The sequence below is a fragment of the Pseudomonas sp. PAMC 26793 genome (assembly GCF_000313235.1).
In the GTDB taxonomy this organism is placed as follows: Bacteria; Pseudomonadota; Gammaproteobacteria; order Pseudomonadales; family Pseudomonadaceae; genus Aquipseudomonas; species Aquipseudomonas yamanorum.
Genome location: NZ_AMXG01000035.1, coordinates 171,180 through 226,676, shown reverse-complemented (window position 1 = coordinate 226,676; position 55,497 = coordinate 171,180). Strand labels below are relative to the sequence as shown.

Here is a 55,497-nt window from a genome sequence, read left to right as displayed (position 1 = left end):
CCCACGTAACCTTCCATCCCCTGCCCGCTTCCAAGCGTCGGGCAGTGCGGCGCAACCTGATTTTTGTCGGCGCGACGCTTGGCATCGTGCTGCTGCTCAGCCTGATGTCGAATGCCTATGCGGCCGGCGGTTCCTATGTGGTCGACGACGGCGCCATCAACGCCCCGGGCGAATGCAATGTCGACGCCTGGTTCACCGCCAATCGGCACGACGGCTCCACCCACAGCGAAACCCTTTCGCCCGCGTGCACCGCCGCTGCCATTCCCTGGTTGCAATGGACCGCCGCCGTGTCCCGGGCCAATCATGATGGCGACGGGGAAACCCAGGTGAATCCGCAACTCAAAGCCCAGTTATGGACCCGGGAAGACCTGGGCCTGGAACTGGCCGCGTCTGCCGGCGTGCATTACGCGCTGAACCGCCAGCACTCGTTTGATGGCGCCGACTTGAATGTGCCGTTTACCTGGCAGCCCATGGAAGCCCTGCGGCTGAACTTCAACGCAGGCTGGAGCCACGCCTATAACGACGGCGACCAGACCCATCGACCGACCTGGGGCACCGGGTTTGAATACAGGGTGATGGACTCGCTGACGCTGATCGCCGAACGTTACGGCCAGCAAGGTGGCGACCAGGCGTGGCAGGCAGGGCCGAGGGTGCATGTCGGTAAGAATGTGGATGTGGACCTGGTGGTGGGGCGCAGTTTGATCGGGGATCAGCATCAGTGGCTCACGACGGGGGCCACGTTGCGGTTCTAATCCGCAGACGATGATCAACCTGTGACGAGGGAGCTTGCTGTGGCGAGGGAGCTAGCTCCCGCTGGAGTGCGAAGCGCTCCCAAAGATTCCGGGGCCGCTACGCAGCCCAGCGGGAGCAAGCTCCCTCGCCACAGGTTTGGTATGACCGTAAATAGCGATTTAAACCTGCCCCTTGGCCTGCTGCTCCAGATGCACCTGCAACGCAGGATCAATCTTCAACTGCCCCGCCAGTTCATCCAGGTAATTGCGCTCCGCGCCCTGCTGGTCATCCACCAGCAGCACACTGACCAGGTACACCTCGGATGCCATCGCCGGGTCCCCGGCAAACTCGGCAAAATCCGCCGCATTCAGCGGCTTGGCCACCTCGGCATCCAGCCACGCCTGCAATTGCGGGTCATCGGTGTGCTTGCCGATCTCGGCCGAGATCATCTGCTGCTCGCGCTCATCAATCTCGCCATCCGCCTTGGCCGCCGCGATCAACGCGCGCAGCACGGCATGGCTGTGCTCTTCAACTTGCGCACCGGACAACTGATCAACCGTTTGCAACGCCTGCTGCGGCGCCGATGCCTGTTGCCGCTGCCAGGCCTGATACGCCTGGAACGCCATCATGCCCAGGGACGCCAGCGCCGCGTAGTTGGTACCGCCGGTGCGCCCTTGCGGCGCCGCACGGGTTCCGCCGAGCATGCCGCCCAGTCCACCGAGCAAACCACCGAGGCCGCCACCGCCTGAACCCGCAGCACCACCGCCGCCCAGCAAACCACCCAGCAGCCCGCCCAAACCACCCAGCCCGCCCTGAGATCCGGGTGCAGAGCCGCCCTGTTGGCTCGTGGAGGCTTGGCCCGCTCGCAGCAATTGTTCCAGTAGATCGCCGGTATTCATGGTGTCACCCTCCCAGGGCGCAGAGTTCCAGACCAACAACAATAGACCCGCTGCGCCAGAACACCATGACCGCCCGACAAGCGCGCTTTATCATGGCGCCACCGCACCCGGAGGAAGCCCCGACATGACCCGTACCGAGCATATCGCCCTGATGGCGACCTACAACCAGTGGATGAACCGCAAGGTGTACGAGGCTGCCAACGGCCTGAGCGACGAGGACCTGATTGCCGACCGTGGTGCGTTCTTCGGTTCGATCCTTGGCACGCTGAACCACCTCGCCCTGGGTGACCGCGTCTGGCTCAAGCGTTTCGCCGAGCATCCAGCAGGCTTTGCCGCGCTGGCGCCGTTAAGCGCTTTGGCGTTGCCGCTACGCCTGAATCAACTGGCCTTCGCAGATATACGTGAACTGTCGACCCATCGGGCCTGGCTCGACCAGATCATCATCGACTGGGTGCAATCCATCGGCGAGCCGGAGCTGGATCAGCCCCTGCAGTACCACAACATGGCGGGCACACCGATGAACAAGAATTTTCATGCACTGCTCGTGCACTTCTTCAATCATCAGACCCACCACCGGGGCCAGGTGACAACCCTGCTGACCCAGGCCGGGCGCGACGTGGGCGACACCGACCTGCTGGCGCTGATGGACTAGTTCAACCGGCGCAGTGCTCGGCGTACGCCTGAATCAGCGCGGGAAAATCCTCCCGCTCCGGGAGCTGCGCAAAGCTGTGCTGCGCCGGCGTGGACGCCCACGGCAGCTTTTCACTGGTCCAGGTTTCAATAAATGGCACATAGCCGCTGACGTCATCAAACATGGTGGGCCGCAGGTTGATCAGGTCCTCGACGCCATTGGGGCGGGAAAACATCCAACTCATGCAGTGGGGGCAGCAGTAGTGGCGGTCGACGCCATGCAGCCCGCCGATCACCGGGTTGCCCTGGGTGATGGTAAATCCGCTGGCGGGGATCAGCGCGCTCAGGGAGAACGCGCTGGATGACATCTTCTGGCACCCGGTGCAGTGGCACGCCATGGTGATCAGCGGTTTTTCGGTCACGGTAAAACGCACCCGATCACAACGGCAGCCGCCTTCCTGGGACTCTTGATGACTCATCTTCCACTCCATTCACATTGTGTGTGTGCCTGGAGAGTAAACGAGCGGGCGCGTCACGAACAGCGTTGCCAACTCGCACAAACGAACGCCTGTGACAGCAAACTGTCATAAAAGACAGAGCGGTGAAAGTCAGCCAATGGCTGCCCGCCCTGCCCGCGCGCATCAACAGCTTGTCGATGCGACGCATCCCCCCAGAAGGAGACGCTTACATGGTCATTCACTTCAAGGTCGCCGGCCATCTCGCCTGCGGTCATCACGGCAATAACCTCCCTTCCAGCACCGAGCTGAAACGGGTCAAGTGCCGTACCTGCCGTAACACCGAAGTCTATAAGGAAGCCCGCCGCACCCAGCGCAACGCAGCCCGGCGTGCTGCGCGTAAAGCCAAATCTGCAGATGCCGCCGGTGACTGGCGCAGCGCCTGGACCCAGCGCCTGACCGACCTGCCAGGCCGTCAGCGCCTGCCACGCGGGTTCCACGGCCAGCCATTCGTTTAAGTTACGCAGCCGGGGCACGACGGTAAGCGGCCAACAGCACGCCCATCGTCATCAACAAGCCACCCGTCCCACGGTTGAAGTGCTGCAAATGTGCGGGCCGCAGGCGACTGAGCAAGCGTGCCCCGCATACCGCATAGAACATCATGATGCTGACATTCAGCACGCAGAGTGCGAACAACAGGCACGCGTACTGCGGCAGTTGTGCTTGGGTGCTGTCGACAAATTGCGGCAGGAATGCCGACATGAACAACAACGCCTTGGGATTGGAAATCGCCACGAGGAAACTGCGGGTGAAAATACTCGCCGTGCGAGTGCCGCTGTCCTCACCTTCGTCCACGCTCGGCAACGCGGCTTGAGGTGCGCGCAGCATCTGCCAGCCGATCCAGATGAGGTACGCCGAGCCCATCCATTTCAGCGCCTGAAACAACCCTTCGCTGGCCGCCAGCAACAGTCCCAGGCCGCAGGCCACCGCGGTCACCAACAACGCGTCCGCCAACACCGCCCCGGCCATGCCCCAGACCGCTGCCTGCAAGCCATGGCGCGAACCGTTCTGCAGGGCCAGCAGAACCGTTGGGCCGGGGATCGCGATAATCGCGGCGCTCATCATGACGAACAGAAATAAGGTTGCCAGGGACATGACAGGTTCCTAGGGGCTAATCAGCTGCGAATCATCCCACCCTATCCTCTGTGTGGCGAGGGAGCTTGCTCCCGTTGGGCCGCGTATCGGCGCCAAAATCCTGGGAGCGCTTCGCGCTCCAGCGGGAGCAAGCTCCCTCGCCACCGTTTATGTATTGCTCAAGCGAGACCCAATAAAAAGCCCCGGCTGACCGAGGCTATTGAGGGTTCAAGCATCATTGGCCACCGGCCTCGACCGCGCCTTGTACCCCGGCAGCGCTGCGGCGTACGCCAGTGCCTGCTCACGGGAGCCAAAGGATGCCAGGCGGTCGGCCTTGGTACAGACCCGCCACGGGCCGCTGTTGACCTGCACGATGTCATAGCCGTTGAGATGCAGCTTGTTCAGCATGGGCGTGCTCATAGTCACCTCTCTCTCCAGAGATAATCCAGGTGTTTGCCCGGTCTACCATACACCCGGGTAAAGCGGTGTAACCTACCGGGCGTCGCACAGGCGTGCACTTCAAGCTGCAAAATCTGCTCCTGCCCGGCAAAGGCCACGGCCCCGCTCTGTTACTTCACCTTGCTGCTGAGGTTGTCGACACTGCGCTTGAGGTCTTCAAGGCTGCGCTTCTGATCACTGACGGTGCTTTTGAGGCTGGACAGTTCGCTGGAGCTGAAGTTTGAGCTGGAACTTGAATTGCGCTTGAGGTCTTCAATCTCGCTCTTGAGCTTATCGATGGTGCTTTTCTGATCGGATACGGTGCGCTTGAGCTCGGACAGCTGGCCGTCACTGGAGCTGGAACTTGAGCCGGTGTTTTTCTTCAGGTCTTCAAGGGCGCGTGCCTGGCCTTCCAGCTTGCTTTCCAGGCTTTGCATTTCGCTGTCATTGCGCTTGAGCGCGTCGCGCATGGCCTGAATGTCGCCTACCGAAATGTTCGACGAATGCAGGAAATATTCGCCACCGGCGCCCCAACTGCTCGCGGTGATTTTGTCACCGTCCGACGCACCAAAATCCCCCCACCGAGCGGGACTCGCCGCCTGAACTGACGGTGCCATTGCACCTATCAACAACGAAGCGACAACAGCGAACGAAGCTTTACCCATGATAGACATCAGTTGATTCCTTTCTGACTGCCGAGATGGCACATCGCTATGACTGCGTTTTTGAACACTTGTTCCCGTGAAGAGTTGCGACGGCGTATACGAAAAAGCCCCGGCAAATGCCGGGGCTGGGAAATCTAACAGGCCGATCTATCGGCGATGGATAGAGGCTTCCTGGGAGCTCATCCCGGCGCAACTGGGCTGATCGGGGTTATCCCGGCAACTGTCCTGGTAGCTGAAATACTGGCAGCCAGTACACAACACGGCGACTGCGATCACGATGATTAATTTCATGGTTGCTACTCCCTTTCAAATACGCGACCGACCTTGGCCGCGCTTGAAATACTGTGAGGTCTTGCTTGCCCGATCAGCGTATAGGCGCTCTTGGCTTGTATAGGCAGCGTAGTTCATTTTCACTTAGGCTTAAGGCCTTTAAATCAGCCTGCGTACGCGGTTACGCCGCCCAGAAAGGCACAGCAGAATCATCGTCCAACGGATCTTGCCCAAGAAGGGACTCTTATGAACAAATTCCAGCCTATTTTGCTTGAGTGTCCCAACCAGCCGGAGGTGCTTGCGCTCATTGAAGCGCTGGATGCGTACCAGATACCGCTTTATCCGCAAGGAACCCATCATGGCATCAACCTCGATGCCCTCTGCGCGCCGAACGTCCTGTTTGCCGTCGGTCGAACTGAAGGCGCAGAAGCGATCGTGTGCGGGGCACTGGCGCTAAATCCGGGATATGGAGAGCTGAAGCGGATGTTCACCAAGCCGGCCTTTCGCGGCCAGGGATTGGCGCGAGTGCTACTGACTTTTTTAGAAGCTGAGGCACAGAAGCGAGGCTGTTCTCACTTCATGCTCGAAACCGGATACCGCCAACTTGAGGCCATTGCGTTTTACGAGCGCTGCGGGTATTCGCGTCGCAGTCGGTTTGGTGAGTACGAGGCTGATCCCAATAGCGTATTTCTGGAAAAGCTGCTCGATTGATGTTGTTTGCCAACCTGTAGCGCCGTCGTTTCACAGTCAGGCACCTATGTTCATCTCAGCTCCTAATGAAAACCTTTAAGCCCGCGCTCCCCATCGCGGGCTTTTCTTTGTCTGTCATTTACCCTCAGGTTGTCGCTAGATTCGCTGCGGCGGTGAACCCGTGCAAGCTCCCTGCTCCATGCAGAATATAAAGGGCGCCACCACTTCAACTTCGCCTTTACGCAGCATTGAGGGCGGGGGCGCAGGCACTGGCGATGCCGCCGGAATAAATGCCTCCACTGCCCCGACGAAAAGATCCGAGCCTGTGTGGCCGACGATTTTGTGGCGTATCAGGTTGCCTTTGGCGTCGACGACAAAGGCCACTCTGACCATGCCGGTCAGCCTTTGCAGGCGAGCGTCTTCAGGGTAGGACTTGAAGTGGTTGAGGTGAGTGAGCAACTGATATTCCCATAAGCGCTTCTCTACCATTTGCTCCTGGTGGTTGGGGCCGCTCGTGCAGGCACAAAGCAGTAAGACCAGTGCTATCCAGCTGTATTTCATAAACGCAGTTCCGTTGACGTTTGGTTTGCGACGTTAGGCTAATTATCCGGCGTTATGCTTGCTATCGCTTTGCGATCAGAGCGGGTAGCTCGTCGAGCGATTTTATAGTGTCTTGCGCGGGAGCAAGGCCTGCTGGCCACTGATGAAACCCTTGAAACCATACAGCGTACATCCCGGCGGCTTTTGCCCCTTGGTAGTCGTTTAGAGGGTGATCACCGACAAACCAGCAGTGCTCGGGAAGAACGCCTAACCGTGCAGCTGCCTCATGGAAGATTTCCCGTGCAGGTTTGGCTGTCCCGAACGCTTGCGAGCTGACAACGGTACCAACCGACTGAGCGAAGGGCAACGCAGCGATGGTTTTCCTTCGCGAGTGCTCGGCGCCATTGGAAACAATCCCGACTTTGATGTGTCTGTGCTCCAGCGCCTGAATCAACGCTGCAGCGCCCGGCATTGGCACGGCTGCGGCCGGAAAATGGCTGACCCAGTGCTCGACTAGGACCTCAGCCGGCTGCGGCACTCGCCACGGCAGTTGGTTGGCAAGGGTGTGGCCTACAGCTTCGCGGATCGAAGAGAATGCGGACTGCGGGGAAAGATAGCCGCCGCTGTCTTCCCGCAAAATCAGGTGCGTGATGTCGTCCAGCGTCGCGGGCCTGATGTGCTCGCCGAACTCAGCCAGGAACCGTTCGGCGTAGCGCCGGATACTCAAGGCGCGATGCGTCAGTGTGTTATCCAGGTCGAACAGAATGGCGCGCGGGTACACGAATGTTCCTCGTGGAAAACCAAATCTGCCTGTCAGGCGGTGGCACTGACGAGTGAACCGGTACCACTTCCACCTTCAGAAGTCAGCGCCTGCAACAAAGCCGAGGAAGCAGACTGCAACGCTGCTGCCGTTGCGGCAATCTGCGTCTGGGCTGCTGCCACGGCGGCCGCCTTGGCGTCTGCGCTTTGATTGCTGGCCTGTGCCTTTTGCATGTTTTGCTGCTGCTCTTGAAGTTGCTTTTGCAACTCTGCAATTTGCTTTTTCAGCTCCTTGACGGTGTCGGACTCCTGCGACGTCGATGCGGCCTGGCCGGCCCCTGCGCCGGAAGCACTTTTGGCATCGGTGGTCGGGCCGGAGCCTGAGGTGCCGGAAGCTTGCGTCTTGGAGCCATCACTCACACTGGCGGAGCTTGGACTGGTGGATACTGAAGCGAGACTGCTGACGTTAGTGATCATGTCAAATATCCAATTCCGGTATAGATCTTAATTGATCGGCGCTTCAGCCGATTACTTTAACGCGTTATCGACCTTACTGAACTTGGTTACAACGACGGACCGATTCAGCGCCAAGGCCTCGAAAAGACGTTGACCAGGCTTCCATCAGGATCACGCAGCAATACCGAAGTGTTGCCCCATGGCATGACCGTCACCGGCATCACCACGTCTGCACGACCGATACGCAGCAGGGCAGCCTCGACATCCTCCACTTGAAACTCCAGGATCGCCGAACGGTTGCTGGCGGCCACTGCCAAGCCATCGTTATGAAGGCGGATCAGGCGCTCATCGACTATGGCCAGGACCACGCCGTCGAGGTGAATTTCAGCGAACCCGTCAGCCAGATGCCTTGGCTCGACGGTCGTGAGGTTTTGATAGAACTGAACGAGCCGTTCAACGTGGTTGGTAACGAGACGAACAGACGAGAATTTCATTATTTGACCTGGCGGGAGTGAGAGAGCTCACCTTAGTTCAAGCCTGTGTCAGTTCCTGACAGGAGTGTTTCGCCAGAGCGCTCCCACTTTACGAAAAAACCGGTTCTGCCCGGGCGCGAAGTCCTGCGGCAATCATCAGGATAATGGCCGGGACGATCACCACGCTGGCCGACAGCATCGCCCCCTTGAACCCCGCCACATCCAGCGCACCGCCACCGATAATCACACCCAGCCCGATCGCGCTGTTGAGCACAGCTGTGTGGATGGCGGTCGCAGGCACCATGTGATCACCGGCGATCCTCAAGACCCAGGTCTGCAGACCGGTAAACAAAGCGGAAATGGCCACGCCCCAGACCACCAGCAGGATAACCACGGGCACGAGACCGAGTGGCGGGCCATAAATACCCAAGGTCACCAACGCCAATGCCATCGCAACCAACGCCAGCAAAATGAACGCTTTCAAGTAGCGATCAATCAACAGCGCACTCAAGAGGTTGCCCAGGAAACCCGAGGCCCCGAAGGCAAACAGCAACACCGCAATCATGTACGAGGTAATTCCAGGCACCTGGCCAATAAACGGCTCGACAAAGGTGTAGGCGCCAAAATGCGCGGCCGCCGTCAGGCCCGTGATGACGTAGGTGATCAAGAGGTCCTTGCGCCGCAGCACCACCGCAAACCCCAGACCTTTGGCCAGCGAGGGAATATGCAGGGAAGGCAGCACCAGGGCGATCGCACCGGCGCTGGCGACACACATCACGGCGAGGCACACAAAAGCCGTGCGCCAACCATCGTATTGGCCCACCAGATTAATCAGCGGTACGCCCATGACCGTGGCGATCGTGATGCCGCCCAGCACAATCGAGGTGGCCAGTCCCACGCGGTGCGACGGCACGATATGCGCGGCGGTGGCTGCCACGATGGCCCAGAACACGCCATGGGCCAATGCGCCGACGGCGCGGGCACCGAGCAGAGAGGAAAATTCAGGGGATAACGCTGCCAGGCCGTTTGATAAGGCCAGTATCAACATCAACGCAATCAGCAGCGCCTTGCGGGGAACCCGGCGGTTCAACCAGTTGGATAGCAAGCCGCTGACCGCCCCGATCCAGGCGTATAGCGTTACGGTCAGCCCGACGGTAGACGGGGCTTGATCCAGGTCGGCGGATATTTGCGACAGCAAACCAATGGGGGCGAACTCGGAAGTCACCATGGTAAAGGAGGCGATGCACAGCACACTGACTGCACACCATACCCGCAAGGCTGAATTGATCACCGGCAATGTCCGTCCCTGTTCATGGCTGAGTCGTCGTGACTCCACCTCGCGCGTCGCTCACTGAGACCGGCTAGTTATCGGGATTCCAAACGACGGCCTGTGCCACGACAACGTATTCGCCGTTAAAAGTTGCCGCTGGCGAACCATAAAGCTGGTAGCCCAGAGCAAGGGCCTCAGAGACGCGGTGACAGAAGGAGGCATCGTCCTTGCCTGTCAGAATCCGATAGGTGGGTAAGCCTTCAGGAGGAGAATGCTGCATGGGGGCACCTGCTGGAACAATTGAAGAAAACCACTGGGCAATCTATATCAGTCGATGATCACATCGCGACCCTCGGCCTTTAAACGGGCGAGGTTGTCCTTCATCTGCTGCAACCGCTCAGGCGGATGTCCTTGCCACTTCGTCACCTCAGCCACCACCCGCAACGGATCGCCGGAGCGATAGGACAGCGTGGGGTTGCCGGGAAACTTCTTATCCGTCACGTTGGGATCATCCATGATTGGCCCCGTTGGCTCCACGACATAAATCCGTTCCCGCTCACTGCCAAGCGCCAGCTCAGCGCCCCAGATGGCGGCATCCAGGGTGCCCGCGAAGTAGACCCACGACAGTGGTTTACCTTGCGTGAAATTGGAGGGGTAGCCGACGCGGATCAGATCGCCCGGTTCCAGATCGGCCCGGGTGCCGTGAAAGAACTGACGGGTAAACATGCCAGCGGTGTTTGACATGGGCTCGCTGCTCCGAGGATGAATTACAAAATCACTAAGGGTTGCACGGAACCCAGTGGCGGTGAACTGGCCCGGCGCTTGATCGCCAGGCCAGAGGGCTGAGTTAAAGCAGTACAGTGGAAAGCATACCCAAGGCTCCCAGGACGAACCCGATGAGTGCACCACGCCCTGGTGCCTCATGGAACAGCGACCAGACCACCACGGGTTCAAGCAGCAGCAAAGAGGTGACTGAGACCACGGTGACGATCCAGATATCACCGACAGCCATGTACCCCAGCCAATACGCACCCAGCAGGCAAAGCCCGGCAAAACACATGATCACAACGGGAATGACGAACCCTTCCCAGGAGCTAGTCCCTGTCTGGGCAAGCTTGGCGGTTACCACCTCACTGTAGATTGCACAAAACTCACCGAGCACCATCAACCCTAGAGCAGAAACTCCGAGTAGTTCTTTGGACATATCAAAAACTCCTTCGTATTCAACGCAATATTTTTCAGCTCCCAGCGAGCGATGCCGCTGTCCAGGAGTGTGTTGCAGTGATACGAAGCAGCCTTGAACAGGCCTGAATTACCGAAGTGCTTTTCCATGCTCATGTCCTTCAAAGGGTGTGAGTCTCTCAGCGCCCGGATGAGGGCACTCGTGGCGATCATACGTTCCGTTAGACACTGCGAACAACCCGGGCACCATAAGCAAGGGTATAGGGTTCTCAAAGACACCAAAGGAAGATCAATTACGCAGCTCTCTACTTTGTAGCCAGGTACTTATGGCCTCAACGAGCTCTGCCTTGCACTCCACTGGAAGCCAATGCCCGCCAGGCACGCTCGTCACGCTGAGATCTGCGCAGGCCGCACGCATGGGGCCGCCCAACCGATTGCCCGTGATGGTATTCATCTGGTCGTAATCGCCGTTCACAAACAGCACGGGCAATGACAGGCGTCCGCCGTTGGGCGCTCGTTGGGCGTAATCGATGTTGGCATCGTCGTTCAGATACCAAGCGCAGGGCGCGCCAAAACCATGCTCTTCGAACGTCCGCACCAGCACAGCGAAGTCCGCCTCTGGCCAAAGTGCGGGGTCTGGTTGGGTGGGTGGGGCTCGGTGCGCTTCGCCAAACCGCCCGCCTTTTCTGGTCACTTCGGCATTGGATGCAACCTTGCCGATGCTCGCGGGGTCGCCTGGCCGATAAATCGACGCCAGCGAGGCGGCTTTGTCCGCATCAAGATCCGCCACGGCGGACGCAAAGTGCGTGTTGTAGTAGCGGTAATAGTCCCATTGACCGTCTGGATACTGGTCCGCCGGGTAGATCCCTCGATCAACCAGCGGGACCAGCGTCGCCAGCGCATTCGTGGAGGGGAAGTACGGGACCGAAATCAGCACAACGCCGCGGCTGCGCTGAGGTTCATGCGCGACCAATTCACCCGCCACAACGCTGCCCCAATCATGGCCTACCCAGATTGCGGGCATTCCACCGAGGTGGTCATGAAGTTCTGCCATGTCTGCCACGATGTTTTCAATCGTGTACGCATTGAGGGCGGCTGGCGCAGAAGAGCCACCATAGCCGCGCATGTCGGGTGCGACGCAATGCCAGCCTTGGGCAGCGAACGCGTCCATCTGCGCACGCCAGATCAGACTGAGCTCAGGCCAACCGTGCAGGAACACCATCAATGGGCCATCGGCAGGCCCCTGCTCTACATAATGCGTCGTATGACGGGGCGTGCTGAAAACGCGTGAACTGAGCTTGGAAGTGGACATAGGGTCTCCTCATGCTAGGCCGGCCGCAACCAGACCCAACACGGCATATCTTGTTACAACCATTCGCCCGCGGGCACTGCCCTTGGAGAACTTGAAACTCTCACTCTAGTCCTAATGCCAGGCGTGCTTAAACCGTGAGCGCCTGCTGACAACCCATAGAGGTTCAAAAAATGAAAATGACACTACCCGCCCTGGTTCTGGGTGCCCTCATTTCGCAAGGCGCAATGGCCGCCGGAGATGGCACCGCCGCTCTTGGAGGCGGCGTTGGTGGTGCACTTGGCAATATCGTAGGTCAACAGCTCGGCGGCTCAACGGGCGCGGCGGTAGGCGCAGGCGTAGGGGGTGCTGCTGGCAGTGCTGTCGGCGCTCAAAGAGGCAACAGAGCGGAAGCCGCGTTAGGTGGCGGTATCGGATCGGCTGGCGGGTCACTTGTTGGTAATCGCCTCGGCGGCGCCACTGGCTCGACGATCGGTGCAGGTCTCGGCGGCGCCGCGGGTGGCGCGCTGGGAAACAACCTGGCGGACGATGAGAGCAATCATCGATCTGATGGCAAGAAGCACAATGGCAAAAACAAGCATAAACACAAGAACAAACATCGTTAGTTTCTGACGCTATTACCTCGAAGCCCGGCCCAGCGCCGGGCTTCTTATTTCTGGCGCCAAAAACGAAAAAGCCCAGCAATCGCGCTGGGCTTAGATATGGAAACCGGGTAAAAAATATGAGCCTTGCTACTTAACCCTTGCAAAGCTTCTGTGGCGACTCCGTGCCACCAAGTTTTTTCGGCCATGCAATCGGCAGGTTAGGAACAGAGATAAGCTCGACGACGCCAAACATGCACATAATCGCCGCATTTCCATCCGCGTTGGGTGCGCTGCTGAGTCCGACCAGAATCTCGTAGTCTTTCCCGGGCTCCAGCTTGAATACTTTCGCCTGGCCAGGGCACACAGCGTAAGTGCTGCCGTAGCTGCCGGCCGACGCACCTAATGTCGCAACCTGAAAGGGTGCATCTGTTTTAACGCGGTACTCAGCCACAATCTCCGTGTACAAGCCTTCGGCCATCCGAACGGCTCCGATGTACTGCTGAAGCTTGGGTGAAACCCTTCCCGGCATTCCAAGACTGGCCGGCTTAAGTGGGTACTGAGGGTAGTTGATGCTCGGCTGTCCGTCCTCAGAGAAGCGACCCGCTTCAGCCATTTTGTGGCGAGTATTCGGGGCACAGCTGCCAGTTACGCTGTCGCCAAACACATTAGAGTTGGTGATCACACGAACTCGGGCCGTATTGTCGGCCTGAGGTGGGTCGACATAGGGAACAGAGGGGATCCCGCCACAACCAGCAAGGGCGACGGACGAAACAAACAGGAGCAACCAGGTATTACGCATCTACTACATCCTTGTGTTTACCTAAGATCCATCGTGTGCGAACCAGACTAAAAAAGCCTGACTGGGCATCCGCCAACTCAGTGAGCTGCGAATCAACATGTGAAATTGCGGAGCGGAAACAAAAAGGACCTGCCTGATAAATCATGCAAGTCCTTGAATATGATGGTGCCCGAAGCCGGAATCGAACCGGCACGCCCTTACGAGCGGGGGATTTTAAGTCCCATGCGTCTACCAGTTTCGCCATTCGGGCGGTAGCGCTATACAGCGAGCCAAGCAGCTTCAAAAGCCCTTGAGCGTTGCAGCAGGCTAGGGAATATATAGATCCAGCCCCCTCGATGCAAGGTCGGGCGCGGGCTTTTTCAAACAAACAAGCGGCTCCCCGGCAAACAAAAAAGCTCGCCAGATCAGTGATCTACAGATTTCAGCCGCAGTGTTGAGCAATAGCAGCGCCGGCCGCTTCGGCCCCCACCGCGCGCGTCCCCAGGCGCATCAGGAAAAATAAGTCATGACCGCAATGACCACTGAAACCCAAACCAGGGTCATCAAAAACGACAGCGCAGCCAATGTTTTACCCATTTGCCTACTCGCCCCGATGAAAATCGCTTCAGTGAATCAACTCTTTTGCCTTCTCCAGGCACTCGGTGGCGCTGTCCGTGCCTCGGCCGCCTTGGCTGAAGCGGCGTTGCCATCGTCAGCGCGATTGCCGGTGATGACAAACAACACATCGACACCGACCTTGGCAACCGCCGCCAGGTAATCTGCCCGTGGAAAACGCACGCCGTTTTCATAACGCCCCTGGGCATTGGTCTCAACGCCTCCGACCTTGCCCAGCGCCGCTTGAGAATAGCCAAGCCTGACACGCTCTGCCTTTAACCTCGCCCCAATGCTCATAAACAACCTCCTTTGTGGGATCGTGGATACGATACTGCGCACAAAAGGTTAGTTCCTTGACCGAACTGAGCCGCTATTTATTGCCTGATCCTAGAAAACCATCACCCCTTGTTATCCGGCACCTGCGGCGCCGGGGAGCATCTGATACGCTTTTTTCTTGTGCATCTGACCCTGTATCGAAACCCGTCCTGCCCTGACAATACACCCACTCCCGACACGCCCGTGGAGCCCGACAGGAACCGTCCTGCCGGCCCGTTCATTTCGGAGGCCTTATGGCTAAGATGGCATTTTTCCTGTTCGGTTTTCTTGCGCTGACCATCGCGATTGGTCTGCTTGCCACCATCTCACCGGTCTAGTATCCACCCCGCCGCCTGCGCTCAGAGGTCGTTTCAGCCGGCAAAAAACATCGGATACAACGACACCACCAACAACCCCGCCATCGACCAGTTGAACAGCCGCAACCAGCGCGGCTCGCGCAACACATTGCGCAAGCCGCTGCCACAGCCGGCCCATACACAAACGCTGGGCAGGTTCACCAAGGCAAACACCGCAGCAATCAACAGCACATTGGTGACATAACCGTCGGCAGGCGTGTAGGTGGTTATCGCGCCCAGCGCCATGACCCAGGCCTTGGGGTTGACCCACTGGAATGCCGCCGCGCCGAGAAAAGTCATGGGTTTGCGCTTGTCATCGGTGTCATCGGACATCGCGCTGGAGGTTGCAATCTTCCACGCCAGGTACAGCAAATACGCCGCCCCCACATAGCGCAATACGGTGTAGGCCCACGGCAACGCCTTGAATACCTCACCCAGCCCCAAGCCCACGGCGATCACCAACACCATGAAGCCAATGCTGATCCCCAGTGCATGGGGAATCGAGCGAATAAAACCGAAGTTCACCCCGGACGCCAGCAACATGGTGTTATTGGGACCTGGGGTGATTGAGGACACAAAGGCGAACAGCGCAAAGGCTGACAACAGGCTTGAAGACATAAGCATGGCGCGACATCCGAACGAGTACTGTGGCCGTGACAGTAGAACGTTGCGCCAGCCTGCGCCCCGTACAGCTACGGGTAGATAGAGGCATACACTTCGTCAGCCCCCCCAACAACCGCCTTCGAACCAAACTGCCATTGGTTTGCCTTCATTGATCGGTATACTTGCGCCCTCCTCTGCACCCTGTGCTGAACACATCCTGAAAGGACACTCGATGAGCAACTACCTCGACCGCGCGCTGACGGGCCTGCGGACCCTGGGCATCAATCTTCTGCAGCCGGTTCCAGACGCACCGGTACTGGTATTGCTGGACCGCGTTGCCCAGTACGACACCGCCAAAGTCACTGCTATCGCTGCCGTGCTGCAACAGTCGACCACCTTCAACAGCGTGGTTCGCGAACAGATTGCCGGCATGGATATCTCCACACGTTTCATGGACATCACCCAGAGCTTCACCTCGATTCGCGAAGACGCCGCCGCCATGGCCGGCTGGATGGATGACGGGCGCCTGGATACGCTGGAGAAGCTCAAGCTGAGCTGGATGAACCTGCGTCGTGGCTCGATCCCCAGCCGCTTCAGCGAGATCCGTGAAAACTACCTGCAGGTGTGCAAGTCGGCCAATGACCAGATCTCCCGGGAAACGGTGATTCTGGAAGCCTACCTGGACTTCCGCATGGCCATGAAGGCGGCCGAGGTCGATGCCCAACAAGTGCTCGCCCTGGCCGGCCAGGTCCTGGAGCAGCGTACCCAGGCCTTGAACGAGGCCAACGCCCAAGTCACGGCTGCCGAAGCCCTGGCGCCGGCCGAGCGCGCGGCCCTGGAGTTGCGTCGCGATGAAGCCGTACGCGCGCTGCAGGACGAAGACAAGCGCTACCAGATCGTCAAGGACATCGCCGATGACCTCAAGGTCGGCTACAACACGGCCGAAATGGTCTTCGCCCGGATCAACCAGGTGCATGTGATCAAGGAGCGCCAATACCAGCGCATGGTCTCGTTCTTCTCCACCAACGAAGTGGTGTTAACCGGCCTCGCGGTGTCGTTCACCAGTAACAGTGGCCTGGCCGAAGCCACCAACACGCTGAATGCCACCACCGACGGCATCAGCAAGGGCCTTGAAGCCCTGGGCAGCACCGGCAACACCCAATTGGAAGCGGCGGTCAAGGCCAGCTATGGCTCCACCATCAAGGTCGACTCGGTGCGCGCCCTGGCCGAAGCCACCCTGAGCTTCCAGACTGACATGCACGGCCTGACGGAAACCTACCGCGCTGAATCCAGCAACGCGTCCCGTGACATCGCCGAAGCCGTCGAAGAGGCCAAACGCAAGTTCGCCGCATTGCTGACAAAGGCCGCTTGATGAGCGACATTCTTCTCTCCGAGCAACTCGGCGCGATGGCGCGGGTGGATCAACTGCGCCACCAGCAGATGGCGGTTGAAAAGGACTTGAGCCTGCCCCAACGCCGTGCCGAAGTGGCGGCGCGCATCCGCGAGTATTACCAGAACAACGGCATTCAATTTACCGAAGCGCAGATCGACCAGGGCGTGCGCGAATTCTTTTCCAAACGCCTGGTGTTCGAGGCCCCGGAACTGAGTGCGCGTGACCGTTTCTGGAGCAACGTACTGCTCAGGCGGCATCGCGGCATACTCGTCATCCAGCTCATCGCGGTCACGTTGCTGGTGGTGCAATGCAGCCGGGTGATGGTCGCCAGACACGAAATCCTAGAAGCTCAAAGAGCGGCCATCGCCGTCGAGACGAACGCGGCACAAAAACAATCAGACATCGCCCACCTGAAGGCTCGCCTGAGCGCCGTGCAACAGGACCCGGCCTACATTGAGGGCGGCGACCTGTTCAGTGCCCTGCCCCGCCTGAATACCAAGGCCGAACATGCCCTGGCCATGGTCGATACCTCCGGGGTCGATTACGCCAGTGAGCAGATCGGCGTGCTGGAGGCGTTTTTGGCCAAGGTCAAGGCAGTCCAGCCGATGACCGATCAGCTCAACGAGTTGACTCGCAAGGTCGCCGACATTCACTTGCCCGCCGCCGACAGTAAAGCGACGCGGGGCATGCAGGCCGAATTGGTCATGATCAAAGACCTCATCGGGAAATTCGAAATCGAAAAAGCCGGCGGCCAACTCAGGGCCCTGCGTGCCAACATCGAACTGATCCCCAAGGAGGTGACCATTCGGGTTGTCGACCGGCCCGGCACGCCGTCCGGTGTCGAGCGCTGCTACGACAAGGCGCTGTGTAATTCCAATCCTGGTTCGACCCAGGGCAAGAGCTGGTATTTGGTTGTCGAAGCCGTCGACCTGTCGGACAGGCCGGTGCTGCTGCCCACCGTCAGCAGTGAGACCGGCACCGGCGCCTGGGCCAGCCAGTTCGCTGTGCGGGTACCGCAGGCCGAATACCTGAAGGTCAAGGCCGACAAACTCGACGACGGCCACCTGACCCACCGTGTCGTCGGCCGCAAGCCGGCCGGCAGGATGGAAGTCACCTACTTGAGCCAACGGACCACCGACCCGCTCGAAACGATATTGGAGTGGTGAAGACATGACGCCTGACACCCTGATCGGCATCACCGAACGTAACTCCCGCAACGCCGAATTGATGATGCGCACGGCCGAGCAACACCTGTCTGAACTGCTCGGCGAGCAACTGGCGCTGGAGCAGGACATTACCCAGCGCCTGGGTAAAATCGCGGCCCTGCACCTGGACCAGGGCAACACGCAGAACGAGCAAGTCGCCGCCGCCCTGAACCTGCGCCAACAGTCCCAGGACCTGCTCCACCAGCAACTGTGCGACGCTGAGCAGGCCGTGGCCCAGGCGCTGGCGGGCAAGGAAAAACTGCAAGCGCGAGCCGATACCCTCGACCAGCAAGCCCGGCAATCCCTGGAACAAAACCCTGACTACGCCCGCCAGGTCGAGCAACTGGACCTGGCCCAGGCCGCCCACCGAGAACACGTCAGCGGTTATGAAGACCTGCGCCAGGAGTGCGCACTGAAGCGTCCGACCTTTGATACCAACCTGGTCTACGTCTACCTGCGCGGACACGCCTTCGGCACCGACCAATACCGGCGCAACCGCCTGAACCGCTGGATGGACAACTGGCTGGCGACCAAGGTGAACTACCTCGTCAACCGCAAGAACGAGCTGAGCCTGATCGCCCTTGGTGAGCGAAACGAGGCCTTGCAGGCCGAGCGCATCGCCCTAATCAGCACCTTGAGCGCAAGTGTCGATACGCAACTCGTTCAGGCACGTGACCAGCACGGACAGGCCTCAATACAACCCGAGCTCGATACCCTTCAACGCGTGGTCGACAACGCCAAGCGCCAGGCCAATGCCATCCAGGAAAAACTCGGCAGCTACTCACGCAACGAAGACCCGCAGTACCAGCGCGCTCGGCAGTTGCTCACTAACCAGTTGAAAACCCAGAGCATTGGCGAATTGATCGACCTGGCCAGCCACACCCCGGGCGACGCCGACGACCTGATCGTCGAGCAGCTGCAAACCCTGAACCTGCGCTTGAAAGCGGTGGTACAGCAGTTGGCGGAGACCCAGGAAGAAGCCGTGGTGCACCAGAGCAGCTACCAGCGTGCCAAAGACCTGGAGCGCAAAGTTCGCAACGATGCCTTTACCGGCCGCGATGTTTACTTTGACCTGTCGACTGACTTCGAGCGTCTGGTAGAGAGCTACATGACCCAGGGCGCAACCCTTGGCCAGGTTGTGGATGTGCTAAGCCGGGGCCTTAAAATCGTGCGCCGCAGCCAGGTAGCGGCAGGGGCGACGCGAGGCTATGTCAGCGCATCAATCAGCCCTGTCGTCCTAGGCGTCGCCACCGTCGAAAGCAGCAATAACAACACAGCCAGCTTTTCGACGTCAGGCAGTACAGGCGGCGGCAGCTTCAGGACGACCGACAGCTTCTAGCCTGGCGCGAAGCAAATCCGGGACTTCCTCGTTGCTAGCTGTCAGACAACGAGGAAGTGATCTGCGCAATCGCATCCTGATCCAGCCCGTCCAGCGTGCGGTAGTGGTTGATGATCAACGTCTCCTTATCACTCAGGGTGGCCTGGTTGATAACCGCCCTCTCCCCCGTCAACACGTAAAGCACGTCCACGCCTTTATGCCGGAGGGCAATCAGGTAATCGGTCTTGGGCGCCCGCGCGCCACTTTCGTAGTGCACCTGAGCATTCGCACCCACACCGCCAATCGCACCAAACTCCTGTTGGGAGAGCCCCAGGATCTTGCGTTCTTCTTTCAGGCGGATGCCGAGTTTATCGTCCATGGTGGGTACCTCAATAAACGTGTTTAACACCCACCATACGCTTATGTGCCGGAGCGGGGTCCATTCATTCGGAAGGGTTACCAGCAGACAATATTCATCAGGGTTCACGTGACGTCAGCGGCGAGCCGACTTACCTTGGCCACCCGCCCCTCTTGCTGGTGCAGAACGTGCTAAAGACCGCCACCCTTGCCGCCGGGTTTATCTGCCTGTCGATGCTGCCCGCTGCCCAGGCGAGTGATGGGTTCTACGTCAACCCGCAGTCCACCGCCGCACAGTGGGTCCAGCAGCACCCCGATACGCCTGCCACTGCAAGGATCCGCTCAACCATTGCCGAGGTGCCCAGTGCCCTGTGGCTGACCGGCACCAGCCAGGCTGCGGGCACGCTCCCGACTCGAGTCAATCGTTACGTATCGGCCGCTGCCGGCGCGGATAGAACGCCGATCCTGGTGGCCTACAACTTGCCCCATCGCGACTGCAGCGGCGGCGCGTCTGCAGGGGGTGCGCCGAATGCGACAGCGTACCGGGCCTGGATAGACCAACTGATCAACGGTATTGGAGACAAGCCTGCGGTGGTTATTCTGGAACCGGATGCACTGGCCGATATGCAGTGCCTGGACAAGGACAAACGCTCCGAGCGGCTGGAGCTGTTAAATTACGCCATGTCGGGGCTCAAGCAGCGCGCACACCATGCGGATGTTTATCTGGACGCCGGCAATCCAGGCTGGAAATCCCCAGGCGCCATGGCCGAGGCGTTGAATGCAGCCGGTGTGAAACAGGCCCGCGGGTTTGCCCTGAATATTGCCAACTTCTACACCCTCGCCCAGGTGCGCAGCTACGGTGAAGCGATCAATGCCAGGCTGTTAAGCGAATACACCTATACAAAAGCCATCGCGGTAGACACCAGCCGCAACGGCAATGGCGCAACGCCTGGTGACTGGTGCAACCCCAGGGGTCGCAAGATCGGTATGACACCGCAAGTGCTGTCGCCACAGTTGGTTGCCCTATGGATCAAGCTTCCGGGCAACTCGGACGGGGCGTCTTCGACCAAAACCGATTGTCACGGCGGCCCGGCGGCAGGCACGTTCAGCCCCGAACTGGCGTTGCGCCTGATTGATGGGAACTAAGAGCGCCCCTTGCATCGCGCTGCTCCATTGCCCAGGATGGCCCTCTTGAGCTCAACACCGGCAAGGAAGCATCACGTTACCGAGGCCGAACGAACATGACGCTCCCTGAAAATAACCCGTTGAAGACAGAGGAGTATCAGCGCCAGGCGAATCTCTGGTACTGGCTTCCCCTTGGTTTATTGGTGGTTTTTTTAACGATGACTTCGATCATTTTCCTGGGGGCAAACCCACCAGAATGGATGTTTGTCGCCCTCAACGTTGGCTGGGCCATCGTTGCGTTAACGCTGCTGATGCGGCTATCGGGTGTGTACTGCGCCAAGTGAGGCAGCACGGCGCGTCGCCCTCCTGGTACTTCGTCTCGAATAGATGCTCGTCTTAAAAACCCATCAATGTGCGAGAAACAACGTGAAACAACTCACATTTATGGCGTTCCGCTGTTGAAGGTCAAAAATCGACCAAATATATTTCGCTGCACCCGAGCGCTCACCTCTATACGGATATTGTTCTGCGCTTGCTCGGGCCCCCGGATCTGCGCAGGCAATAAAACATTGAGGTTTGCCATGCGCCTTTCCAGACTCGCACCCGCCGCCGCCCTGTTCAGCCTGTTCACCCTCACCGCCCAAGCCGCCGACCTGTCAGCCCTCACGGGCGCCCTGTCATCTGCCCTGGGTGGCGCCAGCAACAGCAACAACACCGTCAACGCCAATAACGCCAACTGCCAACAACAGATCCGCGATCTGCAGACAAATATCAACGCGGCCAATGCCAAGGGCGATACCTTGCGCGCGACCGCGTTCCAGGCGGCGCTGACACAAACCAACAAAAGCTGCAGCAACAGCACCTACAACGCTCAGGCGCAGGTGGACACCAATCCCCAACGCCAGCAAAACGTGAACAAGGCTGCGGATGCGATCAACGCGATTGGCGGGCTCTTCAAGTAAGTCGGGATACCCAGTAAAAGGCCCGCGATCGCGGGCTTTTTTCTACCGCCGCACTTTGCAAAAGACGATAAAAAACCCGTAGACGTTAATCTGCGGGGTTATTTAGCGTGCGGGACATAATCAGATAAATCCGTCCCCTTGACCTTGCTTCCCCTGTTTAAAATCTTCTCGGCTTTTTAAGGGCCAGCAAGGCAAATCGCTTTAACTTGCGGGACGTTTCCTAGAGAATCTTTCGGCCTTGTGCCCGCTGGAATCGCTGGCTAGTCTTCGCTCCGTCGCTGCATATCAGCGACCGGGTGTGGAAACCTGGAAATCAGTGGGCGCCAAGCGCCAGCACCATAATCGTTGTCGGCGTTTTTTTCGTCAGCGTTCTATGGCGGCTGTACGTGGGCAGACTTCGGTCTGGCCGGGTCCTACTGTCCGGTTTTCCACCCTGCGTATAGCTGCCACCCTCTGTCGTGTGGAAACGACATTAGGTGGCTCCCCCCTCAGTAGGAGCTTATGCATGGACAAGATCGTTCCAGACCCACCTCGTACCACCCGGGACCGCGAAGCTTTTGATCGCGCCTTGAGTCACTACCTCCAACCCGACCCCGTCTCCCACCCAATATTTACCGTTCACCAAGACGTCAGCTTTGAAGACGCAATCGCTCAAATCTCTGAATTGCTGCGCTGTGCAGCCGCAACGGCTGAAGGTGCTGTGCAGGGATCAACAGGAGAAAACCGGGGCATGGCGTGTTCCACCGTTCACCTGATAGACATGGCTAGAACGTTGGCAGATCAGGCGTTGGATTGTTTAAAACCGCGCTAAAACAAAAAGCATGGGGGCTGAACTAACCGAAATAAATCAGTCCCCTTTACCCGGAATCCTGATCGCCGAGCGCCTCGGCATGACGGTTGCGAATGCCCATGATCTGGCAGCGAGCGCTAGTGAATCGGCGGCACCGGTACATCCAGAGGTTTTTCGGGGGAGTTTAGGAAAGAGTTCCAAGCCTCGAACGCATCGTGATGGCGTAGAGTCGCGGCGTCCCAATCGGCCCCCGCTACTTCCTTTGCGCAAACCATCATCATCATTTTGCTGGTGGCTGCGTCGAGTTCGATTAAGAGCTGGTGAGATTTGAACCTGAAGTCATCTAATCCGCTCATACATTCGCCTTGCGACAGGTCTAGCCGGAAATTCCGTGTTGTACCCGTCTAACTGAGGACAAAGCGTTGATGCCAAACGTTCCGTAGCGTAGACGAGCTACCGCTTCGCTTGATGTGAGCCCGCTCTGGGAAGCCTCTCGGGCTTCGATGTGGTGATTGACCGAGTAGCACTCGGGGCTTTTAGCCTTGCCAAATCAAGGCCCCTCGCCAGAGCCTCCGTCATGGTTTCGCCGGGCGCCTGAAGTACGGCGGGCACTGCGTCTACTGCTGGGTGCTGCTGGGTGAAAAGTGGCACGTGAAAAGCCTCAACCTCTAACCCAACAAAATAGAAAAGTGTTGGTACGCCTACCCAAAGGTTTTGGTACGCGTACCTTTTCCAGCGCCCAATAAAAAACCCCGTAGACGTTAATCTACGGGGTTTCTAAGAGTGGAGGCCGAGGTCGGAATCGAACCGGCGTAGGCGGATTTGCAATCCGCTGCATAACCATTTTGCTACTCGGCCTCAAACGATCAATGCCTTACAACCGACATTCACCGCATACAAACTTGAGTGGGCTATGTGAAGCTTGCCTCTACTCTATCTCATTGAAAACATTGAAGTTTTTAATGCTTCAGCGCGTTCGATGGGCGCAATTATGTACTCATTTGCCAGGGCTTGCAACCCCTTGATTTCAAAAAATATTCTCTCAAGGGGCATCAATTCCCGGTGGGCTACCCTACCGCCCGGCTTCTTCCTTGTCACGGATAACCTGCAATTGGTACTGCGGGTCCGCCTTGATCTGCTGTTCGGTAAACGGCAGCGGGCTGAGCTTTTTCTCGGAAAACGCCTGGGTCTGGTCCTTGTAGTATTTCGACGCCGGGTCGCTGGACAGGGAGAACGCCAGTACGCCTTCGGCATTGGGGCCCTTCTCATCGAAGGTCACGATCTGCAAGTAGCTGCTGCCACTGACCACTTCGCGCTTGCCGTCAGCCCTTGGCACGCGTTGCATGGCGTTGTACACGCCGAGCTCTTGCGGCCCGCCATGGATCGGGGTTTGGCCCGAGACCTGGATGTCACCCCAGCGGCTGTCAGCGGTGAGGCCACGTTTGGCTACGTCGGCGGCTGACGCAAGCATCGCGTCATGCAGCGCCTTGGCCACGCCTGCGCGTTCAATCGCCAGCCCACGAGGTGTGGTCAGTGGTTGTGCCGGGTCAAACCCCACTTTCCATGCATCGGGTGCTTGTGCGAGTTGCTCCGCCAGGTTGATGAAGTGCACCAGGCCTACGCCGCTGTCGAGGTTGGCGCGCTGGTCCCAGTTTTTCAGGCTGTCGCACACCGACTTCACGGCGGCGTCAGCACCCGCGCAGTACTTGAGCAGGTCCGGCATGACTTGGCTGGCGAGATACACCTGGTTGTCCATGACCATGTTCTGCAAGTCGGCGACCTTGATCGGTTGCTTGTCGAGTTCCTGCAAGCGCTGCAAGGCAAAACGGGCACGTGGGCCCAAGCCGATTTTCTCCTGGCTGATCACCGGCGAGAATCCAGTCAGCGGCGCCTTGGGGTTGACCAGCCACGCTGAGTCATTGGAGTGCTGTACGTAGTCGGTGCGCTGCAGTTGTGGCAGTTGATCGGCCGGGAAGATCCCGGTTTGGGCGGCACGCGGGTCTATGTCCCAGGCGCAGGCGCTGCGGGAACCGTCGAGCATGATGAATTGCAGGCCAACCCGGGGATCACTGCACTGCGCGAGTTTTTTCGCGCTGACGTTCGGTACCACCGACAGGTTCATGTACAGGCTCTGGCCCTGGTCGTCCGCCGCCAGGGTGTTGACCCACGGGATACCCTGCAGGGTGTGCACCGAGGCTTGCAGCTCCTTGAGGTTGGCGGCGCGGTTCATCGCGTACCACTGTTGCAGAACACGGTCGTTACCCAGGTTGGCGTCCCGCAGGCTGAAGGCATATTTGTTGTCCCAGTCGAGCTTGCCCGGCCATTGCACCACCGGGCCGAACTGCGAGCTGTAGACCGTGCGGGACTCTTCCTGGGTGCTGCCGTCGGCGGCTTTGACTGCCACTTTGATGCTGGTTTTATCCATGGGTACGGATTTGCCATCCAGCAGATAGCGGGTCGGGTTTTCCGGATCCAGGGTCAGGCGGTACAGGGTGAAGTGCTTGGAGGTATCAACGGTGTGCGTCCAGGCCACGTGCTTGTTGAAGCCGATATTGATCACCGGCAGGCCCGGCAAGGCGGCGCCCATTACATCCAGCTGACCGGGAATGGTCAGGTGCATCTCGTAGAAACGCATGCCGCCGACCCACGGAAAATGCGGATTGGCCAGCAACATGCCGCGGCCGTTGAACGAACGGTCACGCCCCACCGCCACTGCGTTGCTGCCGCGATCCAGGGCGAAACGCTGTTGATTGGCTGCGGCGACCTCAAACGCCTTGGCATCTACCTGGGCGACGGCATTCGGCGGCGTGGCACCCACCACCGCTTCGGCAAACTGCCCAACGCCACCTTCCACCAACAGCCGGCGGGTCACCTTGATCAGGTCTTCAGCCGTGATCGGCCGCACCCAGGCCGCCTGGCACTGCGCCGGCAAGCCTTGGGCGGTACGCTCCTTGAGGTAACGGTTATAGCCGGCGACATAACCTTCGATGCGCTGTTGCATCGCCGAGGGTTGCGCCTTCCAGAACGCCGCAACGGCCTCGGGTGTGTTCAGCCAGGTGAAGAACACGTCGTTGGTCAGGTTATTGCGCCCTTCCTGGGTCGTCTGCTCGGGACCAAAGTACTTGGCGCGCTCGCCGTTGACGGTCACCACTTCATTGGCCAGCAGGCACAGGTTGTCCTGGGCATAGGCATAACCGATGCCAAACCCCAGCCCACGCTCATCGTTGGCCCGGATATGCGGGACACCAAAGCTGGTACGCCGAATCTCCGCGGTGGTCTGTTGCTCCTGCACCCCCGCCGTGGCCGAAACACTCAGCCCCAGCAACGCCCCAACCACGCACGCCCTGAACAACCCGTTGGAAATAATCACGCAGACTCCACAGCCAAATTAAACACCGTGACGAGGGATAGCTTCGCCAACACCTCAGTTAAGACGTAAAAACCGGGAATAATTTAGCAGCCGCAGATGTTTATTCGGACATGTCGATATGTCTCCAGGATGTTACCGACAAAATTTCTACATCCCGCGCTTCATGATTTCGGCTGCTCGTACGTCTTATTAATTAAGAGCGCCATCATTTTCCTGATCAGGCTCTGATAAGGAGTTTTTGCATGTACAACCCGCAACTGCCCACGGAAGGACACTCATCCATGCATGACGGAGGTTTTGGCTCCGGTAACCAAGCGTTCGGCAAAGCGCCGGAACATGGCAACCAGCGCATTCGTCATTTGCTCAAGTGTTTTGGCCTGCGCACCAGCCTGATCCGGCTGAAGGTCATCGACGCCCTGCTGACTGCCGCCGACAACCGGCGCACCCTCGGCGTGCGCGGCGTGCACAGCCATTTGCTGGAGCTGGGCATTCCATTGTCATTTCTCAGCGTGCGGGAGGTGCTCAAGCGCCTGTGCACCGAAGGCGTGATTACCCTGAACGCCGACAAGAGCTACAGCCTGCACGAGCAGGCTGCCAAAGTCCTGGAAGGCCGGGCCTGACTCAGAGGTTAGGCTTGACCTTGCGGCGCATCACACCGTTGATCACCACCACAGTGACCGCTACGGCAATCGCGATGTACTGGAACGTCTTTTCGCTGATGACCCCGTTGTTCTGCAGGTAGGACAGGCCAAACATCGTCCCCAGCACCAGCAGGGAGATCAGAATCGAGTATTTCAAACGTTGCTTTTGGGTCATGGCGGGTTCCTGAAGCTAAAAAATTGTATCCACTTTGTATCGACTGCCACACCAAGCACATACCCATTGGCGGGGATGGATTGGGGTCGGCGGGGTCTCATGTTACAGGCGATGAAAAACTTTGGCTTGCCCAACGCCTGATCGAACCTGTGAGTACCCTAGAGGATTTTGAAATGCTTCGTCGAATCACACTGCTGATTCCCTTGCTGATCATGTTGAGCATGAGCGGCTGCATTATTTTCCCCCACGGCGGCGGCGGTTGGCATGACCACCGCTACTACGACGGCGGACCGGGCTATTACCATCGCTGAGGCCCTCCTCGCACATTTTCTGACAACTTGAACACCTGCGAGCGGAATGACCGTCCCTGTTTTCGACACTCAAAAAGAGCGTCTTGGAAACAGGGAGGTTTTCGCAAAGGCGTATGTCCTCAACACTCACGCAGGTGTTCCGATGATTGCTACCGCCAACCTTGCCACCCCTTTCCCGCCCGCCGACTCAGTACCCTCCCCGACCCTCGTGCCAGTGAATGACTCATCACTGCCACAAGAAACCCGTCATGAAGACCCGGCACCTGATGGGCCTCAAGCGCTGAAAACAGCTTTGGGAGACTGGCGAAACCTGCAAACGCTTGCGCACAAGCTCACTGAAACGGCTCACGGCCTGGCAAACAACGCCGACGCAACGGCAGTGTTATCGGTGCTGCAGCGCACCTCGGTGGCGATTGAGGCCGAACCGGCCTCCACCAGCCTGAAGGCATTCATTGATGGCAAAAAAATCCCCCTGCCACAGAGCAAGGCAGAACTCCTTGCCCTGGCAAACCGGCTGACGCAGCAGACCCTCGTACACCCGTTGGGCACCTTCGGCGGCGCCTTGTCCTGGCCCATACCCCCGAGCCTGGAACAACAGCGCGATATCAAGAATCTGCTGGACAACAACACGGCACGCCTCGAAGGCCTGCCATTGACCGTTCGACGCAGCGGGGCGCTGGATTACCTGATGATCGCCCAGTCGTTATCCACGGCACAGTTGCGCGATCCGGTCAGCGCCATGGAAACCCTCCTTGGCAGCCCCCGCGCCCAGGCGTTGGGCAACGCCATACGTACCGCACTCAACGGCTACCCCAGCGGTGACGGGGTGAATGACTACGTGTTGGCAGCGATCCAGCTCGGCCTGGACCCCGAGTCCATCAACGCCCCCGCCAGAAACCGCGTTGCCGGCTTTGACCTCGCCAATCCCGGCCACCGGGGCAAACCCGCGTCAACCATCATCCATGCACTAGGCAACCACCTGGAGGCCGAAGGCCGCACCGCAAACGGCAGCGGTGGCTTGGCCGCCCGGCTGCTACTGGCGCGAACAGCACCACAGTTTCTGGTCAAGGATATTCCCGAGCAGGTCGTCTACGGCAGCCAGGCCTGGGCCAACTTGTGCATCGCGGTTGCCGGGATCGAAGCGCAGACACCCAGCAAGGCGGCGAACATGACCTTTGCCCAGGTCATGAGCGCCGAGGGCGCGGCCGACAGTGCCCCGGCGTCCGCCCGCACGGCGGCACTGATCGATTGGGGCGTGGCCAATAACCTTCTCCCCGTAAAAAATGACGCGCAGTACGACCAAGAGGAAATTGACAGCACCCGCAGCCTCTTCAATGCTCAGTTGGAAAAACTCAAACAGGTCTCTGGCCTGCTGGATACCAAGCTGCCGAGCCGCAAAGAAATGGCGCTGGCCCTGCTCAAGGAAAAGTTTGGCGAAGGTGTACCGTTCGAGGAGAGAGTGCTGCGCATGGACTATAGACCTGAGATCCGCGGCGCAGCACGCTTCAGCGATCCCTATTCAATGCTCGACATCACGATGCAAGGTTTGAGGATAGAGGCCTCCGACTGGGTGGTGAGGGGGTCGCATGCCAACATCAATCTGGAAACCTTCGCTGCGTTCACCAAAAGCCGCCAATTTAACGTACCTGCCGCTTTCGACAGCCAATTCTCCAAGGCCATCGACAACTTCAAAACCGTTAAGAAATTCTCTGTCATCAACGCCATCACCCATCTCCCACTGGAAGATCAAAACAATCTCAAGCGCGGAAAACTCAACTTCTACAAAGAGAACAGCTACAAAATCAGTTTCAATCCACTGGCCGGCGATCAACTGTTCCATAGCAGCCCCAAGATTCTGGTAAAGGCCGAAAACAACCAAACCATCACGACCTATGAAATCGACACCGAAAAAGGCACGGTGAAAAGAAAGAACAACAGCATCCTTTCACGCCCGCATCAGGTCCTTTCAAACGAAATCACCAAAATAGAAGAATTTACGCCCGTCATGGGCCCCTGGAGCAGCATTCACCGTGAGCAACCGGCGAGCGCCTCTTCCGGCAACACGTTCCTGAGCGTGCGAATAGACGACCTTGCCGATGCCACCGTCCAGGCGCTTGGCCTGGACAACCCGGCGATCAAAAAACAAGCGGCCGGCAGCACACCCGCCGAAAGCAGACGAGACAGGGTTGATTCGATACAACACTTTGTCCTCGACCTTATTCCGCTGAAGTCAGCCATCGGCAACCTTCTGGACGGCAACTACAAAGACGGGCTCGTTGACCTGTCACTGGACGTGTTTGGCTTCGTGACCGCTGGCGTCGGGGCCGCGGCAAAAGTGGGGAAGACCCTCGGCACGGTAGGCTCCAGCGCCACCAAGCTACTCAACACCAGCAAGATCCTCGGGGTTGCGGCCTTGGGCGAACTCAACCCGTTGAGTGGCCTGGGCGACGTGGTGGTGGGAGCTGGGAAACTCGCACTCAAAGGCGCAGGCACCCTCGCCCAGAGCGTACAAACATTGAAAGGTACGGCAAACGGTGTTGACCTGGCGCAAGCCAGCGAGCTGTATGACGCGGCGGCCAGCGGGACGCTGAAGGTGGCCGACCGCACAGTTGAAACAAGCGCCGTGCGGCATAACGGCAAATGGTATGTCTTCGATGCCGACCGGATGCAGCCTTATGGCAGCCCGCTGGAAACATTTGATCCGGTCAGTACGCTGATGCCGCCGTCCCCCAACACTCGCCAAACCGGGAATCACCGGCACAACCCGCTGAACCGCAGTGCACGACCTGCTCTAAACCAGCCAGTTACGCTGAAAACCGATCATTTACCCACAGAAGAATATGTAAAACACATTAAAGGCGCCCCGAGTGATGCTCATTTCACGCCCAGTCGACGCCAGGCCACCAAGGATCGGTTCGAGCAGGAAATGAATGACTATTACCAACGCATGGCCAACGGTGAGATGCCCGCCCGCCCGACGATTCCCACCACTGCGGATTACGAAAAGGTACCCGACCTGCTCAGCAAGTCCCTGGACGCCTCCGATGTAGTGGTGCTGGGAGAAAATCATCGAAGCCTGTCAAGCTTCAGGACCCTGAACGACAATATGCAATTGTTTAAGGATAAAGGCGTCAAGGTCATAGGCATTGAAGGAATGTTTTACGACAAGAATATGCGCCTTGTCGATGACGGCATGGGCAAGACCGGCCCTGGCTACAGGCCTCACGATCCGAACCTGACACTGGATCACCTGATCGAAAAGTTCCAGGCCAACGGCATCGAAGTAGTGCCCCTTGATCATCCTTATCTGACACGCCATAAACACGAGCGTAACCACTACACCCAGCAGAATATAGACGAGCGAAACTTACAGCGCCTGCAGGAGTTCAATTACTACGCGGCACAAACACTGAAACAGCATAGTGGCAACGGTAAAGTGATAGCGTTAGTTGGCCGACAACATATCAACACCACCCAGAACATCCCCGGCGTGGCCGAACTGACCGGAGGCATTGGCATAGGCCTCTATGAACGAGCGGGTATGCGAGTCGGGTATGGCACCAACTCTCTGGATCCTCGGCCAGGCCCATCGGGCGCCTTGGCAGACCACAATGATATAACCGGAGACTTGCAAATTTTCGCACCCGAGTAATTTTGCCGGATGAAACAAGGCCCGGATAAACCACCCCGGGCCGTTTCCGGCGTGCTTTCAGCTGCCATGCACCCAACGCTGATGCAACCATCGCGCAAACGCATCCAGGGCAAACCCCAACAGGCCAATCAGCAGCACCATCGCCATCAGTTCCGAGTAGGCCAGCCGGTCGCGAGTGTCGAGGATGTAATAACCCAGCCCGGCACTCACCCCGAGCATCTCGCACGGCACCAGCACGATCCACAGAATGCCGATGGCCAGGCGCACGCCGGTCAGCACGTGCCCCATCACGCCGGGAATAATCACCCGGCGCAAGGTTTCCCAGCGCGTGGCGCTCAGGCTTTTGCTCAGTTGCAACCAGCGCGGATCGAGCTGACGTACACCCGCCGCCGTATTCAGCAGAATCGGCCACACTGCCGCGAACGCCAGCAGGAAGTAGATCGGCTGGTCGCCCACGCCCATCAACATCACCACGATGGGCATCCACGACAGCGGCGAGATCATCCGCAGAAACTGGAACGCCGGCGTGGTCGCCGCCTCCAGCTTGCGCGAACTGCCCACCAGCAAGCCCAACGGCACACCAATCAGCAACGCCAGCAACAGCCCGACGAAGATCCGCTTGAGGCTCACGGCGATGTTCAGGTACAGCTCGCTGCGACCCAGCAATTCCCAGAGGCTGGTGAGGGTCGCCGACAGCGAAAACCGCGCAGACAAACCGTCCGCACTGCCGAACACCTTCACCCCCAGCCACCAGAGCAATAACAACCCCGCCAGCCCACTCAAGCCAAGCAACCAGCCCGGCAAGCCCAAGGTTTTGCCGTTATTCAAACGCCAATCTCCTCGTGCCGCTCGAAGCCTTCGGGCAAGCCGAAGGTCTTCATGCCGCCCACCGCTGCGATGGCGTTGCGCACGAAGCGGTCGTCCACCAGGTCTTTGGCGACAAACGCCGGGTCCAGGTCGGCGAGGAATTTCTTGTCGCCCTCAATCAGCGTGTCTTTTAGGCGGCGCACCAGTTCCTCGGTATAGCTGGGGAATGGATAGGGTTGGAAGTCGATGCGGTGCTCGTCCCAGTTGGCGTGCTGGATCGCGCCGTCAGCCAGGTAAGCCGCACGGTCGCTGGCTGCCGGCGCCAGGACTTTACGCAGCACCGGTTCGGCATGCGGGGTGTAGCGATTTTCGCCGTCCTTGGACAGCAGTTTCACCGCCTCTTCACGGTTGTCGCGGGTCCAGACCTGGGCCTTGACGATCGCATTCACCACCTTCTGCGACCATTCCGGGCGGTTGGTCAGGTCGTGCTCGTGCATGAACACTACGCAGCACGCATGGTTGCGCCACACGTCGCCGGTGAAGCGCTGCACCCGGCCCACGTTGAGGTTTTCCGCCAGGGCGTTGAACGGCTCGGCGACGATGTAGCCGTCGATGCGTTTGCTGGCCAGGGCCGGCGGCATGTCCGAGGGCGGCAACACGATCAGGTTGACCTCGTTGGCGGCAATTGCGCTGCCTGTGGCACGGGCCACCGGGGTCAAGCCGTTGTCACGGAACAGCTGCTGCACCACCACGTTGTGGATCGAGTACCAGAATGGAATCGCCACCGACTTGCCGCCCAGTTGCTTCACATCGGTAATACCTGGGGACACGGTCAAACCCGAGCCGCCCACGTGGTTCCAGGCCACGACCTTGGCCGGGACCTTGCTGCCGTAACGCGCCCACACCGTCATCGGCGACAACAGGTGAATCACGTTGACCTGGCCGGAGATAAACGCCTCGATCACCTGAGCCCAACTGCGCAGCAACACCGGGCGTTCGGCCTTGATGCCTTCGGCTTCGAACAGCCCGTTGTTGTGGGCCACCAGCAGCGGCGTGGCGTCGGTGATCGGCAAGTAACCGATGCGTACCGGCGCGTCCGGCTCACTGGCCGCGCGGGCCTGCAAACTGCTGAGCAGGGGCAAGGCACCGGCGGCACTGAGCACGGCCGAGAGTTTGAGAAAGTCACGGCGCGAGTGAGTGAGGTCATCCAGACACATGGCAAGGCTCCAGCAGTTCAGGGGGTTGGGGTTCAGTGCGGCTCGCCCGCCGTAGGGTTTTGAGAATGTCGATGCGCAGGGTGCCGATGGCTTCCACCTGTTCTTCCCGCGGTTGCGGCAGGTCGATGCGCCATTCGCCGAGGGTCCGCGCCGGGCGGTTACCCAGTAGCAGAATCCGGTCGGACAACAGCAGCGCTTCGTCGATGTCATGGGTGATCAGCACCGCCGCCGAACCTTGCTCGCGGTTGACCTTGAGCAGCAGGTGTTGCATGTCGGCGCGGGTCACTTCATCCAGGGCACCGAAGGGTTCATCCAGCAGCAATACCTGCGGCTGGCGGGCCAGGCAGCGGGCCAGCGCAGTACGCTGGGCCATGCCGCCGGACAGCGCCGTCGGGAACTGCTGGCGGGCGTGTTCCAGGCCTACGGCGTGGATCGCGTGGTCGACCCGGCTGCGACGCTCTTCAGGGCTGAGATGCGGTTGGCGGGCAAAATCCAGGCCGAAGGCGACGTTCTTTTCCAGGCTAAGCCACGGCAACAGGCTGGGGTCCTGGAACGCTACCGCCACCCGAGGATGGGGGCCATTCAACGGCTCGCCCAGCAGGCGGATGCTGCCACCCTGGGGCGCCTGCAAACCGGCAAGCACCCGCAGCAGGCTGGACTTGCCAACACCGCTGGGGCCGAGGATCGACACCACCTCGCCGGGTTGCAATTGCAGGTCGAACCCTTCCAGCACCGAATTGCCCCCATAGCCCAGGCAAATTCCCTGGGCGTGCAATACCGCCTGGCTCATAGATTGGCCTGACGGTTCAACTCGGTGCGCAACTGCACCAGGCTCGGGGTCACGATCGGTACAAATGCCGACTCGCGCCAGCGCCGGGCAAAGCCGCTGCCGTGGGCGGTCAGGTAGGCCTTGCCGCCACTGGCTTGCAGCTCCAGCTGGACGGCGCTGGCGGCAATTTCCGCGAGGGCAATGCGCAGGCGGAACAAGGGTACCGGCTCGGTCCCGAAGCGGCCGCTCAGCAAACCTTTCTTGAGGTCGTTGACCGCCTGTTCCAGCGAGGTACGCAGCACTTCCAACTCTTCGCGCAATACGGTGCGGCTGGAGCCCAGGTGATTGGCCACCTCCGCCAGCGAGCGCCGCGCCAGGCCGATGGACATGCCGCATTGCAAGCCGAGAAACGCCGGGCGCACGGCCGGCAGGAACTTGCGTGCATCCTCATGCAGCAACCAGTCGCGGCTCAGTTCCACGGCTTCGAAGCCGAGGGCTGCGGTGTTGCTCGATTGCAGGCCCAACAGTTCCAGGTCACGGGAACGTTGCAGGCCGGACACTGAATCAGGGATCGCCAGGATAAACGGCGCGCCGCCCTGGGCATGCTCGATAGCGGCGGCCACCACAAACCCGTTCTTGCGCAGGTTGGTCACCCAGTGCAGGCGGCCATTGAGGTTCCAGCCGTCATCCGTCGGCTCGGCGCTGATTTGCAGCGACTCGATGCCGGACAAAAATTTCATCGCGTTGGACAGCCCGGTGGCCCCGGCCAGCTTGCCGCTCAGCAGGTCCGGCAGCAGTTGCTCACGCAGGCGCTGATTCGGGCTTTGCAGCAGGTATTCGATAAACGAGCGCTGGCCCCAGCACACAAACGCCGAGGCCAGGGAATGGCTGGCCACATCGGCAATGGCCTCTATCGCGCCTGTGACGTCGCCGCCCAGGCCGCCGAGGTCCTTGGGCACGCCGATACGTAATACATTGGCCTCTGCCAGCCGTGGCAGCACTTCCTGCGGATCGCAACTGCCCACATCCAGGGCCTGCGCTTGAACATCGAGCCAACGGCTCAAGATTGGGTCAAGCATTCATGTTTCTCCTTGTTACAGCATGTTTACCATCGCGAACGCTTGCGCGCCTTCAGCTTGCCGGTTTTTCCCAACGGTATTGCGCCAGCTCCGGGTTGAGCGGTGTGCGCGCAAACACGTTAGCGAAATTGCACAGGGTGGCCAGGCTGACGCCCAGAATAACCTCAAGCGCATGACCATCGGTGTAGCCCGCCTCACGGAACGCGGCGTAGCCGGCGTCGCTGACATCACCACGGGTGGCGATCACTTCACGGGTGAACGCGGCCAGTGTCTCATAACGCTCGTTGGGCAGTTCGCCACGCTGGCGCAGGGCGTCGATCACGTCTTCCGGCAGCTTGGCCTTGTTGCGCGCCACGGCAGTGTGCCCGGCGACGCAGAAATCGCAACCATGGTTGGTGGCGGCAATCAGTTGCACCACTTCACGGTCGGCCAGGCTCAGGTCGGACTTGGCGTTCAGGCCCGACACGGTGATGTAGGTTTCCAGGGCTGCCGGGGCATTGGCCAGCACTGCCAACAGATTGGGGATGAACCCGGAACCCTTCAGGGCATTTTCCAGAAAGGGCTTGGCCGCTTCAGGGGCGGTTTCCAGGGTTAGCATCGGTACGCGGGACATGGAGTGGTCTCCTCATGGAATCGTGTACCAAGTCTGTTGGTTATAAAAAATCCGCTCAATAGTCTAAAGTAGCGATTACTTGCTCTAGAGTCTTTCCGTTAGATGAATTCGTCCAGTTCGCTCGTCGATTGGTTATTAGCTAGCCTCGAACTCAACACCAGTCTGTTTCACGTCGGGCGTTACTGCGGCGACTGGCACGCCAGCACCCATGGCCTGGCGAGCGCGAGTTTTCATCTGGTGGTGCAAGGGCAGTGCTGGATGCACATCGATAGCGACCCGACTCCTTACCCACTGAACAACGGCGATGCGGTGTTCCTGCTGCGGGATCTCGTGTACCGCTTGTCCAGCGATGGCACCGCCGCCGGTGCCCAGGAGTGCCCGCGCAAGCCGATGGTGCCATTGGACAGCCAGGCGAATGACGGCGTGGGTTTGGTGTGCGGGTTCTTTCATTTCCAGTCCGGGCTGTCGGCGATGATTGTCGACACCCTGCCCGCCTGGATCATCCTGCGGGCCGGTGACCCTTCGCTGACCGCCGCGCGCAACCTGTTCGAACTGATCCTGCAGGAATGCGAGCGCACACCGGCACCCTCGCCCGCCCTGCTGGAGCGCCTGTGCCACCTGCTGTTTCTGTACGTGCTGCGCCAACAAGTGCTGGACAACACAGACCTTGGCGGCCTCGCGGCGCTGGCCCGGCAACCGGCGTTTGCCAACCTGCTGGAACAGTTGATTGCACGCCCCGCCGATCCCTGGACCCTGGAGAGCATGGCAGCCTGTACCGGTTTGTCCCGCTCGGCGTTCTTCAAGCGCTTCAATGAACTGTGCGGTCAGTCGCCGGGGCAAGTACTGCTGATGATGCGCGTACGCCACGCCTGCCAGCTGTTCAAGCAAGACCAGACGGTGGCAGACGTGTCACTCGCCGTGGGTTATCAATCCGTCGCCGCCTTTACCCGCGCCTTCCATAAAGTCACCGGCATCCAGCCCGGCGCCTACCGCAAGGCTCAAGGCTGACGCTGCAATCCGTTGCCCGGACGGGCGCAAAGCTCCACCAGCCAATCGACAAATACCCGCACCCGTTGCGACAGCTGGCGATGGGGCGGATACAAGGCAGTGAGCGGCAATTTCGGCGGCGGCTGATGCGCCAGTACCTCCACCAGCGTGCCCGCGTCCAACTGGCGAACGGCGTGGTAGTAAGGCGTCTGCACTAGGCCGTAACCCGCTTCACAGGCCGCCAGGTAGCCATCGGCACTGTTGACCGCCACTTGCTTGGGCAGGTCGACCAAACGGATGTCGTTGCCGATCTGAAATTCCAGGCCATAACGTTTGCCGCTGGTGCTGGAGAAATACTCCACCACTTGATGGCCGGCCAGGTCATCCAGCGTCGATGGCACGCCGAACTGCTGCAAGTACCCGGGACTGGCGCAGGTCACCTGATCCATCATTGCCAGCGGCCGGGCCACCAGCGACTCGTCCAGCGCCAGGCCGCCGCGCAACACGCAGTCCACGCCTTCGCGGATCAGGTCCACCGGGCGGTCGTTGAGGCCGATTTCCAAATCAATCTGCGGGTAACGCGTGGTGAACTCGGGCATTGCCGGAATCACCAGGAAGCGCCCGATACCGGACGGCATATCAATACGCAACGTGCCGCGCGGGTTGCGGCGGCTGGTGGAGAACACCGCCTCGGTTTCCTCAAGGTCCGCCAACAGGCTCACGCAACGCTGGTAGTAGGCGGCACCGTCCAGGGTCGGGCTGACCTGGCGCGTGGTGCGCTGCAACAGTTGCACCCCAAGGTGCGTCTCCAGTTGCTTGATCAGGATGGTCACCGAGGCGCGCGGCAGTTGCAGGCTGTCGGCCGCCTTGGCAAACCCGCCCAGTTCCACAATCCGCACGAACACTCGCATCGCATTAAAACGGTCCACGGGCCGGTATCCTTCAAGGATTATTTAGAATTTCATAATAGTGATAGTGGTTTTAGCCGGTTTATCCCGCTTTTGTCGAGGGCAACAATGGAGCCCTTCCCACACAGGAGCTGGACCCATGCACACACGTCAACTCGGTAAAAACGGTCCCCAGGTGTCCGCCATCGGCCTCGGCTGCATGGGCATGACCGATTTCTATACCACCGGCACCGACACCGCCGAAGCCATCGCCACTCTGCACCGCGCTCTGGAACTGGGGATCAACCTGCTGGATACCGCCGACATGTACGGCCCCCACACCAACGAAGAACTGATTGGCAAGGCCATCGCCGGCAAGCGCGACCAGGTATTTCTTGCCAGCAAATTCGGCATCGTGCGCGACCCGTCGAACCCCACGATACGCGGCGTGAATGGCCGCCCGGAATACATTCGGGATGCCATCGACGGTACCTTGAAACGCCTGGGCGTGGAAACCCTCGACCTGTACTACCAGCACCGTATCGACCCCGACGTGGCGATTGAAGAAACCGTGGGCGCCATGGCCGAGCTGGTCAAGCAAGGCAAGGTGCGTTACCTGGGCTTGAGCGAGGCGTCGGCCGCCACCCTGGAGCGCGCGCACAAGGTTCATCCCATCAGCGCCCTGCAAAGCGAATATTCGTTGTGGAGCCGCGACCAGGAAGACAACGGCTGCCTGGCAGCCTGCCAGCGCCTGGGCATTGCGTTTGTGCCGTACAGCCCGCTGGGCCGGGGCTTCCTCACCGGCGCCCTGAAAAGCCCGGACGATTTTGCAGCGGATGACTACCGCCGCTTCAGCCCGCGTTTTCAGGGCGAGAACTTTGCGAAGAACCTGTTGCTGGTGGAACAGGTGCAGGCACTGGCCGCCGATAAGGGCGTGACCGCCGGGCAGCTGGCGTTGGCCTGGGTATTGGCGCAAGGGGATTACCTGATCCCGATCCCCGGCACCAAGCAACGCAAGTACCTGGAAGAGAACGTCGCCGCACTGGAGGTCAAGCTGAGCCCGGCCGAGCTGGCGGCGCTGGAGGCGATCTTCCCGGCCAATGCAACCGCCGGATTGCGTTACCCGGAAGCCGTCATGCAGATGCTCGACAAATAACCCCCCTCAAGGGTGCTTGAGAAAGTCCGACAGGATGAAGGGCGTGTGGGCTCTCAGCCAGGTATCAACCTCGTCCAGCGACGCCAACCGCTCGCTGTGGGACTCCACACTGTTGCGCGTGATGCTGACGGTATAGCCGTCGGCGTCCTGTCGCAGGGTGCCCGTGCACTTGACCGGTAGGCCGTTCTCCTCGGTAAATGAGGTGGCGGTCAATGGCGCAGTGGTTAACGCCTCAGTGGCGCGTGCCTTGAGGGCCTTGCGCTTGGCGGCAAGCTCCCTGGCGACGACCACGCCGCCAATTGTGACGGCCAGGTATAAAAGCGCCAGGTAGTTGTTGGTGGTGCCTCTGCGCGTGTGGTGCTCAATGCTCAGCCAATTCACCACCTGATAGATGATTTCGTCCATGTTTTACCGGGGGATCCGTCGCAGATTCAAGCCCGCATCAAACACCCCGGCAACCCAAAATAGAAGCCTCCTACAGGTTTTATTTATTCGTACTACTTTCTTGCACCATAGTACCTAAAGCTCCTCCCTCCCAAGCCGATAGCCCTTCGAAGCTCTAACAAAGCCGCGTCGCACAATAAACGCTTCGTAAGGACGACCCCATGCCCTCATTGCGCTCTATCCAAACTCGCTACACCCTGTTTCTGGTGCTGTTCGTCCTGTTGTTATTCGTATTGACGGTCGTGGGCATCGGACAGTTGGTGGCCCCCAAGCTGCGCCACACCGAAGAACAGGTGGCCCTCAATCGCATTGCCGAAGTGGCCGAGCAGATCCAGGGCGAGCTGAACAAGGTTCAGGCCCAGCAACGCAGCATCACCCAGACCATCCCGCTGCTGGACAGCGACGCCATCGACAAGGTGCTGCCCGGCCTGGTGGACCAGTACGGCGAATTGAAAGTGTTCGGCGGCGGTATCTGGCCCCTGCCCAACCAACGCACCCCGGGACGCAACAAGCACAGCACCTTCTGGCACCGCGATGCCTCGGGGAAGCTGGAGGTCAATACGTTCTGGAACAGCGACGCGGCCCCCAACTACTACGACCAGAGCTGGTACAAAGGCGGCCTCGCGTCGCCGCGCGGCCAATGTGCCTGGGCCGCGGCCTACAAGGATGACGCCAGTCAGGAACCGCGCACCAACTGTGCCATGGCCATCCAGCGCGACGGCGCGGCTTACGGCGTCGCCACCATCGACGTGACCCTGGGCTTCTTCAACGACCTGGTGGCCAGCAAGGAAAAAGACCTCAGCGCAGAAATGCTGATCGTCGAAGGCGACGGCAAGATCATCAGCAACAGCACGCGCATCAGCGGCCCGGTGGTGTTGAAGAACATCAGCGAACTGGCCGGCACCTCGGCGTTTGCCGCCCAGGTCAGCGCCGGCCTCGCCCATCGCGACCAATCCCTGCAGCGCAGTGAGTTCGACAACCAGGGCGTGGCCAGCACCTTCTTCATGCGGCCGATCGAAGGCACGCCGTGGTTCCTCGCCACCGCACTGCCCACCTCGCTGATCACCGCCCAGCGTGATGATGTGCTGGGTACCCTGGCGATGCTGCAAATCCCGATGATTCTGCTGCTGGTGCTGCTGCAGGTGTATGCCATCCGCCAACTGGTACACCGGATGACTGCGCTGAAAACCAATATCGACGCGCTGTCCAACGGCGACGCCGACCTGACCCGGCGCATCACCATCCGCGCCGAGGACGAACTGGGCGCGATTGGCCATTCGGTGAATCGCTTTATCGTCTACCTGCAAAACATGATCGGTGAAGTGACCCAGGCGACCGGCGCCATGTCGTCGAGCCTGGCGCAGTTGCAGCAGACCTCGGCCCAGACCAACCAGATCCTGGTACGCCATGCCTCGGAAACCGACCAGACCGTCACCGCCATCACCGAGATGAGCTCCACCGCCGACACCGTGGCCGAGAACGCCGCCGAAACTGCTGCGTTCACTCAGCGCGCCAATGAGCACGCCGACCGTTCGCGGGTGGTGGTCGGGGAAGCGTCCCGCAGCGTCAGCGCGTTGATCGGCGAAGTCTCCAGCGCCACCCACACCGTGGAAAACATGCGCCAGGACGCCGCCCGTATCACCGAAACCCTCGGCGTGATCGGCGCCATCGCCGGCCAGACCAACCTGCTGGCACTCAATGCGGCCATCGAAGCCGCCCGGGCGGGCGAACAGGGCCGGGGGTTTGCGGTGGTAGCCGACGAAGTCCGCGCCCTCGCCGCCCGCACCCAGGCCAGCACCTCGCAGATCAACGAAATGCTCGCCCGCCTGACTACCGGCGTGAGTTCTTCGGTGACCGCCATGGAAGCCACCCAGGCCAGTTGCCAGTCAGCGGCCGACGCCACGGCGCGGGTGAACACGGGGTTGGACGAGATGGCCGGCTCCGTCAGCCATATCAACAACCTCAGCACCCAGATCGCCACCGCCGCCGAACAGCAAAGCGCGGTGACCGAGGAAATCAACCGCAGCATGGTGCACATCCGCCACATGGTCGAAGAACTGGTGCAAAGCGGCCACGCCACGGAACACAACACCCAGAGCCTGCTGGATGCCAATGGCCGGGTTATTGCATTGATGGGACGCTTCAAGGTGCGTTGAAAAAATAGCCTGAAAGCTCCCGTGCAATGCGCGGGAGCCAGACTATTCTGACAGTTCGCTGTGCGAAGTCTCGCCACACAGGAGGTGTGTCATGCACGCAGTTGAGCATCCGATCCGTCTGGAGCGGATCAGTCAGGAACGCTATATCCAGGCCCCTATCGAAACCGTTTACGACTATGTCACCCAACCGGATCGCTGGCATGAATGGCATCCGACTTCCCTGAGCGCCGACACCGGCACCACGGGCTCATTGCCCAGTGGCCATCGCTTTACCGAAACCATCGACCTGCTGGGTGTGCGGGTCCCCATGAGCTATCGCGTGCAGATTGCACTGCGACCGCGGGAATTCAAGACTGCCTTTACTTCCCTGGCGGTCGACGGCTGCATTCATTATTTCTTGCAGGCTCAAGGCAATGGCACCTTGTTTACCCGGGTCCTCACCTATGAAACCGAACTGCAACTGACCACCCTGCATGCGCGCATGATTGCGCTGTCCGACCAGGCCCTTGACCAACTCAAGCAGCGCCTCGAATCCCCGTCTACCTGACAAATCCGTCATCTCCCTCTCAGTTTTCCGACAGCACCAGACGGTTATTCTGGTGCTGTCGGTGCTTCGTAAAACTTCGTAACACTCCGCAAGAAACCTTTTGTAAAAAGCAGGGAGAATGCCCGGCTGTTGCCCTTTATCTGACGAGATGACGATGAAAACCACCTTGCGACTGGCCGCGCTGTCGGCCCTGCTCATGAGCACCCTGGCCCAGGCCGCCGAGCTGATCCCGATTGATGTACACCGTGATGCCAATTGCGGTTGCTGCAAGAAGTGGATTGCCCACCTGGAAAGCAACGGGTTCAAGGTCAATGACCATGTGGAAGCCAACATGAGCGAGGTCAAGCAACGCCTGGGCGTGGCACCGCGCCTGGCGTCGTGCCATACCGGCGTGATCGACGGCAAATTCGTCGAAGGCCATGTGCCTGCCGATCAGGTACTGGCCCTGCGCAAGCGCGACGACTTGCTGGGCATTGCTGCACCGGGCATGCGGTTGGGCTCGCCGGGCATGGAAATGGACGGCAGCAGCGATGCCTATCAGGTCATCGGCCTGACTCGCGACGGCAAAGACGTGGTAGTGGCTGACTATCCGGCACGCTGATTGATGCTCGCCGGTTACCTGGGACTGTTTTTCGCCGCCTTCGGCGCCGCCACGCTGTTGCCGATGCAATCAGAGGCGGTGCTGGTGGGGCTGTTGGTCAGCGGGCATTACAGCCTGTGGCTGCTGCTCGGGGTTGCAACGGTTGGCAACGTATTGGGCTCGGTGGTGAACTGGCTGCTGGGCCGCTCGGTGGAGCGGTTCAAGGAGCGGCGCTGGTTCCCGGTAAGTCCACAGCATCTGGAAAAGGCCCGTACCCACTATCAACGCTGGGGCCATTGGTCATTGTTGCTCAGTTGGGTGCCCATCATCGGCGATCCGCTGACGCTGGTGGCAGGGGTCATGCGCGAGCCATTCTGGCGTTTCCTGCTGCTGGTGACCCTCGCTAAAGGGGCGCGCTACGGGGTATTGGCCCTGCTCACCCTGCACTGGATTTAATCTCCCGTTAATCCCCTCGCCACAGCATCCGGGCACTGTTCCCGGAGCCTGAACCCATGTCCAAAATCCGCTCACTCTGCGTCGCCAGTCTGCTGCTCGGCAGCGCCCTTCCCGCTTTTGCCGCCACCGAGGGCCCGACCTACGGCCCCGAACTGCAAGGTTTCAAATACCCTTACCCGGTGGAACACTTCACCTTCCAGTCCCAGGGCAAATCCCTGCAGATGGGCTACATGGACGTGCCGGCCAAGGGCAAGGCCAACGGGCGCAGCATCGTACTGATGCACGGCAAGAACTTCTGCGGCGCCACCTGGGAGGATTCGATCAAGGCCTTGAGCGACGCCGGCTACCGCGTGATCGCCCCCGACCAGATTGGTTTCTGCACCTCCAGCAAGCCCGACAATTACCAGTACAGCTTCCAGCAACTGGCGATCAATACCCACCAACTCCTGGAAAAACTCGGCATTCAGAAGGCCACTCTCCTCGGCCATTCCACCGGCGGCATGCTTGCGACGCGCTACGCCCTGCTCTATCCGCAGCAAACCGAACAGCTGGCACTGGTGAACCCGATCGGCCTGGAAGACTGGAAGGCCATTGGCGTGCCCTATCGCAGTGTTGACCAATGGTACGAGCGCGAGATGAAACTGACCGCCGACGGCATCCGCAAGTACGAGCTCGACACCTACTACGTCGGCCGCTGGAAGCCTGAATACGAGCGCTGGGTCGATATGCTCGCCGGCATGAATAAAGGCCCCGGCCACACCCAGGTGGCGTGGAACTCGGCGCTAATTTACGACATGATCTTCACCCAGCCGGTGTACTACGAGTTCAAGGACCTGCAGATGCCCACCCTGCTGCTGATCGGCACGTCCGACAATACCGCCATTGGCAAAGACCTGGCGCCACCCGCGGTCAAGGCGAAGATCGGCAACTACGCGGTGTTGGGCAAACAAGTGGCCAAGCTGATTCCCCACGCCACCCTGGTGGAATTCCCGGGCCTGGGCCACGCACCGCAAATGGAAGAGCCGGCACAGTTTCACAAAGCGCTGTTGCAAGGGCTGAACGCCCTTTAATCCAACCTTCTCGAGGCACGCGTGCATGTCGGTACAGATCGCAGTGATTGATGATTGGCAGAATGTGGCCAGTGGCGTAGTGGACTGGTCAGTCCTGACGTCGGTCGGCCAGGTGCACTTCCTCCACGACTACCCGGCGGACACTGCCACGCTGATCGAACGCTTGCAGGGCTTCGAAGTGATTTGCGTGATGCGCGAGCGCACCACGTTCGATCAGGCCCTCCTGCAAGGTTTGCCCAAGCTGAAGTTGCTGGTGACCGGCGGCATGCGCAACGCCGCCATCGACATCCCCGCAGCCAAGGCCTTGGGCATTCAGGTGTGCGGCACCGACAGTTACAAGCACGCCGCCCCGGAACTGACCTGGGCGCTGATCATGGCCTCCACGTGCAATCTGTTGGCCGAAGCCAACTCCCTGCGCGCCGGGGGTTGGCAGGTGGGCCTGGGCGGTGATCTGCACAGCAAGACCCTGGGGATTCTCGGCCTGGGCAGCATTGGCCAGAAGGTCGCCAGGTTTGGTCAGGCGTTCGGCATGCGCGTGATTGCCTGGAGCGAAAACCTCACGCAGGAACGCGCCGCCGAAAGCGGCGTGACCTGGGTCAGCAAACGCGAGCTGTTTGAACAGGCGGACGTGTTGTCGATTCACCTGATACTCAGCGACCGCAGCCGTGGGTTGGTGGACGCCGAGGCGCTGGGCTGGATGAAACCTACGGCGCATCTGGTGAACACCGCCCGCGGGCCGATTGTCGACGAAGCGGCTTTGATCGATGCGCTGGCCAGTGGCCGCCTGGCGGGCGCGGCACTGGACGTGTACGCCCAGGAGCCGCTGCCGGCCGACCACCCGTTCCGCCAGTTGCCCAACGTACTGGCCACGCCTCATGTGGGTTACGTCAGCCAGCAGAACTACCGCCAGTTCTACCAGCAGATGATCGAAGATATTCAGTCATGGGCCAAAGGAGCGCCCCTTCGCGCATTGAGCTGACGCACCAAAATCGCGCAGACGCACTGCTGTGGCGAGGGGGCTTGTCCCCCTTTGGGCTGCGTAGCGGCCCTAAATCAGGCACTGCGGTCTGCCTGAACGCACACCATGCCCCTTGAAGGGCTGCTGCGCAGCCCAAAGGGGGACAAGCCCCCTCGCCACAAAGCGCCTTCTCAATACGGGAGAACGGTACTTCCCCCGCATGAAAAAAATTTGTCCTACAAAAATACCCCTCAGACCCCACAGGCTCTAGGATCTGTCCTAGACTCATGACCGATGGGTCCGATCCAAAACAAAAACCCCGCAAAAAATCGAAACTTTCCAACTCTGCCACAGGTCAGGTTTAAGGTAAGGCGAGCGCTGACGGTTCACACCGAACGCCCGCCCATCCACTCTATTTATGACTCCAGCACAACTGGCATAAGGCTTGCCAGTCTGTGTAGCGCTTGTGCGCCTGGCCGCAGGATGCGGTCAACCTTCGCTGATTGCCATATGCCATCAGCCGACCAAAACACGGGAGAGAACCATGATCAGTGCCGCTGTAGATACTCAGGGAGAGCGTTTTAGTCAGCCGGTTGGCGGGCCGACCTCATTGGCCGACCTTCCCAACACGGTGCGGCCAGTACCACGTGTCAATCCCAATCGCAAAAAAGTGCTGTTTGTCACTTCAGAAATAGCCGACCTGGTGAAAACCGGCGGCCTGGGCGACGTGTCCGCCGCCCTGCCCCGCGCCATGGCGCACCTGCACGATGTGCGCGTGCTGATCCCCGGCTACCCGCAGGTGCTGGACAGCGACAACCCCATTCATATCATCGGTGAGCTGGGCGGCCACGCCGCGTTGCCGCCGTGCAAGATCGGGCGCATGGACCTCAAGGATGGCCTCGTCATCTACGTGCTGATCTGCCCCGAGCTTTACGAGCGCGAAGGCACACCCTACGGCGCCAACAATGGCCGCGACTGGCCCGACAACCATATCCGCTTCGCCCGCCTGGGCCTGGCTGCCGCCGATATTGCCGCCAACCTGGCGCAAATCCACTGGTGCCCGGACCTGGTGCACGCCCATGACTGGCCCGCCGGCCTGGCCCCGGCCTATATGCACTGGCGTGGGTCACGCACCCCGACGTTGTTCACCATTCATAACCTCGCCTACCAGGGCGTGGTCAGCCTGGCCTCGTGCCCGGAACTTGGGATTCCCGAACACGCCTTGCAACAGGAAGGCATGGAGTTCTACGGCAAGCTGTCCTTCCTGAAGGCCGGCATGGCGTATTCCAGCCACATCACCACGGTCAGCGCGACCTACGCCCAGGAAATCACCACCCCCGAATTCGGCTGCGGCCTGGACGGTTTCCTCGCCAGCAAGACCCAGCAAGGCCTGCTCAGCGGTATTCCCAACGGCATTGATGAAAGCTGGGAATCGTCCACCGACCCGCACCTGACCCACCCCTTCAATATCGGTGACTGGGAAGGCAAGGCTCAGAACGCCGCCCATGTACGCAACCTGTTCGGCCTCGACGACTCCACCGGCCCGCTGTTCGCCGTGGTGTCGCGCCTGGTCTACCAGAAAGGCCTGGACCTGACCGAAGCGGTCTCCAGTTTTATTGTCGAAAACGGTGGCCAGATCGCGATCATCGGTCGTGGCGAGCCGGAAGAAGAGCAGGCCATGCGTGCCCTGGCCCTGCGCTTTCCCGGCCAGATCGGCGTGCGCATTGGCTTCAACGAGACTGACGCCCGGCGCATGTTCGCCGGCAGCGACTTCCTGTTGATGCCGTCCCGCTACGAACCCTGCGGCCTGAGCCAGATGTACGCCCAGCGCTTCGGCTCGTTGCCGGTTGCCCGCAACACCGGTGGCCTGGCCGACACCATCGAGAATGGCGTTACCGGTTTCTTGTTCAACGAATCCACTGTCGAAAGCTACAAAGCGGCCCTGAGCCGTGCGTTCAAGGTTTTCGCCTTCCCAGGCTTGCTCAACGCCATGCGTTGCCGGGCCATGGCCGCACCGTTCAACTGGTGCCAGGCAGTGGAACCCTATGCCGAACTTTATGAGCAACTAGTAGCGAAAGCGCTGGGAAGATCGGGGAAACAGTAAAAAGAGGTCTTCATAGATGCCGTCAAGGACTCTGGAAACCTGGCCCCACGGCGCGATCATGCTGGATGCGGAACACACCCGTTTCGCCTTGTGGGCGCCAGACGCGTTTTATGTCAGCGTTGAATTTGAAGAAGGTAAATCGGTAGCGATGCTGCCCCAGGCCGATGGCTGGTTTGTGGTGCAGCTGCAATGCCCACCCGGCACTCGCTACCGCTACAACATCGACGGCGAACAGGACGTTCCCGACCCGGCTTCCCGGGCACAGGCCACGGACGTTCACGGCTTCAGCGTGGTGGTCGACCCGCTGGCCTATCAGTGGCGCCAAAGCCACTGGCAAGGCCGGCCCTGGCACGAAGCGGTGATCTACGAGTTGCACGTGGGCGTACTGGGGGGCTACGCCGAGGTCGAGAAACAACTGCCGCGCCTCGCGGAACTGGGCTTCACCGCCATCGAGTTGATGCCCATCGCGCAGTTCCCCGGCGAACGTAACTGGGGCTACGACGGTGTCCTGCCCTACGCCCCTCAATCCTCCTACGGTTCGCCGGAGCAACTGAAACAGTTGATCGACAGCGCGCACCACCATGGCCTCGCGGTGATTCTCGATGTGGTCTACAACCACTTCGGCCCCGACGGCAACTACCTCGGCACCTACGCCAAAGGCTTCTTTCGCGAGGACGTGCACACGCCCTGGGGCGCCGGCATCGACTTTGACCGCCGGGAAGTCCGGGATTTCTTCATCGACAACGCCCTGATGTGGCTGCTGGAATACCGCTTCGACGGCCTGCGCCTGGACGCCGTGCACGCCATCAACGATCCGGAGTTTCTTGAAGAACTGGCCCAGAAAGTACGCCAGCAAGTCGACACCGGCCGCCATGTGTGGCTGGTGCTGGAAAACGAATTCAACCAGGCCAGGCTGCTGGAGCGCGGTTTCGATGCGCAGTGGAACGATGACGGCCACAACGCCCTGCACGTGCTGCTCACCGGCGAAACCGACGCCTACTACACGGATTTCGCCGAAGACCCTACCGGCAAACTCGCCCGCTGCCTGAGTGAAGGCTTTATCTACCAGGGCCACACCACCCGCCATGGCCACGCACGCGGCGAGCCCAGCGGCCACCTGCCGCCCAGCGCCTTTGTGCTGTTCCTGCAGAACCACGACCAGATCGGCAACCGCGCCCTGGGCGAACGCCTGCATCAACTCTGTTCGCCCCAGGCCCTGATTGCCGCGACGACCTTGTTGCTGATGTCGCCGATGATCCCCTTGGTGTTCATGGGCGATGAAGTCAACGCCGAGGAACCGTTCCTGTTCTTCACCGATCACCACGGCGAACTGGCCGAGGCGGTACGCGAAGGCCGACGCAACGAGTTTGCCGACTTTGCCTCATTCAGCGACCCCGAGCGCCGCAAACGAATTCCCGACCCCAACGCCCTGCAAACCTTCCGCAGCTCGGCGCCCGCCCTCGCCGATTGCGGCGACTCGCAGCTCTACCGCCAGCTACTGAGCCTGCGCCACCAACATATCGTGCCGCACCTGCCCGGCAGTCTCGCCCTGGGTGCGCAAGTGCTGGCGGCGGGCGCAGTCACGGCGCGCTGGCGCCTGGGCAATGGCAGCCTGTTGCAGATCGACCTCAACCTGAGCGCCGATTCTCTGAACTACCCGGCCGCCGAGCACCTCCTATTTGTGACGCAGGCCAGTGGGGCCGAACAATTGGCCCCCTTCAGCGCCCGCGTCAGCCTCACCCATTCCCCTGTTGGAGAGCACCCTTGAGCGACGCGCAATTGGAAATACTCGCCAGCCGAGCGGGCCTGGCCGTCGATTGGATCGACGCGAATGGCCGCCCGCAACATGTCAAAGCCGACGCCCTGCGCGCCGTGCTCAAAGGCCTGGGCCACCCGGCCAACAACGACGCCGAGATCGAAGCCAGCCTGCTAGACCTGGAACGCGTGCAACAAGACAAGCACCTGCCGCCGCTGATGACCGTCGACAGCGGCGCGGGCCTGGACCTGGCGCGCTACTTCGCCCCCGGTACGCCGTGCCAGATTCACCTCGAAGACGACAGCGTACTGGACCTGCGCCTGGACGATAATGCGGTGTTGTCCGGATCGATTCCGGTGGGCTACCAACAAGTGCACATCGACGACCAGCATTTCACCCTGGCCGTGGCACCGACCCATTGCTACACCGTCGCTGAGGCGGTCGACACCGAAACCGCGCGCGCCTGGGGCCTGAGCGCCCAACTGTATTCCCTGCGACGCAGCGGCGACGGCGGCTTCGGCGACACCCAGGCCCTGGAGCAACTGGCCCGCGCGGCTGCCGAACGCGGTGCCGATGCCCTGGCCATCAGCCCGATGCACGCGATGTTCAGCGCCGACACCGAGCGCTTCAGCCCGTATTCCCCGTCCAGTCGCCTGTTCCTCAACAGTTTGTACGCCTCCCCCGGCTGTATCCTTGGCGAACGTGCGGTGCAAATCGCCATCGAAGCCAGCGGCCTGGCCAACGAACTGCATGACCTCGAGCAGCAATCACTGATCGACTGGCCGGCTGCGGCCAAAGCCAAGCAGCGCCTGATGCGCACGCTGTATGAAGACTTCCGGCGAGGCGACCACCCGCAACACGCCGACTTCCTGAGCTTCCGTCAGGCTGGCGGTGAAGCATTGGAAAACCACTGCCGCTTCGAAGCCGTGCAGGCCGAACGTGCGGCCAGCGGCGAAAGCCTCGACTGGCGTCACTGGCCCGAGGACTGGCAGAGCCCGCAAAGCCCGGCGCTGGTGCAATTTGCCGAAGCCAATCGGGATGAAATCGGCTTCTACGCTTTCAGCCAATGGTTGATCGCCCGTTGCCTTGAACGCGCGCAACAAGCGGCCCGCGGCAGCGGCATGGGCGTGGGTTTGATCGCCGACCTGGCCGTGGGCGCCGACGGCGGCGGCAGCCAGGCCTGGAGCCGCCAGGATGAACTGCTGGCGGAACTCACCGTGGGTGCGCCACCGGACATCCTCAACCGCGCCGGCCAGGGCTGGGGCATTTCCGCGTTCTCCCCCGAAGGCCTGAAACGCAATGGCTTTCGCGCGTTCATCGAAATGCTGCGGGCCAATTTCGCCCATGCAGGCGGTTTGCGCATCGACCATGTGATGGGCCTGCAACGCCTGTGGGTGATCCCGATGGATGCCTCGCCGCGTGAAGGTGCGTACCTGTATTACCCGGTGGACGACATGCTGCGCTTATTGGCGCTGGAGTCGAGCCGCCATCAGGCGATCGTCCTCGGTGAAGACCTCGGCACCGTACCCGACGGCCTGCGGGAAAAACTCATCGCCCGCTCGATCCTTGGCATGCGCGTGCTGCTGTTCGAGCAGGGGCACGACGGCCAGTTCAAGCCGATTCTGGATTGGCCGGACAACGCGCTGGCCACCACCAGCACTCACGACCTGCCAACCCTCAATGGCTGGTGGCACAGCCGCGACATCGACTGGAATATCCAGCTGGGCCTGATCGATGCCCCCACCGTCGAACAATGGAGCGAGCACCGCCTGCGGGAACGCCAGGCGCTGCGCCAGGCCTTGAGCCAGGATCCGCAGAACTTCACCGACGAAGTGCGCAACGAAACCGACCACGTCATCGACGCCAGCGTGCGCTACCTGGGCCACACCCGCGCGCCCTTGGTATTGCTGCCGCTGGAGGACGCCTTGGGCGTTGAGGAGCAATCCAACCTGCCCGGCACCACCGACACCCATCCAAATTGGCGCCGTCGCCTGGCGGGCGATGCAGCCACCCTGCTCGATGATGAAAACGCCGCCCGCCGCCTTGAACTGCTGGCCGTGGCACGTATCCAGGCCTACGAGCGTGACCGATGAAGCCATTGACGCTACGGGCCACCCAGCGCCTGCAATTTCATAAGGGCTTCACCCTCGACGACGCCGTGCCCCTGGTGCCGTACTTCGCCGAGCTGGGCATCAGCCATCTCTATGCGTCACCGCTGCTGAGTGCCCGTGCCGGCTCCATGCACGGCTATGACGTGGTCGATCCCACCACCGTCAATCCCGAACTGGGCGGCGAACCGGCGCTGCGCCGGCTGGTAGCCGCGCTGCGCGAACATGAGATGGGACTGATCCTCGATATCGTCTCCAACCATATGGCCGTCGGCGGCTCCGATAACCTGTGGTGGCTGGACCTGCTGGAATGGGGCCGCCTGAGTCCCTACAGCGAGTTCTTCGACATTCAATGGCACTCGCCAGACCCGCTGCTCAAGGGTCAACTGCTGATGCCATTCCTTGGCAGTGACTACGGCGAAGCCCTGCAAACCGGTGCCCTGCCCCTGCGTTTCGACCCGCAGCACGGCAACTTCTACGTTGAACACTACGAACATCGCTTCCCTATCTGCCCAAGAGATTACGGCGAACTGCTGCCGATCAAGACACTGGCTGACCGTTTCAGCGGCCTGGCCTACCAGCCAGACGCCTACTCCCAGGCCGCCGCCCTGAAGCAGGAGTTGGTCGAAGCGGCCCGCGATCCGCAAACCTTGAAGGCCATCGAAGACAACCTCAGCCTCTATGACGCGCGTCAGCCCGAAGGGTTTGCCCGTCTGCACCACCTGCTGGAACAACAAAGCTATCGCCTCGCCAGCTGGCGCACGGCGGCGGACGATATCAATTGGCGGCGGTTCTTCGACGTCAACGAGCTGGGCGGCCTGCGGGTTGAGCGCAGCGCGGTGTTCGAGGCGACCCACGGCAAGATCTTCCAGTTGATCAGCGAAGGCCTGATCGATGGCCTGCGCATCGACCATATCGACGGCCTCGCCGACCCGCGCGGTTACTGCCGCAAACTGCGCCGCCGGGTGGACTCCCTGGCCGGCGGGCGGCACTTGCCGATCTTCGTCGAGAAGATCCTCGGCGAAGGTGAAACCTTGCGCGAAGACTGGCAGGTGGACGGCACCACCGGCTATGAATTCATGAACCAGCTGTCATTGCTGCAACACGACCCCGATGGCTTCGCCCCCCTGGCCGAGTTATGGAGCCGCCACACCGAACGCCCGTCTTCGTTTATCGAAGAAGCCTGGCTGGCCCGGCAGCAAATCCTCAACGGCTCCCTGGCCGGGGATTTTGAAAGCGTGGCCCAGGCCCTGCTGCAAGTGGCCCGGGACGATGTGATGAGCCGCGACCTGACCCTGGGTGCGATCCGCCGCGCGTTACAGGAATTGATCGTGCACTTCCCGGTGTACCGCACCTACATCAGCGCCCGGGGCCGCAGTGAATTGGACGACGTATTTTTCCTGCAAGCCCTGGCCGGCGCCCGCAGCACCTTGAGCGAAGGCGACTGGCCGGTGCTCGACTACCTGGAAAAATGGCTCGGCGGCCAACCCTGGCGCGACCGCCCCTTGGGCCGCGAACGCAAGATGCTCAAGCACGCCTGCGTACGCTTCCAGCAACTGACCTCGCCGGCAGCAGCCAAGGCCGTGGAAGACACCGCGTTCTATCGCTCCGGCGTATTGCTGTCGCGCAACGACGTGGGCTTCAGCACCGAACAGTTCAGCGCACCGCTGGAGGACTTCCACGCAGTGAATCAACAGCGCCTGCGCACCTTCCCCGACAACCTGCTGGCCACCGCCACCCACGACCACAAGCGCGGCGAAGATACCCGCGCGCGCCTGGCCGTGCTCAGCGAGGCCGCCGACTGGTATGTCGAGCAAGTGGAGCAATGGCGCCCCCTCGCCGCCCGCCTGCGCAGCGATGCCAACACCCCCTCAGCCGGTGACGAGCTGATCCTCTATCAGGTACTGCTGGGCAGTTGGCCCCTGGACCTGCATCGCGACGATACCGAGGGCCTGGCGGACTATCACCAGCGCCTCTGGCAGTGGCAACAAAAAGCCCTGCGCGAAGCCAAGCTGCAGAGCAGCTGGAGTGCGCCCAACGAGCTGTATGAACAAGGGGTCGAAGCGTTCCTGTCGCGGCTGCTGCTGGAAGATTCCGGCAAGGCCTTGCGCGACGCCATCGGCGAAGCCGCCCAGGCCATCGCCCCCGCAGGCGCCCTCAACGGGCTGGCGCAATCCTTGCTTCGCCTCACCGTGCCGGGCGTGCCGGATCTGTATCAGGGCGATGAGTTCTGGGACTTCACTCTGGTAGACCCTGATAACCGCCGGCCGGTGGACTATCACGCTCGCCAACAGGGGCTGCACACGCCGCCGGACATCGGCGAGCTGATGTTCAACTGGCATGACGGGCGTATAAAACAGGCGTTGATCAGTCAGGTCCTGGGGTTGCGCAAGGTGCATCCGCAACTGTTTCGCCAGGGCACCTACGAGCCTCTGGAAGTGGTAGGCGAACACGCCGAACGGGTGGTCGCTTTCTACCGGGAATACCAGGGCAAACAGCTGCTGGTGGTGGTGCCACGCTGGCCTCACGGGCTGCTTGAAAACGGTGTGCATCCCCTGGTCAACGCGCAGATTTGGGGCGATACCCGGGTCCGATTACCGTTCGCCGCTCCAACCCAAAATTGGAAGGGACTTTTCCGAACAGGCGCAGTCACACCAAACAAGGAGCTCATGATCAGCGCTGCCCTGGGGGACTTCCCGGTCAATGTCTTTATCAATCCTGATGATCAAGAAAGCTGAAATTTTCTGTGAGGAGCATTGCGATGAGTACTGAAGACAAACGCATACGCGAACTGGCGCATCAGATCTGGGAGTCGGAAGGTAAACCCCACGGCGAGGACGCGCGACACTGGGAGATGGCGCGCAAACTGGCGGAAGCCGAAGCCCTGACGCCATCCAAAGCGCCAAAGGCTGCCGCCAAGCCCAAGCCTAAACCCAAGCCGCCAGCGCCAGCGCCCAAGCCGGCAGCCAAGCCAAGCGCTGCGCCAGCCGCGAAGAAACCTGCGGCGAAGAAGCCCAAGGCGCCCTGACCCGAAGATCCTCCTGCGCGTGCGCCCGCACCGCAGGAGGCTATCCAACCACCGATTTATCTCTGGCTTCACGCCGGCAAGGCCCCGTTCGGCCCGGAAAAACCCTTTTGCAGGAGCATCTCAATGAGCAAACCCAACAAGCCCAACTCGACGCCGGAAAACGAGCCGTCGCGGATTCGTGAAGGTTTGCCCTTCCCCCTCGGCGCGACCTGGGACGGTCTGGGGGTCAACTTTGCGCTGTTCTCGGCCAACGCCACCAAAGTCGAACTGTGCATCTTCGACGACAGCGGCGAGGTCGAGCTGGAGCGTATCGAACTGCCGGAGTACACCGACGAGACCTTCCACGGCTACCTGCCAGACGCCCATCCTGGGCTGATCTACGGCTACCGCGTGTACGGTCCTTATGACCCGGCCAACGGTCATCGCTTCAACCACAACAAATTGCTGATCGACCCCTACGCGAAACAGCTGGTGGGCGAACTCAAGTGGTCCGAAGCCCTGTTTGGCTACACCATCGGCCATCCGGACGCCGACCTCAGTTTCGACGAACGCGACAGCGCGCCCTTCGTGCCCAAGTGCAAAGTCATCGACCCGGCCCACACCTGGGGCAACGACCAGCCGGTGCGCACACCGTGGGACCGCACGATCATTTATGAAACCCACTTGCGCGGCATCACCATGCGCCACCCTTCGGTGCCCGAAGACGTGCGCGGCACCTGCGCCGGGCTGATGGTTGACGATGTGCTCAAGCACATTCGCCAGTTGGGGGTGTCGTCGGTGGAGCTACTGCCGGTGCACGCCTTCGTCAACGACCAGCACCTGCTGCAAAAAGGAATGACCAACTACTGGGGCTACAACAGCATCGCTTTCTTCGCCCCCGACCCGCGCTACCTGGCCAGCGGCAAGATCGCCGAGTTCAAGGAGATGGTTGCGCACCTGCATGAAGCCAAGCTGGAAGTGATTCTGGACGTGGTCTACAACCACACCGCCGAAGGCAACGAGCAAGGTCCGACCCTGTCCATGCGCGGCATCGACAATGCCTCGTACTACCGCCTGATGCCCGATGACAAGCGCTTCTACATCAACGATTCCGGCACCGGCAACACCCTCGACCTGAGCCACCCGTGCGTGCTGCAAATGGTCACTGACTCGTTGCGCTATTGGGCCACCGAGATGCACGTCGACGGTTTCCGCTTCGACCTGGCAACTATTCTCGGCCGCTACCGCGACGGTTTCGACGAGCGCCACAGTTTCCTCGTGGCCTGCCGCCAGGACCCGGTGTTGCGCCAGGTGAAAATGATTGCCGAGCCCTGGGACTGTGGCCCCGGTGGCTATCAGGTCGGCGGCTTCCCGCCGGGCTGGGTGGAATGGAACGACCGCTTCCGCGACACCGTGCGCTCGTTCTGGAAAGGCGACGACGGCCAACTGGCGGACTTTGCCGGACGCATGACGGCCTCGGGCGAGATGTTCAACCAGCGTGGTCGCCGGCCGTACAGCTCGGTGAACTTCATCACCGCCCACGACGGTTTCACCCTGCATGACCTGGTGTCCTACAACGACAAGCACAACGAGGCCAACGACGAGAACAACCAGGACGGCAGCAACAACAACCTGTCGTGGAACCACGGTGTCGAAGGCCCCACCGACGACCCGGAAATCAACGCGCTGCGCCTGCGCCAGATGCGTAACTTCTTCGCCACGTTGCTGCTGGCCCAGGGCACGCCGATGCTGGTGGCCGGTGACGAGTTCGCCCGCACCCAGCACGGCAATAACAATGCCTATTGCCAGGACAGCGAGATCGGCTGGATCAACTGGGATCTGGATGAAGACGGCAAGGCCCTGCTCAAGTTCGTCAAGCGCCTGATCAAGCTGCGCCTGGCGTACCCGATCCTGCGTCGCGGACGCTTCCTGGTGGGCGACTACAACGAAGACATCGGCGTCAAGGACGTCACCTGGCTTGCGCCAAGCGGTGATGAGATGACCATCGAGCAATGGCAGGACAGCCACGGCCGCTGCCTGGGCATGTTGATGGATGGGCGCGCCCAGGAAACCGGGATTCGCCGCCCAGGCGCCGATGCCACGTTGTTGCTGGTGGTCAATGCCCACCACGACATGGTCAATTTCCGCCTGCCGCCGGTGCCGGATGGCGGCTTCTGGACCTGCATGCTCGACACCAACCAGCCGGCGGTGCGAGGCCAGGAGCGCTTCGATTTCGATCACGAATACGCCGTCACCGGGCGTTCGCTGCTGCTGTTTGAATTGCAGCATGAGGACGAGGTGTGACATGGCCTTGCATGAGTTTCTTCGCGGCTATCGGGATTAC

At 60.4% G+C, this 55,497-nt stretch carries 57 protein-coding genes, 2 tRNA genes and 1 pseudogene (2 of these 60 running past the window's edge); 30 read left to right on the top strand and 30 right to left on the bottom strand.

Translation table 11 applies throughout. The features are described from left to right. On the top strand, nt 1–752 hold the 3' portion of the coding sequence (locus D109_RS0115065; protein ID WP_017477643.1) for a hypothetical protein. 52 nt of this gene lie to the left of the window's left edge; only the last 752 of its 804 coding nucleotides appear in the window; its start codon lies off the left edge, out of view; the stop codon is at nt 750–752. Nucleotides 753–911: 159 nt separating this feature from the next. Here the strand turns inward: D109_RS0115065 and D109_RS0115060 are convergent, their stop codons facing one another. Next, nucleotides 912–1,631: a tellurite resistance TerB family protein gene (locus tag D109_RS0115060; protein WP_017477642.1), complete on the bottom strand. Its 720-nt coding sequence runs from the start codon at nt 1,629–1,631 to the stop codon at nt 912–914. A 124-nt stretch (nt 1,632–1,755) separates the two neighbouring features. Between D109_RS0115060 and D109_RS0115055 the strand changes: the two genes are divergently transcribed. Beyond that, the gene (locus tag D109_RS0115055) at nt 1,756–2,283 is read left to right on the top strand and encodes a DinB family protein (RefSeq protein WP_017477641.1); all 528 of its coding nucleotides are present in this window, start codon (nt 1,756–1,758) and stop codon (nt 2,281–2,283) included. A gap of 1 nt (nt 2,284) precedes the next feature. Here D109_RS0115055 and D109_RS0115050 read toward each other — a convergent pair whose 3' ends face one another. Next, the gene (locus D109_RS0115050; RefSeq protein ID WP_017477640.1) at nt 2,285–2,740 is read right to left on the bottom strand and encodes a GFA family protein; all 456 of its coding nucleotides are present in this window, start codon (nt 2,738–2,740) and stop codon (nt 2,285–2,287) included. A gap of 209 nt (nt 2,741–2,949) precedes the next feature. Between D109_RS0115050 and D109_RS0115045 the strand changes: the two genes are divergently transcribed. Continuing rightward, complete coding sequence (locus D109_RS0115045) at nt 2,950–3,234, top strand: hypothetical protein (protein WP_017477639.1); 285 nt, start codon at nt 2,950–2,952, stop codon at nt 3,232–3,234. A gap of 1 nt (nt 3,235) precedes the next feature. On the opposite strand, the gene D109_RS0115040 is transcribed toward D109_RS0115045, so the two are convergent. The 4 genes from D109_RS0115040 to D109_RS1000000134620 all read right to left on the bottom strand — a co-directional run bounded on the left by D109_RS0115040 (nt 3,236) and on the right by D109_RS1000000134620 (nt 5,244). Next, the gene (locus D109_RS0115040) at nt 3,236–3,871 is read right to left on the bottom strand and encodes a LysE family translocator (RefSeq protein WP_017477638.1); all 636 of its coding nucleotides are present in this window, start codon (nt 3,869–3,871) and stop codon (nt 3,236–3,238) included. A gap of 207 nt (nt 3,872–4,078) precedes the next feature. Then, complete coding sequence (locus D109_RS0115035; protein WP_023658809.1) at nt 4,079–4,270, bottom strand: hypothetical protein; 192 nt, start codon at nt 4,268–4,270, stop codon at nt 4,079–4,081. A gap of 149 nt (nt 4,271–4,419) precedes the next feature. Beyond that, nucleotides 4,420–4,962 carry a hypothetical protein gene (locus D109_RS0115030; protein ID WP_017477637.1) on the bottom strand — a complete coding sequence of 181 codons (543 nt, stop codon included), beginning with the start codon at nt 4,960–4,962 and terminating at the stop codon, nt 4,420–4,422. A 138-nt stretch (nt 4,963–5,100) separates the two neighbouring features. After that, nucleotides 5,101–5,244: a hypothetical protein gene (locus D109_RS1000000134620; RefSeq protein WP_177325519.1), complete on the bottom strand. Its 144-nt coding sequence runs from the start codon at nt 5,242–5,244 to the stop codon at nt 5,101–5,103. Between the two features lie 225 nt (nt 5,245–5,469). On the opposite strand from D109_RS1000000134620, the gene D109_RS0115025 reads away from it, so the two are divergent. Beyond that, complete coding sequence (locus D109_RS0115025; protein ID WP_017477636.1) at nt 5,470–5,934, top strand: GNAT family N-acetyltransferase; 465 nt, start codon at nt 5,470–5,472, stop codon at nt 5,932–5,934. 135 nt (nt 5,935–6,069) lie between these two features. Here the strand turns inward: D109_RS0115025 and D109_RS0115020 are convergent, their stop codons facing one another. The 9 genes from D109_RS0115020 to D109_RS0114980 form a co-directional block, all read right to left on the bottom strand. Continuing rightward, nucleotides 6,070–6,474, bottom strand: a complete 405-nt coding sequence (locus tag D109_RS0115020) for a TonB family protein (protein WP_017477635.1) — start codon at nt 6,472–6,474, stop codon at nt 6,070–6,072. Nucleotides 6,475–6,535: 61 nt separating this feature from the next. Next, nucleotides 6,536–7,234: an HAD family hydrolase gene (locus D109_RS0115015; protein WP_017477634.1), complete on the bottom strand. Its 699-nt coding sequence runs from the start codon at nt 7,232–7,234 to the stop codon at nt 6,536–6,538. A gap of 32 nt (nt 7,235–7,266) precedes the next feature. Then, nucleotides 7,267–7,689, bottom strand: coding sequence for a hypothetical protein (locus D109_RS0115010; protein WP_017477633.1), 423 nt, complete (start codon nt 7,687–7,689; stop codon nt 7,267–7,269). Nucleotides 7,690–7,793: 104 nt separating this feature from the next. Next, the gene (locus D109_RS0115005; RefSeq protein ID WP_026077987.1) at nt 7,794–8,162 is read right to left on the bottom strand and encodes a VOC family protein; all 369 of its coding nucleotides are present in this window, start codon (nt 8,160–8,162) and stop codon (nt 7,794–7,796) included. Between the two features lie 88 nt (nt 8,163–8,250). Continuing rightward, nucleotides 8,251–9,432, bottom strand: coding sequence for an MFS transporter (locus tag D109_RS0115000; protein WP_026077986.1), 1,182 nt, complete (start codon nt 9,430–9,432; stop codon nt 8,251–8,253). Between the two features lie 70 nt (nt 9,433–9,502). After that, a complete protein-coding gene (locus D109_RS1000000132880; protein WP_081253153.1) occupies nt 9,503–9,691 on the bottom strand; it encodes a DUF1737 domain-containing protein in 189 nt (62 codons plus the stop codon). A 47-nt stretch (nt 9,692–9,738) separates the two neighbouring features. Further along, the gene (arr, locus tag D109_RS0114995; protein WP_017477629.1) at nt 9,739–10,155 is read right to left on the bottom strand and encodes an NAD(+)--rifampin ADP-ribosyltransferase; all 417 of its coding nucleotides are present in this window, start codon (nt 10,153–10,155) and stop codon (nt 9,739–9,741) included. 103 nt (nt 10,156–10,258) lie between these two features. Beyond that, nucleotides 10,259–10,576: a hypothetical protein gene (locus tag D109_RS0114990; protein ID WP_017477628.1), complete on the bottom strand. Its 318-nt coding sequence runs from the start codon at nt 10,574–10,576 to the stop codon at nt 10,259–10,261. Nucleotides 10,577–10,882: 306 nt separating this feature from the next. Continuing rightward, a complete protein-coding gene (locus tag D109_RS0114980; RefSeq protein ID WP_017477626.1) occupies nt 10,883–11,905 on the bottom strand; it encodes an alpha/beta hydrolase in 1,023 nt (340 codons plus the stop codon). Nucleotides 11,906–12,075: 170 nt separating this feature from the next. On the opposite strand from D109_RS0114980, the gene D109_RS1000000132875 reads away from it, so the two are divergent. Beyond that, the gene (locus tag D109_RS1000000132875) at nt 12,076–12,507 is read left to right on the top strand and encodes a hypothetical protein (protein WP_081585350.1); all 432 of its coding nucleotides are present in this window, start codon (nt 12,076–12,078) and stop codon (nt 12,505–12,507) included. 130 nt (nt 12,508–12,637) lie between these two features. Here the strand turns inward: D109_RS1000000132875 and D109_RS0114965 are convergent, their stop codons facing one another. The 4 genes and pseudogenes from D109_RS0114965 to D109_RS0114945 form a co-directional block, all read right to left on the bottom strand. Next, entirely contained in the window at nt 12,638–13,285 is a 648-nt protein-coding gene (locus D109_RS0114965) for a hypothetical protein (protein ID WP_017477623.1), read from the bottom strand. A gap of 163 nt (nt 13,286–13,448) precedes the next feature. After that, nucleotides 13,449–13,535, bottom strand: a tRNA-Leu gene (locus tag D109_RS0114960). A 446-nt stretch (nt 13,536–13,981) separates the two neighbouring features. Then, nucleotides 13,982–14,176: pseudogene (locus D109_RS01000000131950) on the bottom strand (helix-turn-helix domain-containing protein); the annotation flags it as partial. A gap of 389 nt (nt 14,177–14,565) precedes the next feature. Continuing rightward, a complete protein-coding gene (locus D109_RS0114945) occupies nt 14,566–15,174 on the bottom strand; it encodes a LysE family translocator (RefSeq protein WP_017477621.1) in 609 nt (202 codons plus the stop codon). Between the two features lie 211 nt (nt 15,175–15,385). Here D109_RS0114945 and D109_RS0114940 point away from each other — a divergent pair, with 211 nt between their 5' ends. Genes D109_RS0114940 through D109_RS0114930 form a run of 3 tightly spaced genes read left to right on the top strand, consistent with a single transcriptional unit; the run spans nt 15,386 to nt 19,090 of the window. Further along, entirely contained in the window at nt 15,386–16,525 is a 1,140-nt protein-coding gene (locus D109_RS0114940; protein WP_017477620.1) for a hypothetical protein, read from the top strand. Further along, nucleotides 16,525–17,712 carry a DUF6384 family protein gene (locus tag D109_RS0114935; protein WP_017477619.1) on the top strand — a complete coding sequence of 396 codons (1,188 nt, stop codon included), beginning with the start codon at nt 16,525–16,527 and terminating at the stop codon, nt 17,710–17,712. Before D109_RS0114940 ends, D109_RS0114935 begins: the two co-directional genes overlap by 1 nt. Nucleotides 17,713–17,716: 4 nt before the next feature. Then, the gene (locus D109_RS0114930; protein ID WP_017477618.1) at nt 17,717–19,090 is read left to right on the top strand and encodes a hypothetical protein; all 1,374 of its coding nucleotides are present in this window, start codon (nt 17,717–17,719) and stop codon (nt 19,088–19,090) included. 34 nt (nt 19,091–19,124) lie between these two features. On the opposite strand, the gene D109_RS0114925 is transcribed toward D109_RS0114930, so the two are convergent. Beyond that, nucleotides 19,125–19,448, bottom strand: coding sequence for a helix-turn-helix domain-containing protein (locus tag D109_RS0114925; protein ID WP_017477617.1), 324 nt, complete (start codon nt 19,446–19,448; stop codon nt 19,125–19,127). A 167-nt stretch (nt 19,449–19,615) separates the two neighbouring features. On the opposite strand from D109_RS0114925, the gene D109_RS0114920 reads away from it, so the two are divergent. From D109_RS0114920 to D109_RS0114900, 4 genes are all read left to right on the top strand, one after another. Next, complete coding sequence (locus D109_RS0114920; RefSeq protein WP_026077985.1) at nt 19,616–20,572, top strand: glycoside hydrolase family 6 protein; 957 nt, start codon at nt 19,616–19,618, stop codon at nt 20,570–20,572. A gap of 95 nt (nt 20,573–20,667) precedes the next feature. Further along, nucleotides 20,668–20,895 (top strand): hypothetical protein, encoded by a 228-nt coding sequence (locus D109_RS0114915; protein ID WP_017477615.1) that lies wholly within the window; start codon nt 20,668–20,670, stop codon nt 20,893–20,895. 237 nt (nt 20,896–21,132) lie between these two features. After that, complete coding sequence (locus D109_RS0114905) at nt 21,133–21,513, top strand: DUF1090 family protein (RefSeq protein ID WP_017477613.1); 381 nt, start codon at nt 21,133–21,135, stop codon at nt 21,511–21,513. 505 nt (nt 21,514–22,018) lie between these two features. Beyond that, nucleotides 22,019–22,324, top strand: coding sequence for a DUF6124 family protein (locus tag D109_RS0114900; RefSeq protein ID WP_017477612.1), 306 nt, complete (start codon nt 22,019–22,021; stop codon nt 22,322–22,324). Nucleotides 22,325–23,087: 763 nt separating this feature from the next. On the opposite strand, the gene D109_RS0114890 is transcribed toward D109_RS0114900, so the two are convergent. Both D109_RS0114890 and D109_RS0114885 read right to left on the bottom strand, forming a co-directional pair. Next, nucleotides 23,088–23,161, bottom strand: a tRNA-Cys gene (locus tag D109_RS0114890). A 214-nt stretch (nt 23,162–23,375) separates the two neighbouring features. Continuing rightward, nucleotides 23,376–25,673, bottom strand: coding sequence for an acylase (locus tag D109_RS0114885; protein ID WP_017477610.1), 2,298 nt, complete (start codon nt 25,671–25,673; stop codon nt 23,376–23,378). Nucleotides 25,674–25,915: 242 nt separating this feature from the next. Between D109_RS0114885 and D109_RS0114880 the strand changes: the two genes are divergently transcribed. Next, nucleotides 25,916–26,293: a hypothetical protein gene (locus tag D109_RS0114880; RefSeq protein ID WP_017477609.1), complete on the top strand. Its 378-nt coding sequence runs from the start codon at nt 25,916–25,918 to the stop codon at nt 26,291–26,293. Nucleotide 26,294: 1 nt separating this feature from the next. On the opposite strand, the gene D109_RS0114875 is transcribed toward D109_RS0114880, so the two are convergent. Further along, the gene (locus tag D109_RS0114875; protein WP_003207574.1) at nt 26,295–26,489 is read right to left on the bottom strand and encodes a hypothetical protein; all 195 of its coding nucleotides are present in this window, start codon (nt 26,487–26,489) and stop codon (nt 26,295–26,297) included. Between the two features lie 173 nt (nt 26,490–26,662). On the opposite strand from D109_RS0114875, the gene D109_RS1000000134615 reads away from it, so the two are divergent. Continuing rightward, the gene (locus D109_RS1000000134615) at nt 26,663–26,800 is read left to right on the top strand and encodes a hypothetical protein (RefSeq protein ID WP_010171564.1); all 138 of its coding nucleotides are present in this window, start codon (nt 26,663–26,665) and stop codon (nt 26,798–26,800) included. Nucleotides 26,801–26,846: 46 nt separating this feature from the next. After that, a complete protein-coding gene (locus D109_RS01000000131945) occupies nt 26,847–30,452 on the top strand; it encodes a membrane-targeted effector domain-containing toxin (protein WP_152416373.1) in 3,606 nt (1,201 codons plus the stop codon). A 57-nt stretch (nt 30,453–30,509) separates the two neighbouring features. Here D109_RS01000000131945 and D109_RS0114860 read toward each other — a convergent pair whose 3' ends face one another. The 5 genes from D109_RS0114860 to D109_RS0114840 are packed head-to-tail and all read right to left on the bottom strand — an operon-like array spanning nt 30,510 to nt 34,937. Next, on the bottom strand, nt 30,510–31,262 hold the full coding sequence (locus D109_RS0114860) for an ABC transporter permease (RefSeq protein WP_177325521.1): 753 nt from the start codon (nt 31,260–31,262) through the stop codon (nt 30,510–30,512). Between the two features lie 14 nt (nt 31,263–31,276). Next, nucleotides 31,277–32,476: an ABC transporter substrate-binding protein gene (locus D109_RS0114855; RefSeq protein WP_017477606.1), complete on the bottom strand. Its 1,200-nt coding sequence runs from the start codon at nt 32,474–32,476 to the stop codon at nt 31,277–31,279. Then, nucleotides 32,463–33,266, bottom strand: coding sequence for an ABC transporter ATP-binding protein (locus tag D109_RS0114850; protein ID WP_017477605.1), 804 nt, complete (start codon nt 33,264–33,266; stop codon nt 32,463–32,465). Before D109_RS0114850 ends, D109_RS0114855 begins: the two co-directional genes overlap by 14 nt. Continuing rightward, nucleotides 33,263–34,324, bottom strand: a complete 1,062-nt coding sequence (locus tag D109_RS0114845; protein WP_017477604.1) for an acyl-CoA dehydrogenase family protein — start codon at nt 34,322–34,324, stop codon at nt 33,263–33,265. Before D109_RS0114845 ends, D109_RS0114850 begins: the two co-directional genes overlap by 4 nt. 52 nt (nt 34,325–34,376) lie before the next feature. Beyond that, the gene (locus tag D109_RS0114840; RefSeq protein ID WP_017477603.1) at nt 34,377–34,937 is read right to left on the bottom strand and encodes a carboxymuconolactone decarboxylase family protein; all 561 of its coding nucleotides are present in this window, start codon (nt 34,935–34,937) and stop codon (nt 34,377–34,379) included. A 102-nt stretch (nt 34,938–35,039) separates the two neighbouring features. On the opposite strand from D109_RS0114840, the gene D109_RS0114835 reads away from it, so the two are divergent. Continuing rightward, on the top strand, nt 35,040–35,945 hold the full coding sequence (locus D109_RS0114835) for an AraC family transcriptional regulator (RefSeq protein WP_017477602.1): 906 nt from the start codon (nt 35,040–35,042) through the stop codon (nt 35,943–35,945). Here D109_RS0114835 and D109_RS0114830 read toward each other — a convergent pair. Then, nucleotides 35,936–36,853: a LysR family transcriptional regulator gene (locus D109_RS0114830; protein ID WP_017477601.1), complete on the bottom strand. Its 918-nt coding sequence runs from the start codon at nt 36,851–36,853 to the stop codon at nt 35,936–35,938. The genes D109_RS0114835 and D109_RS0114830 overlap by 10 nt on opposite strands. Nucleotides 36,854–36,971: 118 nt before the next feature. Here D109_RS0114830 and D109_RS0114825 point away from each other — a divergent pair, with 118 nt between their 5' ends. Continuing rightward, nucleotides 36,972–37,967, top strand: a complete 996-nt coding sequence (locus D109_RS0114825; protein WP_017477600.1) for an aldo/keto reductase — start codon at nt 36,972–36,974, stop codon at nt 37,965–37,967. 6 nt (nt 37,968–37,973) lie between these two features. Here the strand turns inward: D109_RS0114825 and D109_RS0114820 are convergent, their stop codons facing one another. Beyond that, nucleotides 37,974–38,372: a hypothetical protein gene (locus D109_RS0114820; protein ID WP_017477599.1), complete on the bottom strand. Its 399-nt coding sequence runs from the start codon at nt 38,370–38,372 to the stop codon at nt 37,974–37,976. Nucleotides 38,373–38,572: 200 nt separating this feature from the next. Here D109_RS0114820 and D109_RS0114815 point away from each other — a divergent pair, with 200 nt between their 5' ends. The 13 genes from D109_RS0114815 to D109_RS0114755 all read left to right on the top strand — a co-directional run. Next, the gene (locus D109_RS0114815) at nt 38,573–40,567 is read left to right on the top strand and encodes a methyl-accepting chemotaxis protein (protein WP_017477598.1); all 1,995 of its coding nucleotides are present in this window, start codon (nt 38,573–38,575) and stop codon (nt 40,565–40,567) included. A gap of 91 nt (nt 40,568–40,658) precedes the next feature. After that, nucleotides 40,659–41,114, top strand: a complete 456-nt coding sequence (locus D109_RS0114810) for an SRPBCC family protein (protein ID WP_017477597.1) — start codon at nt 40,659–40,661, stop codon at nt 41,112–41,114. Nucleotides 41,115–41,268: 154 nt separating this feature from the next. Next, nucleotides 41,269–41,715: a DUF411 domain-containing protein gene (locus D109_RS0114805; protein ID WP_026077982.1), complete on the top strand. Its 447-nt coding sequence runs from the start codon at nt 41,269–41,271 to the stop codon at nt 41,713–41,715. 3 nt (nt 41,716–41,718) lie between these two features. Beyond that, nucleotides 41,719–42,150, top strand: a complete 432-nt coding sequence (locus tag D109_RS0114800) for a YqaA family protein (RefSeq protein ID WP_017477595.1) — start codon at nt 41,719–41,721, stop codon at nt 42,148–42,150. Nucleotides 42,151–42,206: 56 nt separating this feature from the next. After that, on the top strand, nt 42,207–43,220 hold the full coding sequence (locus tag D109_RS0114795) for an alpha/beta fold hydrolase (RefSeq protein ID WP_017477594.1): 1,014 nt from the start codon (nt 42,207–42,209) through the stop codon (nt 43,218–43,220). Nucleotides 43,221–43,245: 25 nt separating this feature from the next. Next, nucleotides 43,246–44,199, top strand: coding sequence for a D-2-hydroxyacid dehydrogenase family protein (locus D109_RS0114790; RefSeq protein WP_017477593.1), 954 nt, complete (start codon nt 43,246–43,248; stop codon nt 44,197–44,199). A gap of 523 nt (nt 44,200–44,722) precedes the next feature. Continuing rightward, a complete protein-coding gene (gene glgA / locus D109_RS0114785) occupies nt 44,723–46,282 on the top strand; it encodes a glycogen synthase GlgA (RefSeq protein WP_017477592.1) in 1,560 nt (519 codons plus the stop codon). A 16-nt stretch (nt 46,283–46,298) separates the two neighbouring features. Beyond that, on the top strand, nt 46,299–48,050 hold the full coding sequence (gene treZ, locus D109_RS0114780; protein ID WP_026077981.1) for a malto-oligosyltrehalose trehalohydrolase: 1,752 nt from the start codon (nt 46,299–46,301) through the stop codon (nt 48,048–48,050). Continuing rightward, nucleotides 48,047–50,131 (top strand): 4-alpha-glucanotransferase, encoded by a 2,085-nt coding sequence (gene malQ, locus D109_RS0114775; RefSeq protein WP_017477590.1) that lies wholly within the window; start codon nt 48,047–48,049, stop codon nt 50,129–50,131. Before treZ ends, malQ begins: the two co-directional genes overlap by 4 nt. Continuing rightward, nucleotides 50,128–52,884 (top strand): malto-oligosyltrehalose synthase, encoded by a 2,757-nt coding sequence (locus D109_RS0114770; RefSeq protein WP_017477589.1) that lies wholly within the window; start codon nt 50,128–50,130, stop codon nt 52,882–52,884. Before malQ ends, D109_RS0114770 begins: the two co-directional genes overlap by 4 nt. Before the next feature lie 23 nt (nt 52,885–52,907). After that, on the top strand, nt 52,908–53,174 hold the full coding sequence (locus tag D109_RS0114765) for a DUF2934 domain-containing protein (protein ID WP_017477588.1): 267 nt from the start codon (nt 52,908–52,910) through the stop codon (nt 53,172–53,174). Between the two features lie 123 nt (nt 53,175–53,297). After that, nucleotides 53,298–55,457 (top strand): glycogen debranching protein GlgX, encoded by a 2,160-nt coding sequence (gene glgX / locus D109_RS0114760; protein ID WP_017477587.1) that lies wholly within the window; start codon nt 53,298–53,300, stop codon nt 55,455–55,457. 1 nt (nt 55,458) lies between these two features. Beyond that, nucleotides 55,459–55,497 carry the start of an acyl-CoA dehydrogenase family protein gene (locus tag D109_RS0114755; RefSeq protein WP_017477586.1) on the top strand. It continues 960 nt past the right edge of the window, so only the first 39 of its 999 coding nucleotides appear in the window; it begins with the start codon at nt 55,459–55,461; its stop codon lies beyond the right edge, outside the window.

Bases quoted from the DNA above. Each gene is read 5' to 3' on its own strand.
- D109_RS0115060 (WP_017477642.1), bottom strand. From the start codon at position 1,631: ATGAATACCGGCGATCTACTGGAACAATTGCTGCGAGCGGGCCAAGCC.
- D109_RS0115055 (WP_017477641.1), top strand. From the start codon at position 1,756: ATGACCCGTACCGAGCATATCGCCCTGATGGCGACCTACAACCAGTGG.
- D109_RS0115050 (WP_017477640.1), bottom strand. From the start codon at position 2,740: ATGAGTCATCAAGAGTCCCAGGAAGGCGGCTGCCGTTGTGATCGGGTG.
- D109_RS0115045 (WP_017477639.1), top strand. From the start codon at position 2,950: ATGGTCATTCACTTCAAGGTCGCCGGCCATCTCGCCTGCGGTCATCAC.
- D109_RS0115040 (WP_017477638.1), bottom strand. From the start codon at position 3,871: ATGTCCCTGGCAACCTTATTTCTGTTCGTCATGATGAGCGCCGCGATT.
- D109_RS0115035 (WP_023658809.1), bottom strand. From the start codon at position 4,270: ATGAGCACGCCCATGCTGAACAAGCTGCATCTCAACGGCTATGACATC.
- D109_RS0115030 (WP_017477637.1), bottom strand. From the start codon at position 4,962: ATGTCTATCATGGGTAAAGCTTCGTTCGCTGTTGTCGCTTCGTTGTTG.
- D109_RS1000000134620 (WP_177325519.1), bottom strand. From the start codon at position 5,244: ATGAAATTAATCATCGTGATCGCAGTCGCCGTGTTGTGTACTGGCTGC.
- D109_RS0115025 (WP_017477636.1), top strand. From the start codon at position 5,470: ATGAACAAATTCCAGCCTATTTTGCTTGAGTGTCCCAACCAGCCGGAG.
- D109_RS0115020 (WP_017477635.1), bottom strand. From the start codon at position 6,474: ATGAAATACAGCTGGATAGCACTGGTCTTACTGCTTTGTGCCTGCACG.
- D109_RS0115010 (WP_017477633.1), bottom strand. From the start codon at position 7,689: ATGATCACTAACGTCAGCAGTCTCGCTTCAGTATCCACCAGTCCAAGC.
- D109_RS0115005 (WP_026077987.1), bottom strand. From the start codon at position 8,162: ATGAAATTCTCGTCTGTTCGTCTCGTTACCAACCACGTTGAACGGCTC.
- D109_RS1000000132880 (WP_081253153.1), bottom strand. From the start codon at position 9,691: ATGCAGCATTCTCCTCCTGAAGGCTTACCCACCTATCGGATTCTGACA.
- arr (WP_017477629.1), bottom strand. From the start codon at position 10,155: ATGTCAAACACCGCTGGCATGTTTACCCGTCAGTTCTTTCACGGCACC.
- D109_RS0114990 (WP_017477628.1), bottom strand. From the start codon at position 10,576: ATGGTGCTCGGTGAGTTTTGTGCAATCTACAGTGAGGTGGTAACCGCC.
- D109_RS0114980 (WP_017477626.1), bottom strand. From the start codon at position 11,905: ATGTCCACTTCCAAGCTCAGTTCACGCGTTTTCAGCACGCCCCGTCAT.
- D109_RS1000000132875 (WP_081585350.1), top strand. From the start codon at position 12,076: ATGAAAATGACACTACCCGCCCTGGTTCTGGGTGCCCTCATTTCGCAA.
- D109_RS0114965 (WP_017477623.1), bottom strand. From the start codon at position 13,285: ATGCGTAATACCTGGTTGCTCCTGTTTGTTTCGTCCGTCGCCCTTGCT.
- D109_RS0114945 (WP_017477621.1), bottom strand. From the start codon at position 15,174: ATGCTTATGTCTTCAAGCCTGTTGTCAGCCTTTGCGCTGTTCGCCTTT.
- D109_RS0114940 (WP_017477620.1), top strand. From the start codon at position 15,386: ATGAGCAACTACCTCGACCGCGCGCTGACGGGCCTGCGGACCCTGGGC.
- D109_RS0114935 (WP_017477619.1), top strand. From the start codon at position 16,525: ATGAGCGACATTCTTCTCTCCGAGCAACTCGGCGCGATGGCGCGGGTG.
- D109_RS0114930 (WP_017477618.1), top strand. From the start codon at position 17,717: ATGACGCCTGACACCCTGATCGGCATCACCGAACGTAACTCCCGCAAC.
- D109_RS0114925 (WP_017477617.1), bottom strand. From the start codon at position 19,448: ATGGACGATAAACTCGGCATCCGCCTGAAAGAAGAACGCAAGATCCTG.
- D109_RS0114915 (WP_017477615.1), top strand. From the start codon at position 20,668: ATGACGCTCCCTGAAAATAACCCGTTGAAGACAGAGGAGTATCAGCGC.
- D109_RS0114905 (WP_017477613.1), top strand. From the start codon at position 21,133: ATGCGCCTTTCCAGACTCGCACCCGCCGCCGCCCTGTTCAGCCTGTTC.
- D109_RS0114900 (WP_017477612.1), top strand. From the start codon at position 22,019: ATGGACAAGATCGTTCCAGACCCACCTCGTACCACCCGGGACCGCGAA.
- D109_RS0114880 (WP_017477609.1), top strand. From the start codon at position 25,916: ATGTACAACCCGCAACTGCCCACGGAAGGACACTCATCCATGCATGAC.
- D109_RS0114875 (WP_003207574.1), bottom strand. From the start codon at position 26,489: ATGACCCAAAAGCAACGTTTGAAATACTCGATTCTGATCTCCCTGCTG.
- D109_RS1000000134615 (WP_010171564.1), top strand. From the start codon at position 26,663: ATGCTTCGTCGAATCACACTGCTGATTCCCTTGCTGATCATGTTGAGC.
- D109_RS01000000131945 (WP_152416373.1), top strand. From the start codon at position 26,847: ATGACCGTCCCTGTTTTCGACACTCAAAAAGAGCGTCTTGGAAACAGG.
- D109_RS0114855 (WP_017477606.1), bottom strand. From the start codon at position 32,476: ATGTGTCTGGATGACCTCACTCACTCGCGCCGTGACTTTCTCAAACTC.
- D109_RS0114850 (WP_017477605.1), bottom strand. From the start codon at position 33,266: ATGAGCCAGGCGGTATTGCACGCCCAGGGAATTTGCCTGGGCTATGGG.
- D109_RS0114845 (WP_017477604.1), bottom strand. From the start codon at position 34,324: ATGCTTGACCCAATCTTGAGCCGTTGGCTCGATGTTCAAGCGCAGGCC.
- D109_RS0114840 (WP_017477603.1), bottom strand. From the start codon at position 34,937: ATGTCCCGCGTACCGATGCTAACCCTGGAAACCGCCCCTGAAGCGGCC.
- D109_RS0114835 (WP_017477602.1), top strand. From the start codon at position 35,040: ATGAATTCGTCCAGTTCGCTCGTCGATTGGTTATTAGCTAGCCTCGAA.
- D109_RS0114825 (WP_017477600.1), top strand. From the start codon at position 36,972: ATGCACACACGTCAACTCGGTAAAAACGGTCCCCAGGTGTCCGCCATC.
- D109_RS0114820 (WP_017477599.1), bottom strand. From the start codon at position 38,372: ATGGACGAAATCATCTATCAGGTGGTGAATTGGCTGAGCATTGAGCAC.
- D109_RS0114815 (WP_017477598.1), top strand. From the start codon at position 38,573: ATGCCCTCATTGCGCTCTATCCAAACTCGCTACACCCTGTTTCTGGTG.
- D109_RS0114810 (WP_017477597.1), top strand. From the start codon at position 40,659: ATGCACGCAGTTGAGCATCCGATCCGTCTGGAGCGGATCAGTCAGGAA.
- D109_RS0114805 (WP_026077982.1), top strand. From the start codon at position 41,269: ATGAAAACCACCTTGCGACTGGCCGCGCTGTCGGCCCTGCTCATGAGC.
- D109_RS0114800 (WP_017477595.1), top strand. From the start codon at position 41,719: ATGCTCGCCGGTTACCTGGGACTGTTTTTCGCCGCCTTCGGCGCCGCC.
- D109_RS0114795 (WP_017477594.1), top strand. From the start codon at position 42,207: ATGTCCAAAATCCGCTCACTCTGCGTCGCCAGTCTGCTGCTCGGCAGC.
- D109_RS0114790 (WP_017477593.1), top strand. From the start codon at position 43,246: ATGTCGGTACAGATCGCAGTGATTGATGATTGGCAGAATGTGGCCAGT.
- glgA (WP_017477592.1), top strand. From the start codon at position 44,723: ATGATCAGTGCCGCTGTAGATACTCAGGGAGAGCGTTTTAGTCAGCCG.
- treZ (WP_026077981.1), top strand. From the start codon at position 46,299: ATGCCGTCAAGGACTCTGGAAACCTGGCCCCACGGCGCGATCATGCTG.
- D109_RS0114770 (WP_017477589.1), top strand. From the start codon at position 50,128: ATGAAGCCATTGACGCTACGGGCCACCCAGCGCCTGCAATTTCATAAG.
- D109_RS0114765 (WP_017477588.1), top strand. From the start codon at position 52,908: ATGAGTACTGAAGACAAACGCATACGCGAACTGGCGCATCAGATCTGG.
- glgX (WP_017477587.1), top strand. From the start codon at position 53,298: ATGAGCAAACCCAACAAGCCCAACTCGACGCCGGAAAACGAGCCGTCG.